Origin of the sequence: uncultured Victivallis sp. (assembly GCF_944391105.1) — a bacterium.
Classification (GTDB): Bacteria; Verrucomicrobiota; Lentisphaeria; order Victivallales; family Victivallaceae; genus Victivallis.
Genome location: NZ_CALXSK010000001.1, coordinates 57,672 through 114,073, shown reverse-complemented (window position 1 = coordinate 114,073; position 56,402 = coordinate 57,672). Strand labels below are relative to the sequence as shown.

General features: G+C 59.2%; 52 protein-coding genes (2 of these 52 cut by a window edge). 33 read left to right on the top strand and 19 right to left on the bottom strand.

All coding sequences use genetic code 11. The features are described from left to right. The 3 genes from Q0K10_RS00480 to mraY form a co-directional block, all read left to right on the top strand. A protein-coding gene (locus Q0K10_RS00480) for a hypothetical protein (protein ID WP_294501753.1) crosses the window boundary here: on the top strand, nt 1-889 show its 3' portion. It extends 398 nt beyond the left edge of the window; only the last 889 of its 1,287 coding nucleotides appear in the window; the start codon falls outside the window, past its left edge; the stop codon is at nt 887-889. Between the two features lie 22 nt (nt 890-911). Continuing rightward, entirely contained in the window at nt 912-2,249 is a 1,338-nt protein-coding gene (locus Q0K10_RS00475; protein ID WP_294501750.1) for an acetylxylan esterase, read from the top strand. Nucleotides 2,250-2,403: 154 nt separating this feature from the next. Next, a complete protein-coding gene (mraY, locus tag Q0K10_RS00470; protein ID WP_294501747.1) occupies nt 2,404-3,498 on the top strand; it encodes a phospho-N-acetylmuramoyl-pentapeptide-transferase in 1,095 nt (364 codons plus the stop codon). Nucleotides 3,499-3,504: 6 nt separating this feature from the next. Here mraY and ispF read toward each other — a convergent pair whose 3' ends face one another. Together ispF and Q0K10_RS00460 are read right to left on the bottom strand one after the other, a co-directional pair. Then, nucleotides 3,505-3,987, bottom strand: coding sequence for a 2-C-methyl-D-erythritol 2,4-cyclodiphosphate synthase (gene ispF / locus Q0K10_RS00465; protein WP_366942912.1), 483 nt, complete (start codon nt 3,985-3,987; stop codon nt 3,505-3,507). Then, complete coding sequence (locus Q0K10_RS00460; RefSeq protein WP_294501740.1) at nt 3,987-4,880, bottom strand: amidohydrolase family protein; 894 nt, start codon at nt 4,878-4,880, stop codon at nt 3,987-3,989. Before Q0K10_RS00460 ends, ispF begins: the two co-directional genes overlap by 1 nt. Before the next feature lie 194 nt (nt 4,881-5,074). On the opposite strand from Q0K10_RS00460, the gene Q0K10_RS00455 reads away from it, so the two are divergent. Further along, nucleotides 5,075-5,995 (top strand): sugar phosphate isomerase/epimerase, encoded by a 921-nt coding sequence (locus tag Q0K10_RS00455; RefSeq protein WP_294501737.1) that lies wholly within the window; start codon nt 5,075-5,077, stop codon nt 5,993-5,995. Between the two features lie 136 nt (nt 5,996-6,131). Continuing rightward, nucleotides 6,132-6,692 (top strand): helix-turn-helix domain-containing protein, encoded by a 561-nt coding sequence (locus Q0K10_RS00450; RefSeq protein WP_294501734.1) that lies wholly within the window; start codon nt 6,132-6,134, stop codon nt 6,690-6,692. Between the two features lie 77 nt (nt 6,693-6,769). On the opposite strand, the gene Q0K10_RS00445 is transcribed toward Q0K10_RS00450, so the two are convergent. From Q0K10_RS00445 to Q0K10_RS00430, 4 genes are read right to left on the bottom strand one after another with little or no spacing between them, the layout of a single operon-like run. Then, on the bottom strand, nt 6,770-8,041 hold the full coding sequence (locus tag Q0K10_RS00445) for an ABC transporter permease (protein ID WP_294501731.1): 1,272 nt from the start codon (nt 8,039-8,041) through the stop codon (nt 6,770-6,772). Then, a complete protein-coding gene (locus tag Q0K10_RS00440; protein ID WP_294501728.1) occupies nt 8,038-8,814 on the bottom strand; it encodes an ABC transporter ATP-binding protein in 777 nt (258 codons plus the stop codon). The genes Q0K10_RS00445 and Q0K10_RS00440 overlap by 4 nt, the downstream gene beginning before the upstream one ends. Further along, a complete protein-coding gene (locus tag Q0K10_RS00435; RefSeq protein ID WP_294501725.1) occupies nt 8,814-10,337 on the bottom strand; it encodes an efflux RND transporter periplasmic adaptor subunit in 1,524 nt (507 codons plus the stop codon). The genes Q0K10_RS00440 and Q0K10_RS00435 overlap by 1 nt, the downstream gene beginning before the upstream one ends. Nucleotides 10,338-10,339: 2 nt before the next feature. After that, on the bottom strand, nt 10,340-11,854 hold the full coding sequence (locus tag Q0K10_RS00430) for a type II secretion system protein GspD (protein ID WP_294501723.1): 1,515 nt from the start codon (nt 11,852-11,854) through the stop codon (nt 10,340-10,342). Nucleotides 11,855-12,175: 321 nt separating this feature from the next. On the opposite strand from Q0K10_RS00430, the gene Q0K10_RS00425 reads away from it, so the two are divergent. Then, nucleotides 12,176-13,750 carry a glycosyltransferase family 2 protein gene (locus tag Q0K10_RS00425; RefSeq protein WP_294501720.1) on the top strand — a complete coding sequence of 525 codons (1,575 nt, stop codon included), beginning with the start codon at nt 12,176-12,178 and terminating at the stop codon, nt 13,748-13,750. Further along, nucleotides 13,747-14,424 carry a type II secretion system protein gene (locus tag Q0K10_RS00420; RefSeq protein ID WP_294501717.1) on the top strand — a complete coding sequence of 226 codons (678 nt, stop codon included), beginning with the start codon at nt 13,747-13,749 and terminating at the stop codon, nt 14,422-14,424. The genes Q0K10_RS00425 and Q0K10_RS00420 overlap by 4 nt, the downstream gene beginning before the upstream one ends. 72 nt (nt 14,425-14,496) lie before the next feature. Here Q0K10_RS00420 and Q0K10_RS00415 read toward each other — a convergent pair whose 3' ends face one another. Genes Q0K10_RS00415 through Q0K10_RS00405 form a run of 3 tightly spaced genes read right to left on the bottom strand, consistent with a single transcriptional unit; the run spans nt 14,497 to nt 16,944 of the window. Further along, entirely contained in the window at nt 14,497-15,381 is an 885-nt protein-coding gene (locus Q0K10_RS00415; protein WP_294501714.1) for an LD-carboxypeptidase, read from the bottom strand. 19 nt (nt 15,382-15,400) lie between these two features. Next, nucleotides 15,401-16,261: a helix-turn-helix domain-containing protein gene (locus tag Q0K10_RS00410; RefSeq protein WP_294501712.1), complete on the bottom strand. Its 861-nt coding sequence runs from the start codon at nt 16,259-16,261 to the stop codon at nt 15,401-15,403. Between the two features lie 56 nt (nt 16,262-16,317). Then, the gene (locus Q0K10_RS00405; RefSeq protein WP_294501709.1) at nt 16,318-16,944 is read right to left on the bottom strand and encodes an FKBP-type peptidyl-prolyl cis-trans isomerase; all 627 of its coding nucleotides are present in this window, start codon (nt 16,942-16,944) and stop codon (nt 16,318-16,320) included. A 121-nt stretch (nt 16,945-17,065) separates the two neighbouring features. Between Q0K10_RS00405 and Q0K10_RS00400 the strand changes: the two genes are divergently transcribed. The 11 genes from Q0K10_RS00400 (at nt 17,066) to Q0K10_RS00350 (ending at nt 29,053) form a co-directional block, all read left to right on the top strand. Then, entirely contained in the window at nt 17,066-17,281 is a 216-nt protein-coding gene (locus tag Q0K10_RS00400; RefSeq protein WP_294501706.1) for a hypothetical protein, read from the top strand. Between the two features lie 2 nt (nt 17,282-17,283). Next, nucleotides 17,284-18,027, top strand: a complete 744-nt coding sequence (locus Q0K10_RS00395; RefSeq protein WP_294501703.1) for a Tfp pilus assembly protein FimT/FimU — start codon at nt 17,284-17,286, stop codon at nt 18,025-18,027. 18 nt (nt 18,028-18,045) lie between these two features. Further along, nucleotides 18,046-18,741, top strand: a complete 696-nt coding sequence (locus Q0K10_RS00390) for a hypothetical protein (protein ID WP_294501700.1) — start codon at nt 18,046-18,048, stop codon at nt 18,739-18,741. 20 nt (nt 18,742-18,761) lie between these two features. Further along, nucleotides 18,762-19,664: a hypothetical protein gene (locus tag Q0K10_RS00385; protein ID WP_294501697.1), complete on the top strand. Its 903-nt coding sequence runs from the start codon at nt 18,762-18,764 to the stop codon at nt 19,662-19,664. A 15-nt stretch (nt 19,665-19,679) separates the two neighbouring features. Further along, nucleotides 19,680-22,988, top strand: coding sequence for a pilus assembly PilX N-terminal domain-containing protein (locus tag Q0K10_RS00380; protein ID WP_294501694.1), 3,309 nt, complete (start codon nt 19,680-19,682; stop codon nt 22,986-22,988). A 72-nt stretch (nt 22,989-23,060) separates the two neighbouring features. After that, a complete protein-coding gene (locus Q0K10_RS00375; RefSeq protein WP_294501688.1) occupies nt 23,061-24,038 on the top strand; it encodes an RluA family pseudouridine synthase in 978 nt (325 codons plus the stop codon). 34 nt (nt 24,039-24,072) lie between these two features. After that, nucleotides 24,073-24,546, top strand: a complete 474-nt coding sequence (locus Q0K10_RS00370) for a hypothetical protein (protein ID WP_294501685.1) — start codon at nt 24,073-24,075, stop codon at nt 24,544-24,546. 19 nt (nt 24,547-24,565) lie between these two features. Beyond that, nucleotides 24,566-25,303: a hypothetical protein gene (locus tag Q0K10_RS00365; protein ID WP_294501683.1), complete on the top strand. Its 738-nt coding sequence runs from the start codon at nt 24,566-24,568 to the stop codon at nt 25,301-25,303. A 20-nt stretch (nt 25,304-25,323) separates the two neighbouring features. After that, nucleotides 25,324-25,605 carry a YrzE family protein gene (locus Q0K10_RS00360; RefSeq protein WP_294501680.1) on the top strand — a complete coding sequence of 94 codons (282 nt, stop codon included), beginning with the start codon at nt 25,324-25,326 and terminating at the stop codon, nt 25,603-25,605. Continuing rightward, nucleotides 25,602-26,984, top strand: coding sequence for a DEAD/DEAH box helicase family protein (locus tag Q0K10_RS00355; RefSeq protein ID WP_294501677.1), 1,383 nt, complete (start codon nt 25,602-25,604; stop codon nt 26,982-26,984). Before Q0K10_RS00360 ends, Q0K10_RS00355 begins: the two co-directional genes overlap by 4 nt. Further along, complete coding sequence (locus tag Q0K10_RS00350) at nt 26,981-29,053, top strand: peptidase U32 family protein (RefSeq protein WP_294501675.1); 2,073 nt, start codon at nt 26,981-26,983, stop codon at nt 29,051-29,053. The genes Q0K10_RS00355 and Q0K10_RS00350 overlap by 4 nt, the downstream gene beginning before the upstream one ends. A gap of 7 nt (nt 29,054-29,060) precedes the next feature. Here Q0K10_RS00350 and Q0K10_RS00345 read toward each other — a convergent pair whose 3' ends face one another. Beyond that, on the bottom strand, nt 29,061-29,939 hold the full coding sequence (locus Q0K10_RS00345; RefSeq protein ID WP_294501673.1) for a LysR family transcriptional regulator: 879 nt from the start codon (nt 29,937-29,939) through the stop codon (nt 29,061-29,063). A 128-nt stretch (nt 29,940-30,067) separates the two neighbouring features. Between Q0K10_RS00345 and Q0K10_RS00340 the strand changes: the two genes are divergently transcribed. After that, nucleotides 30,068-31,054 carry a putative sulfate exporter family transporter gene (locus Q0K10_RS00340; RefSeq protein WP_294501671.1) on the top strand — a complete coding sequence of 329 codons (987 nt, stop codon included), beginning with the start codon at nt 30,068-30,070 and terminating at the stop codon, nt 31,052-31,054. Between the two features lie 4 nt (nt 31,055-31,058). Here Q0K10_RS00340 and Q0K10_RS00335 read toward each other — a convergent pair whose 3' ends face one another. Further along, on the bottom strand, nt 31,059-31,616 hold the full coding sequence (locus Q0K10_RS00335; RefSeq protein WP_294501668.1) for an NUDIX hydrolase: 558 nt from the start codon (nt 31,614-31,616) through the stop codon (nt 31,059-31,061). Nucleotides 31,617-31,845: 229 nt separating this feature from the next. Here Q0K10_RS00335 and coaE point away from each other — a divergent pair, with 229 nt between their 5' ends. From coaE to Q0K10_RS00315, 4 genes are all read left to right on the top strand, one after another. Continuing rightward, nucleotides 31,846-32,451, top strand: a complete 606-nt coding sequence (coaE, locus tag Q0K10_RS00330; RefSeq protein ID WP_294501666.1) for a dephospho-CoA kinase — start codon at nt 31,846-31,848, stop codon at nt 32,449-32,451. A gap of 70 nt (nt 32,452-32,521) precedes the next feature. Next, nucleotides 32,522-34,315, top strand: coding sequence for a transcription termination factor Rho (gene rho, locus Q0K10_RS00325; protein ID WP_366942901.1), 1,794 nt, complete (start codon nt 32,522-32,524; stop codon nt 34,313-34,315). A gap of 38 nt (nt 34,316-34,353) precedes the next feature. Then, a complete protein-coding gene (locus Q0K10_RS00320) occupies nt 34,354-34,662 on the top strand; it encodes a septum formation initiator family protein (RefSeq protein WP_294501663.1) in 309 nt (102 codons plus the stop codon). Between the two features lie 190 nt (nt 34,663-34,852). Continuing rightward, nucleotides 34,853-35,980 (top strand): LysM peptidoglycan-binding domain-containing protein, encoded by a 1,128-nt coding sequence (locus Q0K10_RS00315; RefSeq protein WP_294501661.1) that lies wholly within the window; start codon nt 34,853-34,855, stop codon nt 35,978-35,980. Between the two features lie 119 nt (nt 35,981-36,099). Here Q0K10_RS00315 and Q0K10_RS00310 read toward each other — a convergent pair whose 3' ends face one another. Continuing rightward, nucleotides 36,100-37,002: a polyphosphate kinase 2 family protein gene (locus tag Q0K10_RS00310; protein WP_294501657.1), complete on the bottom strand. Its 903-nt coding sequence runs from the start codon at nt 37,000-37,002 to the stop codon at nt 36,100-36,102. A 14-nt stretch (nt 37,003-37,016) separates the two neighbouring features. After that, nucleotides 37,017-38,192, bottom strand: coding sequence for a glycosidase (locus tag Q0K10_RS00305; protein WP_366942911.1), 1,176 nt, complete (start codon nt 38,190-38,192; stop codon nt 37,017-37,019). A 192-nt stretch (nt 38,193-38,384) separates the two neighbouring features. Between Q0K10_RS00305 and Q0K10_RS00300 the strand changes: the two genes are divergently transcribed. Genes Q0K10_RS00300 through dinB form a run of 3 tightly spaced genes read left to right on the top strand, consistent with a single transcriptional unit; the run spans nt 38,385 to nt 42,080 of the window. Continuing rightward, on the top strand, nt 38,385-40,646 hold the full coding sequence (locus Q0K10_RS00300; RefSeq protein WP_294501651.1) for a hypothetical protein: 2,262 nt from the start codon (nt 38,385-38,387) through the stop codon (nt 40,644-40,646). Continuing rightward, nucleotides 40,643-41,014, top strand: a complete 372-nt coding sequence (locus tag Q0K10_RS00295; RefSeq protein ID WP_294501646.1) for a hypothetical protein — start codon at nt 40,643-40,645, stop codon at nt 41,012-41,014. Before Q0K10_RS00300 ends, Q0K10_RS00295 begins: the two co-directional genes overlap by 4 nt. Further along, nucleotides 41,007-42,080: a DNA polymerase IV gene (gene dinB / locus Q0K10_RS00290; protein WP_294501642.1), complete on the top strand. Its 1,074-nt coding sequence runs from the start codon at nt 41,007-41,009 to the stop codon at nt 42,078-42,080. Before Q0K10_RS00295 ends, dinB begins: the two co-directional genes overlap by 8 nt. A gap of 2 nt (nt 42,081-42,082) precedes the next feature. Here the strand turns inward: dinB and Q0K10_RS00285 are convergent, their stop codons facing one another. Next, nucleotides 42,083-42,940 (bottom strand): AraC family transcriptional regulator, encoded by an 858-nt coding sequence (locus Q0K10_RS00285; protein WP_294501640.1) that lies wholly within the window; start codon nt 42,938-42,940, stop codon nt 42,083-42,085. A gap of 99 nt (nt 42,941-43,039) precedes the next feature. Here Q0K10_RS00285 and Q0K10_RS00280 point away from each other — a divergent pair, with 99 nt between their 5' ends. Genes Q0K10_RS00280 through Q0K10_RS00270 form a run of 3 tightly spaced genes read left to right on the top strand, consistent with a single transcriptional unit; the run spans nt 43,040 to nt 45,615 of the window. Then, a complete protein-coding gene (locus Q0K10_RS00280) occupies nt 43,040-43,909 on the top strand; it encodes a class II fructose-bisphosphate aldolase (protein ID WP_294501638.1) in 870 nt (289 codons plus the stop codon). Nucleotides 43,910-43,913: 4 nt separating this feature from the next. After that, nucleotides 43,914-44,615: a D-lyxose/D-mannose family sugar isomerase gene (locus tag Q0K10_RS00275; RefSeq protein WP_294501636.1), complete on the top strand. Its 702-nt coding sequence runs from the start codon at nt 43,914-43,916 to the stop codon at nt 44,613-44,615. Continuing rightward, the gene (locus Q0K10_RS00270; RefSeq protein WP_294501634.1) at nt 44,608-45,615 is read left to right on the top strand and encodes a carbohydrate kinase family protein; all 1,008 of its coding nucleotides are present in this window, start codon (nt 44,608-44,610) and stop codon (nt 45,613-45,615) included. The genes Q0K10_RS00275 and Q0K10_RS00270 overlap by 8 nt, the downstream gene beginning before the upstream one ends. 2 nt (nt 45,616-45,617) lie before the next feature. On the opposite strand, the gene Q0K10_RS00265 is transcribed toward Q0K10_RS00270, so the two are convergent. Next, a complete protein-coding gene (locus Q0K10_RS00265) occupies nt 45,618-46,226 on the bottom strand; it encodes a DUF6624 domain-containing protein (RefSeq protein WP_294501631.1) in 609 nt (202 codons plus the stop codon). Further along, on the bottom strand, nt 46,223-46,717 hold the full coding sequence (locus Q0K10_RS00260) for a flavodoxin domain-containing protein (protein ID WP_294501628.1): 495 nt from the start codon (nt 46,715-46,717) through the stop codon (nt 46,223-46,225). Before Q0K10_RS00260 ends, Q0K10_RS00265 begins: the two co-directional genes overlap by 4 nt. A 451-nt stretch (nt 46,718-47,168) precedes the next feature. Between Q0K10_RS00260 and Q0K10_RS00255 the strand changes: the two genes are divergently transcribed. Together Q0K10_RS00255 and Q0K10_RS00250 are read left to right on the top strand one after the other, a co-directional pair. Continuing rightward, a complete protein-coding gene (locus Q0K10_RS00255) occupies nt 47,169-48,125 on the top strand; it encodes a hypothetical protein (RefSeq protein ID WP_294501626.1) in 957 nt (318 codons plus the stop codon). A gap of 148 nt (nt 48,126-48,273) precedes the next feature. Next, the gene (locus Q0K10_RS00250; protein ID WP_294501623.1) at nt 48,274-50,028 is read left to right on the top strand and encodes an L-fucose isomerase; all 1,755 of its coding nucleotides are present in this window, start codon (nt 48,274-48,276) and stop codon (nt 50,026-50,028) included. 173 nt (nt 50,029-50,201) lie between these two features. On the opposite strand, the gene Q0K10_RS00245 is transcribed toward Q0K10_RS00250, so the two are convergent. Genes Q0K10_RS00245 through Q0K10_RS00235 form a run of 3 tightly spaced genes read right to left on the bottom strand, consistent with a single transcriptional unit; the run spans nt 50,202 to nt 54,306 of the window. Next, complete coding sequence (locus tag Q0K10_RS00245) at nt 50,202-52,349, bottom strand: DUF2079 domain-containing protein (protein ID WP_294501620.1); 2,148 nt, start codon at nt 52,347-52,349, stop codon at nt 50,202-50,204. A gap of 32 nt (nt 52,350-52,381) precedes the next feature. Beyond that, nucleotides 52,382-53,278 carry a phosphatidylglycerol lysyltransferase domain-containing protein gene (locus Q0K10_RS00240; protein ID WP_294501617.1) on the bottom strand — a complete coding sequence of 299 codons (897 nt, stop codon included), beginning with the start codon at nt 53,276-53,278 and terminating at the stop codon, nt 52,382-52,384. Nucleotides 53,279-53,280: 2 nt separating this feature from the next. Beyond that, nucleotides 53,281-54,306 (bottom strand): rod shape-determining protein, encoded by a 1,026-nt coding sequence (locus tag Q0K10_RS00235; RefSeq protein ID WP_294501614.1) that lies wholly within the window; start codon nt 54,304-54,306, stop codon nt 53,281-53,283. 223 nt (nt 54,307-54,529) lie between these two features. On the opposite strand from Q0K10_RS00235, the gene waaF reads away from it, so the two are divergent. Both waaF and Q0K10_RS00225 read left to right on the top strand, forming a co-directional pair. Further along, nucleotides 54,530-55,672 carry a lipopolysaccharide heptosyltransferase II gene (gene waaF, locus Q0K10_RS00230; protein WP_294501611.1) on the top strand — a complete coding sequence of 381 codons (1,143 nt, stop codon included), beginning with the start codon at nt 54,530-54,532 and terminating at the stop codon, nt 55,670-55,672. A gap of 21 nt (nt 55,673-55,693) precedes the next feature. After that, nucleotides 55,694-56,402 carry the 5' portion of a hypothetical protein gene (locus Q0K10_RS00225; protein ID WP_294501608.1) on the top strand. Its footprint extends 926 nt past the window's final position, so only the first 709 of its 1,635 coding nucleotides appear in the window; the start codon lies at nt 55,694-55,696; its stop codon lies beyond the right edge, outside the window.

Sequence of the window (56,402 nt, the reverse complement as noted above, 5' to 3'; positions counted from 1 at the left end):
CGACAAACTCGTGCGGATCGAGACGAGCGAGGACGGCGTCCATTTTCAGCCGCTCGGGCCGGACCAGCCGTTTTTCGACTACTCCCGGGTGGGGGCGGAACGGCGGGTTCTGACGTTTCCGCCGGCGACTCCGCGCTATCTGCGAATCCGGGTGATGGATTATCCGGAGGAACGGCCGACGCCGGGATCTGTCGTCGAAGGCGGTCTGATTCCGGGGGGCGGTGAGTATGCGCGCCGCCGGATCCGGATCGAGCGGTTCTCCGCTCTCGCCGGGCGAACCGTCCAGGCATGGGAGCCGCTGACCGGATTCATTTCTCCGCTGGAGAGTTCCCGCCGGGAGGTGAAGACGCGGTCGATTGTGGACGGGCGGTTCGAGCCAGAGAAATTCTCGGTTCTGCAGGTGGAGATCGTTTCCAAACAGCCGTTTGCGCGCAGCGTCGAATGTTACGGCAGCATGGACGGGAAAAAGTTTCTGTTTCTCGGAAGGGTCTTCTGCCGGCGCTTAACCGCCGGAGGCGGGAAGGGGGTGGCCAAACTGCCGCTCGACGGAAGGCGCTTTCCGCACTACCGGGTGGAGGTGGAGAACGGCGGGAATCCGCCGCTCGACGAGATCCGGTTTCTGGCGGGGGCGGAGCGGAGCCGGATCGTCTTTGAGAGCAGCGAACCGGAGCTGATTTTCGCTTATGGCGGCGACTCGGCGGTTGTCCGTCCCGAAAGCCGGGCCGAAGGGGAGTGCGCCTCCTACTCCGCCGGACCGGAGGAACCGAATCCGGCATACGAGACCGGCGGGATCAACTGGACGCGCTGGATTCTGGCAACGACGGTCGGCATCATGCTGATCGTCCTGATTACATTGCTCTGGCGGGGCTATCAGTCGATCGTGAAGTGATCGAATAACGAAAGGAAAACATATGTCGATTCAAGCTGTGCTGTCCGCGGCGTCATTCGCGTCGCTCCTGCTGGTTGCAGGCTGTTCCATTCATGAGCAGGAGAAGATGGTTGCTCCTGCGGAGATCGTTACCACGGTTCGGGAGGCGCCGAAACCGGCGGCGACGGGGTACTCCTTCCGGGTGACGACCGATAAGCCGGCGGTTACCTACAAGGTCGGAGAACCGGTCGTCTTCACGGTCGAGCTGTTTGAAAACGGCACCCCCGCGGGAGCCGGAAAAGTTCTCGCCTGGGAGCGGAACGGGGATGACGGCATCGTCGAAAAGGGCGGCGCGAAATCGGGCGCTCCCCTGAAGGTCGTGACCCAGAGCAAAATTCCCGGTTTCATCCGGCTGACCGTGAAGGCCGAAAACGAGGATGGATCTCCGTTGAAGAACGGTTCCCGCAACGTGACGGTCACTTCCGGAGCCGCGGTCGAGCCCGACAAACTCGAAGTCGCCCCCGAACCGGCGGATTTCGACGCGTTCTGGGATCGCCAGAAGGCGCGCGTGAAGGAGGTTCCGCTCAAGGTGCTCGAAAAAGTTCCCGTGAAAGTCCGTACAAAGGGCGTGGTCTGCTATGATGTGAAAGTCGCCGCTCCCGGCGGCAAGCCGATGTCCGGTTACCTCTGCATGCCGGAGAATGCGAAAGAGAAGTCGCTTCCCGCGACGGTGGTTTATTTCGGCTACGGCGTCTACCCGATCAGCAAAAACGACGGCATGGCGAAGGATCGCATCGTGCTCTCGGTCAATGCGCACGGCTTCCTGAACGGGCAGCCGAAGGAGTATTACTCGAAACTCGCGCAGGGGGAATTGAAAGCCTATGCGTTTGATCAGAAGGAGAATTCCGATCCCGAGACGACCTATTTCAACGGCATGATGCTGCGGCTGATCCGTTCGCTCGAATACGTGAAGAGCCTGCCGGAGTGGGACGGGGTGAATCTCCGGGTCGAAGGTCACAGCCAGGGCGGTATGCAGACCGGTTTTGCGGCCGGACTCGACGAGGATGTGACGGAGGCGATTCTGAATCAGCCGTGGATGTGCGACATCGGCGGAGCGGCGATGGGTCATCTGCGTGGGACCTGGCACATCAAGCCGACCGAGGCGCTGAAATATTATGACACGATCTACCACATGCGCCGTTACAACGGCAAGGTCGTGCTGCTGGCCGGACTCGGCGATTACGTCTGTCCGCCGTTCGGCATGGCGAAGATCTTCGCCGAGGCGAAGGGACCGAAGGAGATCATCTACACCCAGTCCGCCGGCCACCACGGCAACCCGGAGGGGGAGAAGATTTCGCAAAAATGTGAGCTGACGGAATAGTCCCTCGAACTTCGGCTTCGCCCCGGTGCGCTCCTGTTGCCGCCCGGGGCGTTTTTTTTCCTGGTTTTGTTCGGTTTTCGACTGGAAAAAAAGCGGCGGAGGCTTATAGTAAATCGCGTGCAAACCAAACCCCTTTTTCCCGGAGATTTCGTCCATGTTGTATCTGCTTTCGCTGCTCGGAAACGAGTTCCTGCCGTTCCGTCTGTTTGAATACGTCACCTTCCGCGCGGGCGGCGCGGCGATGACGGCGTTCCTCATCGTGATCCTGCTCGGGAAATTCACAGCGGCGCGGCTGCGGCGGCTGAACGTGCTCTCCGCCGAACGGCTCGAAGGACTTGTCCCCGCCGAATTCATCGACAAGGAGAAGAGCCGGACTCCGTGCATGGGCGGAATTCTGCTGATCGGCGGCGTGCTCATCTCTGCCTGCTTCTGGAACGTGATGAGCAACCCGATTTCGATCCTGCTCGTGGCGTCGACTTTCGCCTTCGCTCTGGTCGGTTTCTACGACGACTACCGCAAGGTGGTCTACAAGGATCGCAACGGGTTGCCGGGCCGGTACAAACTTCTGCTTCAAATCCTCATCGCCGGAATCGGCGTCTGGGCGCTCTTCCGCATGCCGGAGGTCGGGCCGTACATGCACGAATTCATGCTCCCCTTTTTCAAGGAGCCGGTTCTGGTGTATGCGCCGTGGACGGTTCTCGTCGCGGTCGGAACCATCGTCGCAACCTCGAACGCTGTGAATCTGACCGACGGAAAGGACGGGCTCGCGACCGGCTGCACGATCTTCTGCACGCTCACTTACGCGGTGTTCGCCTACCTGATGGGACATGCGGTTTTCGCGGAATACTTGAAGGTCCCGTTCATCCCCGGCGCCGGGGAGGGGATGGTGTTCGCGGCTGCGGTCTGCGGCGGCTGCATCGGATTCCTCTGGCACAACTGCTACCCCGCCTCGATGTTCATGGGGGATACCGGCAGCCTTGCGCTCGGCGGCGCAATCGGTTTCCTCGCGGTGCTTGTGCGGCAGGAGGTGCTGCTGATTCTGGTCGGCGGCGTTTTTGTGATGGAAGCCGGGTCGGTCATGCTGCAGGTCCCCTGTTTCAAGTTGACCGGCAAGCGGATCTTCCCGTGCACGCCGATTCATCACACCTTCGAACGGAAAGGATGGACCGAGACGCAGATCGTCGTACGGTTCTGGATTCTCTCCGGCGTTTTTGCGCTGCTTGCGCTCGCGACGTTGAAATTGCGCTGATCCGGATCAGGCTCCGACCGTTTTCTCCAGCAGGACGACACAGGTGGCGGCGATTCCCTCTTCGCGCCCCTCAAAGCCGAGTTTCTCCGTGGTCGTCGCCTTGACCGAAACACGGTCGAGCGGCAGATCGAGCCCCCGCGCGAGGTTCGTGCGCATTTCGAGGTTGAACGGCAGCAGTTTCGGCTTCTGGGCGATGATGGTCAGATCGAGATTGCCGATCTCCCACTCCGAAACACGTGGATCAGCCATGACCGCCTTCAGCAGCTCCATGCTGTCGGCGTCCTTCCAGGCGGGATCGGTGTCCGGGAAGAGCTGCCCGATGTCCCCGAGCGCGAGCGCCCCGAGAATCGCGTCCATGAGCGCATGCACGGCGACATCCGCGTCGCTGTGACCGAGCAGCCCGGTTGAATGCGGCACCGGAACGCCGCAGAGAATGAGCCGGCGCCCTTCCACGAGTTTGTGCACGTCATATCCCTGTCCGATCCGGATCATTTCGTCTCCTCCTCCTTCATGAGCCGCGCGAGTTTGCGGAACGTCCGCAGCGCGTTGCCGCAAAAGACTTCCTCGTGATGCTCCTCCGGTATGATGGCCCGGATCACCCTGATATATTCGTCGATGTTGACCAGCGGATAGTCCGACCCATACAGGAAACGGCTCCAGTCGCCGAGATAGGCCATCCAGGTTTTCAGGTATTCGAGATAACCGCGATACTGCGCGAGAAATGTTTGGGAGTCGATTTTCCCCGCGGCGAGTCCGGAGAGGTCGATCGAGACGTTTTCGTTCTTTGCGGCAACTTCGGTCGCGTCGACGATCCACGGGTTGCCGTAATGTGCGAGAACGAAACGGGTTTGCGGAAAGTCGACCGCGATCTCGTCGATCGTCAGCGGATGGGAGTATTTCACATGTCCGCGGGTTCCCGCCGTGTCGCCGGTGTGGATCACCACCGGAACATCATACGCCGCCGCGAGTTCAAAGAACGGATAGTGGCGTTTGTCCGACATGTAGAGGTGGTGGTATCCGGGGTAGAACTTCAGACCGACGCACTGCGGTGTCTTCAGATATTTTTCAAAGAGTTCCAGGGATTTCGCGGTGTTTTCCGGCGTGATCGCTCCCGAATCGACTCCCGCGCAGTAGACGATGTTCCGGGGCAGTGCGCACGTTTCCGCCGTGACCGGCCCGGCCAGATCCGGGCGCATCGGTTCGCAGAGGCCCGCCGGATTCCCGTCGCTGCGGCCCGTCCCCATCGCGATTGCCGCGACGACCCCGTTGTTCCTGAAATTCTCCGCGACGGCCGATGCGGTGTTGATCTGACCGGATTCCCGGGCTGTCTGATTGAACCCCTCGTGCCCGGCGTAATGGATGTGTGCGTCGATGATCTTCATACTCTTCTTCCTTCCGCCGATAATGTACCGCTTCCTTTCAGGAAAAGCAAGTTCCAATCGTCTTGTTTCTGCCCTTCCCCGGGGCAAAATTATTCTGAAAAATCTCGTGCAGTTGTTGATAAATCACCGGCGCGGCGTTACATTAATTATTGTTAACAGACTTAACAAAGCAGATGTCAGGAAAGGATCGGAAGATGTATTACACCGGTTTTGCGGATGAAGCGGCAGTCGGGATCGCCGGGCAGATCAAAGCAACAAAGGAGCTCGGCTGGAAGTGGATCGAATCGCGGAACATCGACGGGAAGAACATCCACGATCTTCCTGAAGCGGAGTTCGAAAAAGTCGTCGCTGCGCTGGAGGAGTCCGGGGTCGGAATCAACTGCTTCGGCAGCGCGGTTGCGAACTGGGGCTGGAGTCCGCTCAAAGAGGAGGATTTTCAGGCCACGATCGAGCAGCTCAAGCGCGCTCTCGTCCGCATGAAACGGCTGAACTGCAAAATGATCCGGGGCATGAGCTTCAAGGCGCAGTGGGATCGGCCCGCATGGGATCCGGAGGTCGAGGAGAACGTTTTCCGCAAAGTCGCGTATCTCGTCAAGATGTGCGAGGATGCCGGTGTGCTCTATCTGCATGAGAACTGCAACAACTACGGCGGCATGTCGTGGAAACACACACTCAAGCTGCTCGACAAAATCCAGTCGCCGAACTTCAAGCTGGTCTTTGATACGGGCAATCCCGTTCTGAACTTCGACCGCAGCGAGGGGGATTCGCTCGACCGGATCCAGAGTTCGTGGGAGTTTTACAGTCACGTGAAGGAGTTTATCCACTACGTGCACATTAAGGACGCGATTTTTCTCGGAGAAACCAATCCGAGCGGCTTCAACAAGGTGGAGTTCACTTTCGCCGGAGAAGGGCAGGGGGATGTGCTGCGCATCGTCACGGATCTGCTGCGGAACGGTTACGACGGCGGATTTTCCATGGAACCCCACATGAAGAACGTCTTCCACGAGAGCGTCGGAGAAGATCAGCGCGCCCAGGAGAAGTTCGACAACTACGTCGAGTACGGCCGCCGCTTCGAAAAGCTCGTTGAGGAGGCGAAGAGGGCCATCGCCAGGTAGCTTCCCCGCCGTACGTGGATTGGAAACCGGCTGTGTTTTCCGGTTTCCACCGTTTTTTCCGCATCGCGGTCTTGACTTGCGGCGGAAGAAACATTATGGTAAACCGGTCGGAAGCATCATACCCCCGGAGGAATTTATGGATCTAGTGAACGTCGCCCAGAAAATCCGCCAGTTGCGGCAGCAGCAGCAGTTGACGATCGACCAGCTTGCCGCCCGCAGCGGTCTTTCGAAGGGATACATTTCGCGGCTGGAAAACTTCCGCACCGGCGCCTCGCTGCGTGCGCTGAATCTGGTTGCCGCCGCGCTCGGGGTCGACATGATAGAACTCTTCCGGCGCGAGAACGCGAGTCCCGAATATGTGTTCGGCCGCCTGGAGGAGGGCGAGCGGATTGACCGCAATCAGGGGCTCGAATACGGCATTCACTACCATGCGCTCGCATTTGAAAAGACCGACCGTACGATGAACCCGTTCTTCATCGAATACCGCCCCTGCGACCGGAAACGCGAACTGCTTCAGCATGACAGCCAGGAGTTTTTCGTCGTTCTCGAAGGCGAGGTGGACTATGCGATCGGCAGCCCGGAGAACATCCGCCGCATGCGGAAGGGCGATACCATCTACCTCGACGCGCGGCTGCCGCACGGCGCCTCGCTCGCGCCGGAGTGCGATTACGCCGCCGCCATGGTGATCTATCATTAGACGATCCGCCGGGAGCAGGAAAACAAAACCGGGCGGGGAGAGATGCTCCCCGCCCGTCGTTTTTCCGGCGTCCGACCTTATTCCGCGCGCAGCACCGTGATCGGGTTCTGCTGGGCGGCCTTGTAGGCCGGATAGGTGCCGAAGATCACGCCCGTGATGCTCGAAATCGCCAGGGCGAGGATGATGCTCCACGCCGAATAAATCGTCGGCATCTGCGTGTAATAGGTGATCGTCGACCCGATTCCGACCCCGAGCAGAATGCCGAGGACGCCGCCGATCGAGGTCAGAAAGACCGTTTCGATCAGAAATTGCAGCAGGATGTCGGATTTCTGTGCTCCGAGTGCGCGGCGCGTACCGATCTCCTTGCGCCGTTCGTAGACACTCGCAAGCATGATGTTCATGATGCCGATCCCGCCGACCACGAGCGAAATTCCGGCGATCGACCCCATCACGATTGTGAAGATGTTCTGGGTCTGCTCCATCTGCTTGAGCAGTTCCAGTGGAACGACCATCCCCCAGTCCTTTGTTTCGGAGTGGGTTTTTTCGAGATACCCGGCGACGCGTTTGGAGGTGTTGTCGATGTAGCTCGTATCGTTCACCTTGATGAGGAAGAGGTCATATTCGATGCGGGTGATCTTGTAGTTCCGCCCCTCGCGGTAGAACGTGTAGTCCTTGCAGAGCGCGCGGGCGGTCGTCATCGGGATCAGGATCATGTCGTTCTGGCCGCCGATTTCCGGGTACTGCGTACCGTATTCGTTGTTGATGATGCCGATGATCCGGAACACCATGTCTTCGATCCGGATCGTGCTGCCGACGATGTCCGTGTTGCCGATCGAAAAGAGCTTTCGCTTCACATTTTTGCCGATCACGCAGACGTAGGCGTCGTTTTTGAAGTCGGCCGGGGTAAACCAGCGTCCCTTTTCCACCCGCGCAAGCGAATCGCCCAGAAACTCATAGTCGCATCCGACCAGCTTGAGGTCGGTTCGGTCGAGCCCCTTGAGCACTTTTTTCCGCGTGTCGAAAACTCCGGTGATGCGTTCGACGTTGTCCATTTTGAGGATGTTGTTCACATCACGGTAGTTGAGTCCATAGCGCTCCATGACGCTGGCGTTGTCTGAGCTTTCGCTGCGTCCGTCGATCGGGGGACGTTTCGAGAAGAGGATGATCTTGTCGACGCCCATCGCCTCGATCTGGGCCAGCGCCGAACGTTTGGCGCCCTCGGAGATCGCAAGCATCGCAATCACGCTGCCGACGCCGAAGATCACGCCGAGCGAGGTCAGAATCGACCGCACCTTGTGCAGCAGCAGATTGTGAAGCGAAAGTTTGAAGAGGTCGCGGACGAGCATCATTTCGCCACCTCCGCACCTTTCGCAGCCTTCTCCGCCGCCTGCCGTTCCTGTTCCCGGATCTCCCACTCGAAGAGGCGGTCGTCGATCCGTCCGTCGCGCAGCCGGATGATCGTGTCGTAATGCGGCCCGAGCGCCGGATTGTGGGTCACCATGACGATCGTCACACCCTGGCCGCGGTTCAGCTCATGGAAAAGGTTCATGATTTCATTGCTGGTTTTTTCGTCAAGGTTGCCGGTCGGTTCGTCCGCGAGGATGAAGGCGGGGTTGTTCGAGAGCGCCCGCGCGATTGCGATACGCTGGCACTCTCCGCCCGAGAGCTGTGTCGGCCGGTGTCCGAGACGGTGACCGAGCCCGACCCGCTTGGCGAGTTCCAGCGCCCGCTTGCGGCGAATCCGCCCCGGAATCCGGCCGTAGACCATCGGAACCTCGATGTTCTCCTCGACCGAAAGGTGCGGGAAGAGGTTGAAACTCTGGAAGATGAAGCCGATTTTCCGGTTCCGGATCGTCGCCTGGTCGACATCGGAGAGCTGGCTGACTTCGGTTTCTTCCAGAAAGTATTTGCCGCTGGTCGGGACATCGAGCATACCGAGAATGTTCAGGAGCGTCGACTTTCCGGAACCGGAGGTCCCGATGAAGCCGACAAACTCTCCGCGCTTGACTGTCGCATCGATCCCCTTGAGCACGGGAACCTGAAGTTCGCCGGTGATGTATGTCTTGCGAATGTCAATGAGGCGGACGATGTCGTTGCGGTCCGCCGCCGTGTTCGTCGCCATTATTTTGAGTCCTGCGTTTTCTGGTACGGCCGGTAGAGATAAACGACGTCTCCCTCTTCGAGTCCGCTCGGGATTTCCACGAAGTTGTCGTTCGATTCTCCGATCGTCACATCCACCTCTTTCGGCCCGGTCAGACTGCTGCGGTAGACGAAGAACCGGTCGTTGTCTTCGAACACCGCCTCGACCGGCACGAAGATCGTGTTCGGAATCGTCTTGGTCACAATGTTGATCTGAACGCTCATTCCGTTCACGAGTTTGGGCGACTGGTGATCGAGTTTGATCTTCGACTTGTAGATCTTCGGAGACGAGGCGTCCCAGTTCACAAGGTTGACCGGCAGCGTATCGATGTGCGAAATCGTTCCGCCGAACTTCTCCCCGGGCAGTGAATCCGGCGAGATGACCGCGCGGTCGCCGATGTTGATCTTCGAGCGGTACTGTTCCGGCAGATCGAAGTCGACCACGAGATTCGACATTTCCGGAATTGTGATGAGCACCTGCCCCTTGTTGATGTCGATGCCGGGCTTCACGTCGAGGTTGCCCCAGCGGCGGTCGGGATCCGCATAGATCACGACCCCGTCGACCGGGGCGCGCAGCTCCATCATGGTCATGTAGTTCTTGTAGCGGTTCAGCTGTTCGGTCGTGCGCCGGACGCGCCGCCGGTAGTTCTCGATCGATTTGTCGGCCTGAACGATTTTCGACTCGGTGGAGATCTTGACCTTGCGCAAATTCAGTTTCGCCTGTTCGTAGGCGTTGAAGAGGCGGGTCAGCTTGCTCGGATTGTCGTAGCGGCGGAACACCCGCAGATTGTCCTCCGCCGTGGTAAGGGCGTTCTCCTTCTCGTCGATCACGGCCTGCGCCTCTTTGAGCAGCTGCCGTTTCTTGTCCTCGGCATTTTCATCCTTGGAGACCTCGACTTCGCTGTCGCGCGTGGTGGCATAATCGTTCTTGGCGGTTTCGAGTGCCGCTTCCGCGTTGGAGATTGCGAGGTCGAGGCTGTCGCGCGTGCTGGAGCGCTCGAAGCGGCGGTATTTCCGCATGGCGTCATCGGCCTGGAGCAGGTTCTCTTCGGCGGCCTGGAGATCGGCCGCGTTCGTACTGATCTGGATCTTCTTCGATTCGATCGCCAGATCGAGCTCCTTCTTGAGGTTGTCGAGCTCGATTTCGAGGTTTTCGATCTGCTCCTTGAGTTCGTCGGTCTCGAACCGGGCCAGCAGATCGCCTGCCTTGACCTTGGTGTTCTCATCGATGACCCAGAGCAGTTTGGTGCGGTAGTTGGCCTGAAGAGAGAGTTTGTGCTTCTGACTGGCGTTCACATATCCGCCCTGGAGCAGACCGATGACGAGGTCGTCGCGGCGGACTTTGTAGGTCCGGTCCATATCCTCGGCGTCCTGGGCTTTTTTGGCTGCCTCGGCTCTTTTCGCCTGAAGTTTCGGACGGATGACGCCGAACCACACTCCGGACCCGATCCCGCAGAGCACCAGCAGGACGATCAGACATGTGAGTTTTTTCCGGCTGAGCTTCATGTTCATTCCTCTTCGGTTACGGCTTCCGCGGCCGGCTCGGGAGCCGCGTCCTTCTTTTCCACGTAGACCTTGACGGACGGTTTATCATCGATCAGCCCCGGTTCGTTCGAGGATTGTTTGTCGACTTCCGACCCGCTGGCCGTGGTGGACTCCGTCGCGGCGTCCAGGGAGATGGGGCTGCTCTTGAACTCCTTGCGTTTCTTCTCCTCCGCGCCGGGCAGGGCCCCGACGACTTCATCGCGGAATCGCTTGAGCGAGCGTTCCCGTGTCGGGAAACTGTCTGCATTGGTGACGACTTCGCCGAGTTTTTCACTGACTTTGGCGTTCGTGTCGAAATTGTAGTAGATCCCGTTGGCGACCTGTTGATCGGGCTGAATGATGTGAATCTTCAGGAAGAAGATCAGCTGCGTGACCTCCTTGGACTCGTTCTTGCCGGTGAAGAGTTCGCCGATATACGGCAGATCCGAGAGGAACGGCACGCGCTCCTGCTGGAGCGTGGTGCGGTTGCTGTAAAGGCCGCCCATCATCACGACCTGCTTGTCCTGCATGCGGATGTAGCTTTCGACGCTGCGCGCGGAGATGACCGGCACGGAGTAGTTCGCGCCGCCGCTGGAGATGTTCTCGTAGCGCTGGACGTTCGAGACCTTCGGGTAGACGCGGAGGGTCACGTTGTCGCGGTTGATCATGCTCGGCTCGACTTCGAGCGTCACGCCGACCTCCTTGAAGCTCGTGCTCATCTGAATGCTTGTTCCGGTGTTGGTCGCCTCCTGGATCGGGATCTCCTCACCGGTGACGATCCGGCTGGCCTCGTTGCGGGAGATGAGGATGTTCGGACTGGAGAGCACGGTCGCGTCCTCGGCGGTTTCGAGCCACTGGAATGCGATGTTCATCGAGTCCTTTCCCGCATAAGGCGTGAAGTTGCCGGTGGCACCCGAGGTCGTGGAGGTGGTGTTTCCCGGGACCTGGGTCTGGGCGCCGGCCTGGTAGCGGTTCCCCTGAAACATGAGCGAAAGGTTGCGCTGCATGCCGTCGCTGAACATGACTTCCACAACCTTGGCTTCGATCAGGATTTGCGGAGAAGGGAGGTCCATCGCCTCAAGAGTCGCCTGATAGCTTTTGATCTCATCGGTCGGAGCGTTGATGATGAGTTCGTTCTGCTCTTCGAGCGGTTCGACGTAGGCGGAACCGGTCATGATGCCGTCGATCGCTCTGTACATCGGCTTGGCCGAGGTGAATCGCGGCCGGAAAATCAGGGTGGAACGGCCGTTTGCTCCTTCGATGATTTTGCTGTACGGAGGCTGGATCTGCTGATTGGTGTGCTGGACGACTGATACGGACTCGTCGTTGTTGAAGAGTTCGGTAAGTTCTTCGATGACGGAGCGGACATTCTGCTTTCCGCGCGCATAGTCTTCTTCTGTCCGGATGATGGGTTCATTCTCCTCCTCCGCTGCCGCCGCCTGGGCGGAGAGCGCGGTCAGAGCCATCACCGAGCCGCAAACGGCGGCTGTCTTCCACAATCGAGTTTGTCCGAAACGCATTTTACTCTGGAACCTTCCCTTCGCTGTTTTATTTGCAAAAAAAACGGAATATCATGAATGACGGGCGGAATCCGGAATGCTTCTGTCATGCCTTTTTCCACGTTCGTTAAAAAAATTATACCAACATTGCATAATTGCAAGTTATTTTTCAGATATTTTTGTCTTTTTTCGTTCCTGTACCTTGTATTAGCATAGTTGTTAAGCGAATGTTGAAAATCAAGGCTTCCGAAAAAAAATGTGAAAAAAAATCATAAAAAGAACTTTACTTTCCCTGAAAACGTGATATCTTCAATCATTGTCATGAAGTATTTTCCGGAACAACTTGATCCTGTCACCCGGGCGTTTGTCGAAACGCACCCGGGAGGCTCGGCCATTGAGGTGTCGAGCCGCTGGCAGCAGCTCCGTTATTTCCTGATCGCGGTGGGATTGCTCCTGCTGCTGAAGTTCCGCTGGGACTACTTTTTGTTTTTCGTGACGGCGTTTCTGATGTTCTGGTATGCGGCCGCGGTGATTTTCCGGGGCGGTGCGGCGGTTCTTTCGTGGTTCGGGCGCGGAGAGGAGATCGTCACGGACGAGGAGGCTGCAGCCGTGACGGAGGAGGAACTGCCGGTCTACACGGTGTTCCTGCCGCTCTACCACGAGGCGAATATCGCTGCGAAAATCGTGCACAACATCGGTAAACTCGACTACCCGAAGGAGAAGCTCGAAGTCATGCTGCTTCTGGAAGCCGATGACGATGAAACCCGTCTCGCACTGGAGAACACCGATCTGCCGCCGTACTGCCGCGTGCTGACGATCCCCGATCTGCCGCCGAAGACCAAGCCGCGCGCATGCAACTTCGGGCTTGCGCAGGCGCGCGGCGAATTCTGCGTGATCTACGACGCCGAGGACGCGCCGGAGCCGGATCAGCTCCGGAAGGCGTATGTCGTTTTCCGTCGCGATCCGGAAAAAAAGGTGCTCTGCGTCCAGGGCAAACTCAATTACTTCAACAGCCGTTACAATTTGCTTACACGGCTTTTCACGGTCGAGTACTCGACCTACTTTGATCTGACGCTGCCGGGATATCAGCTGTTTCGCCTGCCGCTGCCGCTCGGGGGGACGAGCAACCACTTCCGCACGGAGATTTTGCGCGGGATCGGCGGCTGGGATCCGTTTAATGTGACGGAGGACTGCGACCTTGGACTGCGGATTTACGAGTACGGTTACAAAACGAAACTTGTCAACTCCACCACATATGAGGAGGCGAATTCCCAGCTTGGAAACTGGATGCGTCAGCGTTCCCGCTGGGTGAAGGGGTTTGTGCAGACCCATCTGGTTCATTACCGCAATCCGTTCCGGACGGTGAGACGGCTCGGGTTGTACGGGGCGTTCGGCGGGTTTCTCGCGGTCGGCGGCAGTGCGATGATGATGCTGACGAACCTGATTTTCTGGGTGGTTCTGCTGTTGTACGGCACTCTGCTGCTGCACGGGGTTTGTTCGGGTGTGTCGGTGTTCGACCTGATCGTCGGACCGCAGCAGACGGGCGGTTATGACGGGGTGCGGATCGGCGGGATTGTATTGCGTGCATGGCCGCTGGTCTACTACGGGACGGGGGAGGATCCGTTCTGGTCGATTTTTTCCCAGATTTTTTTCCTGGGATCCTTGATCATGTTCTTTGCGAATTTTATATTCATCGGTATCGGGGTTGCCGCGTGCATCAAACGGAAATACTATCGGCTGATCCCGGCCGCGCTGCTGATGCCGTTTTACTGGCTGCTGATTTCGCTGGCGGCGTGGAAGGGATTCGTTCAGATTTTCACAAAGCCGTTTTACTGGGAGAAGACCAGGCATGGATTAACCGAATACACCGACTCATGTAAGGAGGAAACCGCATGAAAAAGCAATCCTTTACCCTCATCGAGCTGCTCGTCGTGATTGCGATCATCGCAATCCTGGCGGGGATGCTGCTGCCGGCGCTGAACCAGGCGCGGGAGCGGGCGAAAACCACGACCTGTCTGAACCAGTTGAAACAACTGAGCCTTGCGTGCGATATGTATCGCAACGACTACCGCGACCGGATGCCGCCGTGGATCTCCACGCTTTATCCGAACTACATGAGCTCTCTGGATACCTACCACTGCCCGAAGGACGGCAACGATCCCGACACGGACCCGGCCTATTGGAACCAGCGCGGTCTGATCGATTCCGAGTACAGCGAAGCGTACGATGTTCCCGGCAAAAACGGTTCCTACAACAATCCGACCAATGATGATGTCGAGAAGATCAGCTATTTCTATGAATTTTCCGAATCTCCCTGCACGTTTGCAACCCAGGTCGGAGAGACCGGGAGCATGACCTGGAATGAGTACAAGAGCCGGAACGTCAAGCACGACGTCTGCAAGGAAGAGGGACCGTACAAGGATCAGAGATACTCTTCCTTCCTGAGCTATTTTCCGGTGATTCGCTGCCTCTGGCACCCGAAAACCGGCAGTACGGAACCGGTTCTGAACGTCTCCTACAACGGCAACACCTTCAACAGCAAACTGAAATGGGAGGACGGAACCTGGTGAGCGCTGGTGCTTTCTGAATCGAAAACGTCCCGTTTGCCCGACAGAGGGCGCGGGACTTTTTTTTGCGAATGGTCAGAGCACGCGCACCCGGGTGTGTTCGATGGCGATTGCACGGTGAAAATCGATCGTTGCGATGGGCAGCGTGTGGCCGAAGGGGAAGTTGGCGAGAACAGGACCGTTCACGCATTCCGCGCTCCGGCGCAGGAGGGTGTGAAGTTCCGGCTGCAATGCACAGTCGGAGAACTGCCCGAAGAGTACTCCGGCGCACCGTTCGAAGATTCCGTTCTGTTCGAGCATGGTCAACGAACGGTCGAGTTTGTAGAGCGGTTCATTCAGATCTTCGAGGATCAGGATTCTGCCGGAGACGTCGGGCAGGTACGGGGTTCCGCACAGCGTTGCCGCGACAGTGAGATTGCCGACCAGCGGGAGTCCCGAGGCGGTTCCAGGTTTGAGCGGCAGATATCCGCCGTATTCCGGGGCGGGATTGATCTCATAGGGTTCCGCGTCGAACGCGAGGCGATTGTAACGCGCGGTATAGGCGGAGGCGGCTGATTCCGCGAGTTTGCCGAGCATCGGTCCGGCGATCGGCCGCCCGGCGCCGAAGCGTTCCATCGCCCAGTGGAGTGCTGTGATGTCGCTGAATCCGGCCAGCGGGATTTCGGGTCTGGTTTTGAGCGCCTGCCAGTCGAGCAGCGGCAGCAGGTGGGCGGAACCGAAGCCGCCGCGGACGGCAAGCAGCAGATCGATTTCCGGATCGAACCAGAGGCTTGAGAGATCTTCTGCTCGCTCTTCGGCTCCGGCAGAGAGGTAGTCGGCCGGGGAGGGGCCGTTGACGTGGCCGCCGAATTTCAGTTGTTTCCCGAACGCCCGCAGGAAAGCGATGCCGGTGTCGAACTTGTCGGGCTTGAGTTTTCCTGCGGGGGCGATGATTCCGATGTTGTGGAATTTGTCGTACATGCTGGGATGGCTCCTCTGGTCAGGCGTCGCAGTTCCGACGGTAATCGCGCGGAGTGCGGCCGTTGCGTTTTTTGAACACGCGTGAAAAGTAGTTGCTGTCGGGGAAACCGCATTCCGCGGCGACGTTTGCGATGGTCAGCTCCGGATTTTCCCGCAGCAGGAGCTCCGCTCTGGAGAGGCGGAGATCGTTGAGATAGCAGAGGGGAGATTTGCCGACGGCGCGGCGGAATGCGCGGTTCAGTGTGGCGGGGGACATGGCCGCCCGTTCGGACAGCTCCTGAACGGAGAGCTGTTCGCGGAAATTCCGTTCCAGAAAACTCACCACTTCGCTCAGGCGGAAAAGTTCATCGTTTTCGCGATAGAGGGCCGAGCTGCTGCAGATGCGCGAGATTCGTTCGATCAGTCGCATGAGGAGGGCGACTGCGCGGAAATCGTGTCCGGGCTCCGTGGATTGGAGTTCGGCGCGCATACGCTCGACGATGAGCGAGAATTCGTCGAGCAACGTTTTGCCGAGCCGGAAGTGTTTGCGAAAACCGAATTGCCTTCGGAGTTCCGGTTCGAGCTCGAAGAAGGCGCGGAATCCGGGTTCGTCCGGGAGATCGAAGAGCGGCAGGCCGAGCTTCTCCGGAAAATAGAGAATGTTGTAGAGTGCGAAGTCGTTTTCCACCGCGTAGCCGTGCGGATTGCCGGGTTTGATGAGGAAAATGTCGCCGGCGGAGAGCGTATAGGACTCCGCCGGAGTGATATGGCGACCTTCCCCGGCGACGACGAGCACAAGCTCATGAAATTCGTGTGCGTGAAGCCCGATGGTGTTCTGGTGATCGAGCTTCAGGACTTTGAGCGGAATGGCGCCCGGCGAAAAGTGACTTGGGGAGTTCATCGTGTCCCGATTCCGGGGCGGGGGAGGACGCTCCGCCCGCCCTGCAGAGGGTTGGTTCAGCCGACGATATCGAGCAGCTCCACTTCGAAGATGAGCGCGGCGTTCGGCGGAATCGCCTCGCCTGCGCCGCGTGCTCCGTAGGCGATGGCGGCCGGGATGTAGAGTTTGTACTTGCTGCCGACGGGCATGAGCTGAAGCGCCTCGGTCCATCCGGCGATGACCTGGTTGACGCCGAATTCTGCGGGTTCGCCGCGGTCGACGGAGCTGTCGAACTTGGTGCCGTCGAGGAGCGTTCCCGTGTAGTGGACACGGACGACGGAGGAGGCGGTGGGTTTGGCGCCGGAACCCTGTTTGAGGACTTCATACTGAAGGCCGCTCGGAGTGACGGTGATTCCGGGGCGTTTGGCGTTTTCCGCCATGAAGTTCTTTTCCGCGAGGGCGTTGGCGGCGGCGGCCTGTTCCATCTGGCGGCGTCCGGCCTCTTGAATCTGCTGCTGGAGGAGCTGCATGGCGCTGACGTATTCCTGACGCGAGAGCCGGGGGGTTCCGGCGATGGAATCGCGGAGTCCTTCGACTGCGGCGTCGAGGTTGAGTCCGACGGGGTTGCTGTTGAGATATTCGCCGAGATTCATGCCCATGGCATAGCTCATCTTGTCGATCTGGTTGGCAAACGGTTCGCTCATGATGCTCCTTGCACTGTTTGATATTGGAAACTTGAGAATGAGATACAGTACCGCGGCGAGAGCGGCTTTTCAAGTTGTTTTGCGGGAAAAAGCATGGTTTTTGCCGATTTGAGGGGGAAAGATGGCCATCCGTCACTTTTCCGTCATTTCGCCTCATGAGGGGAGCGCCAAAAAACGGATAAGTGACGGATGTTTTTTGAAAAAAGTTGCGGCGAATCGATTGAAAAATGGAATTCCTGCTCTTATAGTAGAGTTGATGGAAAAAGGAAATTTCTTCCGGAATGGAATGAAGTGGGTTTGGATTGGAATGAAAATTTGGCTCAAACAGGGGTTATGAAAGTGAAAAACCGTCGAAGATTCACGCTCATAGAGCTGTTGGTGGTGATGCTGCTGATGGGATTGATCATGTCTCTGATGCTGCCCGCCTTCAACCGGATGATCCGGGGGAACCGGGTCGATCAGCTGGCTTCGGGGCTGAAGCTCGGGCTGGAGCAGGCGCAGTCGCACGCGGCCCGGGCCCGTCGCCATGTGGCACTGGTCCTGCCGAACGACCGGAGCCAGTGGGAAGAAGGTTCGTTGAGCCTGGTTCAGCCGTTCAGTCACGGCGGATTCCGTCTTGCATATGTGGAGCCTTCCGGGTCTGATTGGAGATTTGTCCGCTGGGTGCAGGGGCAGGAGTGGAAGAATGCACCGGATGGTGCGATGCTTGTGCGCGTGATGGGAAAAAGCGATGACGAGGACGATTTCAACGAATTCGGTGCCGGGGATGGCGTTACGGATGTTGCGACAGGTCTGGAGTCCCGAGATGAGTTTGAACCTCTCAAGAATCTGAGAGAACTGAGGCGGGAGAGTACGGGTTCTACTTCCGCCACATCGGATGTGGATCGCTGCCTTGTGGTCTTTTCCCCCTACGGCGGGCTGGTCGGAGATCAGGATTTGCGGCTGGTGATTGCCGAGGCGGTGCCGTCCGGGACGGAAATTGAATATCCGGTGAAGGACAGCAGCGGCAATCCGGTCAACTGGAAGATGCTTTCGATCAATAAATTCACCGGCCGGGTCGAGTATTATCCGCTTCCGGAGTGATGAAAGGGATTCGATGAAATGAAAAAGCGATTGGTCAAACACTATTTCAATATGGTCGAAATCGCCCTTGCGCTTGCGGTTCTGGCGATCGGGCTTTCGAGCATTCTCGTGCTGTTCCCGGTCGGGATCAACGCGAACAAGTCGGCGATTGCGGACAACAACCTTGCGGACATCGGCGAATACCTGATGGGCTATCTCCGGGCAGGCTGCTTCGCCGAATGGGCGAAGATCGCAAGGGATCGGGAGGAGACGATTGAAGCAGGAGGAACTCCCGGACCTCTCTCTGAATCGGATTTTTTCTTTTCCGGGCAGATCCCGACCGGTTATAACAATGTCTCCAGTATCGGAACAGACGCGATTGAGCTCAGTGACTACGAAGGCAGTACGGGGAGAATTACAGAGAATTTGTATCAGCTCTCCGGAAGTCAGAACAGCGGATTTCTTTACAAGCAGATGAGCGGGGATATCGTCGACTTCGCCGCGGTTGTGCGGGTGTGGCGGGAGCCGTATTCGTTTTTCGCCCTGAATGCTTCCAACAACGAATATTCTCCGGTGACGGTGAATCCCGGTACCTACGGCGATGACTCCGTCAATTTGTATGCAACGGTTCTCTGCATTGAAATCAGCTGGCCTGCACAGGCTCCCGATGCACAGCGGGAGAGACGGCTGTTCCGGCAGGAGATCTTCAATGAAGCTTTCCGGTGGGCGGAATGATGAGAAAACGGGAGTTTGATATGAAAAAGAAAGCTATCAATACGGCAAAACACCGGTTCACGCTGGTGGAACTCCTGGTTTCCATGGGAGTTCTTGTGGTGATTCTGGGATTCATCCTGCAATTTTTCATCGGTTCGCAGCGGCTCTGGCAGTCGATGGAACAGCGGAACAATCTCTATGCGGATGCGCGGGTCGCAATGGATCTCATGACGACCATGCTGCAGAACTCCTTTTACAGCGAGGGGGGAATTCCGTTCCGGATCGACCGGAGCGAGAATTATCGGCACAAGATCTACTTTGCGACGCAGACCATGCAGAATTTGCCCGGCGGCAAGCTGAAATACGTTTCGTTCCAGCTCGGCAATCGAGAACCGGACAGTTCCATCACGTCCGAAACAGCAACCTCCGGAGAGTGGGACGAACTGAAACTAGCCGTATTCTGCGACCAGGAGGCGGACGAGTTTTCCAAATATTTTCCGCCCTACGGACTCGAAGGGGCGGCGAATCTCACAGAGGCACGCAACGGCGTCATTTCCAAACTGGACGGGCAGCTTCGGAATTCAACCCGGGATCCGGATGTGAGCGAACCATATGGTTCCGTTCTGGTTCGCCATGTGACTTCCTTTGAAATAGTTCCTTATGCTCTCGATATTGATGACACAGACACCAGCCAGTGGCTTGATCCTGTTACCGAGACGCAGTATGATGAGTTCCCGTATATGGTGGTATTGAAACTGACCATGCTCTCCCCCGCGGATTTCAAGATCTGGATGGAAATGAAGGATACTTACGACGATGACGGCAATCCCGGAGAGATCAGTTCGAGCGACAACGCCCGTGTCCAGTTCCGGAAAACCCACGCATATACATTTGCACGAACGGTTTTCATCGGGGAACAGTCCCGCATGAACATCAATGACTAACAGGATATACCGGCCATGAAGAAAAGATGTATGAACAAACGGAATCAGCGGGGAGTAGCCCTGCTGTTTGCACTCGGGGTTCTCTCGCTGCTGCTTGTCATGGGACTGGCGTTTGTGGCGAATTCGCTGCTTGCGCAGAAGATTGCGAGCAACAACAGCAGCCGCAGTCAGGCGAAGATGCTTGCGCAATCCGCGATCAGCCGCATGGCGATCTCCCTGATGTATTATCAGTACAAGGCAGCTCATCCCCCTACCGGCGCGTCATATACCGGGTTTATCCCGGAAAATTACATGGATGTGCGCAGCCATTACGATCTTCCTGTCGGCAGCAGTTCCCCGAATACTGCCGATGCTGCCGCAACGGACGGGTTGCGCGATTCCGATTCCAAGCTGATTCCCGGCACCTGGCTGACCAATTACGATCTTGAGAATGATCTTCGAGGAGAGTGGTCCTACATCACCGCGAGGGATGACAGCGATGATGATAAAATCATCGGTCGAATTGCCTATCAGTTGATTCCCACGACCACCACGGCGCAGATCAATCTTGATCACAATTTGCGCGGCGTGTATGAGCAGGACGATCCTAAACCAATACGGATCCCGTGGCAGACCCGGATCGGTACGGACATCAATGAGCTCAATCTTAACGAAACCGAGGTTTTCAGTAATTGGGAGACCACGCACGCGCCTGAGAACGAGGAGGATATGGAAGCCTCGACGTTCGATGCTTTTTTCACTGCCTACAAAGACACTCTCTTTGCGACAGACAAGGAGACCAAGGAAGCATGGGTCAAGCACTGGTTCATCGACGGCACGGTCGCCGCGGATCCCGAGTATTATCTTTTCAATCCGTCCGGACAGTCGTCGCAGTACTATCACCGTTTCAACCTCGGTGAAATCGATGACGAAGACGGGACGCCGGCAGATGAATGGTATGACCGTTTCGATGGACTTTCCACTGCGGGGAAGAACTCCAAAGAGGCGGTCGAGGCGCTTGCCGCCGACAGCGAAGAGTTTAAAATCACTGATCAGCTTACTCCAACGGGAGTCGGGCTGCCGTTCCTGAAATCGATCGGGGAATCCGCCGGCACGTTTGACTCCGTGCGGGATCGCCGTCGGCAGATTACTGCAAATTTGAATGACTACTGCGACGAGGATTCGATTCCGACCTCCGACGTGCCCGCAGAGGAGTGGGTGGACGGTCTTGCCGCGGATTCTTCGATCGATACCGCTTGGCCCCGGTATACGGGCAATGAGAAGACTCCGTACATCAACGAGTTCGCATTCGGATTCAACATCAATCCCTCGGTGGAGAATTCCAGTCTCCCGACGATGAAGATCAAGGCCGACGTGAAAGCTGAACTCGCGGCCGAACTCATCAGCATGTACGAGAAAACCCCGGAAAACACATATACGCTGTACATGGGGCTGCCCGCCTCGGAGTTTACATTGACTCTTGCGATGAAAGCCGAGATCGAGGTCAAGGAAACGGATACTTCCGAGCCGACGACGATCACGGTGGAAAAGGAGGTTCCGCTCAAGTTCGCTCCCGAATCCGAAACGGGCTCCGCCCTCGATGTTCGGAAGATGGAGTTTCAGTCCTCGCTCTGGAAGGACGGGTACGCTCTGAACCATCTGGAACTTCAGTTGAAGGAGGATGGATCCGACTCCGCCGCGGCCGGCGAGGCGGTTCTCGACTGCAGCAAGGAGGGAATCTCCCCCACTGCTGTTTTGGTAACTCTCAAGAAAGTCCGGTTTGCAATCAAATCGTTCACGTTCAAGGTGCATGGGATCGCTCTCACCCGGGAGCAGACAGTCGATGGAGCTACGTCTGAGTACGGTGTTGATTTCGTGCGCTGGAATGAGTCCTTCTCCGCGCCGGAGCTTGTGCTTTTCTCCGATCTGGCAAAGTATGACGTCTCTACGGGATTCAACGAGGCGACTTCCGGAACGTTCTCCGTGACGGATGATAAACTCAAGAAGGTCTATCTCGCCGGCATGCAGGCGCGTGATCCGCGCCAGAATCTGAATGTCAAGCAGAATCTTTCGAGCGATGCGGATTATGATGCGGACAAGAGCGACTGGCGGACTTTCAGTGACATCAAGTGGGTTGAATACGACAGTTCGATCGCAGGCGATAATCACTATGATGACGGCGTGCTGTCGATGAAGGTTGACTTTGCTGCCGGTACGATCGCCGATTCCTTCGAAAACGGACTGGTGAACAAGGATGTCTCGAATCCTTCCAACAGAGAGAAAGATGCCGATGGTGTTGTGGTCGGAGACTATGAGACGGAAACCGATCCGGCCTGGCGTACCGAAGCCGGTGCTGCCGAGGGGGATCCGGAGACGGAGCATCACCTTTCGACCGCCTACATCCGGAATGCGCCGATGAAGTCGCTGTGGGAGCTCGGCGTGATTCACCGTGCGAAGGCGTGGCAGACGATCAACCTGAAATCCGCCATGCGCCCCGGAACGGATGATAAGCCGATCCGGAATGAGGATATACGTCAGCCCGGAGAAGGAGACACCTCCTGGGATGGGGACGGGACTTCCTTTGTCGGCGGTGACGGAGGATTGCTGGAACAGGTCAAGATCACGGATAAGGCGTATTGCTACGGCAAGCTCAACGTGAATATGTTTTCGAGTGATACATCCCTGAATCCGGATTATACGACCAGGGATGACGAGATGGGGCGTGCGCTCTTCTACAATATTCGCCGCGGACAGTCGATCGGCGATCTCATGGTCGCGGATACGGACAGCTTCCCGGAAACCGGCACTCCGATTGACTGGGCCGCCACCGGAAATGTCGTGAATCCTTTGAAAGAGGCGGTTGCTCAATTCCGTGCCGCTTACCCGGAGTATGACGACGCCTTCGAAAGTCGCGCTCAGTTCCTCGCGTGGGAGACGGATGACGGCAAATCTCTTGCGAACGGCTTCGGGATCATCTCCGATGCGGAGTACGATGCCCTCCTTGATGCGCAGCGCGAGGAGATCGTCGGGAAGACGATCAATCTCATCAAAGGAAACAACAGCGTTTCGAACATGATCCGGTTCATCGTGGTCGCCCAGACGATCCGGGATAACACGGGAACCGTCGCACGCATCCGGTACGATGGCACTGTTGACGCGAAGACGGATTGTGAATACGGACAGTTTGATCTTGCGGTGGATAACACTTGTCCGGCGGATTTTACGGACAATGAAAAGTTCCTCTACTTCGATGAGATCACCGGAGAAGTCAAGCTGCTTGTGACGATGGAGAACAACCCCAATACCGGGCAGATCATCGTCCGCCAGGTCGAATATATCGAATAACGGTGGAATTTTCTCCGAGGGCGGGGGAGGCGGCTCCTCCGCCTTTTTCCGTTATGGAAAGGAGTGAAAAACGTGAAAAATCAATTTGAGGATCTGACGCGGCGGGTGATCCGCAGCTCGATCGACTGGAGCGGAGTCGGGCTGCGGCTCGACGACTATCTGGCCGCGCGTTTCACGTACCGGTGTCTCGACGAGTGGCGGGACCGGATCGTCCGCGGCGAGATCATGGTCAACGACGCGCCCGCGCTTCCGGAGCAGATTCTGGCGCTGCACGACAAGCTTGAGTATTTTCCCGGAGATCTTCCGGAGCCGGAGGCGGACCTTTCCTTCCGCGTCGCCTACGAGGATGAGGAGCTTCTGATTGTGGATAAGCCCGGCAACCTCTGCGTGCACCCTTCCGGCCCCTTTTTCCGACACACGCTCTGGCATCTGCTCTGCTCGAAATATGGGCGGATACACCTTGTGAACCGACTTGACCGCGAGACTTCGGGGCTGCTGATCGCGACGAAGAATCCGAAGGCCGCCGCGAAGCTCGGCAAACCGTCGTGGCCGATCCGGAAGGAGTACCTTGCGCTGGTGTTCGGACGTTTTTCCGAACGGGTCGAGGCTTACGGTTTTCTCGTGCGGGACACGTCAAGCGCCGTGCGCAAGAAACGTCGGTTCGTCTTCGGCGTCCGCCCGCCGGAGGGGGCGATCGAGATCGAGTCGGCGAGGACTGTGCTGATTCCGGAGTTGTGCGGGGCAAAAGGCTCTCTCGTTCGCGCGGTTCCGGAAACGGGGCGGCTGCATCAGATTCGCGCGACGCTTTTTTCGCTCGGCTATCCGCTTTTCGGCGACAAACTTTACGGGCCGGATGATTCGATTTATCTGAAAATCCGTTCCGGAGAGATCACGCCGGAGGATCGTGCGAAGCTGATCGTGTCGCGCCAGGCGCTTCATTCTGCACTTCTTGAGGTGCGTCATCCGACCACGAATGAGCTCATTCGAGTTGAATCTCCGCTTCCGGAGGAGCTGGCCGCTTGCATTCCGGAAAAAATCGGCTTATATTAAGGTATCCTTTAAACTCAAGAGAGGAGGGCGTGAAATGAAAAAACAATTTCTGACCATGGCGGTTCTCGCGCTTCTGGCGCTCGGGGTGTCGGCCGCCGAACCGGCAGCCGCTCCGGTGCCGGCGGGGATGCCGCAATCCTACCCGTGGACCTTCATCAATTTGCAGTTCTTCCCAGAGGCGCCGTCGGATGCGGGCGTCACGGAGACATACGGCGTAAAGGTCGGTGCTCCGATCTCCGCGGGAGAGGCTCCGGTGAACGGCGTTGAGGCGTCGGTTCTCTGGGCCGGCAGCGACGAGGTGAACGGGCTTCAGTGCAGCCTCATCACCTGTCAGGCGGAAGAGGTCACGGGCATTCAGTTTTCGCTGGTCAACATGTCTGTGAAGGTGTGCGGATTGCAGCTTGGAATCGTGAATTTCGCGGACGACGAAACCTTCCAGATCGGGTTGCTGAACTTCGTTGAAAACGGGCCGGTGTTCTGTCTGCCGATTGTGAATTTCAATTTCTGAAGAGTTGCCGGAGGAGGGAATGATGAAAAAGTTTCTGGTCTTTTCGCTGATGTTCGGCTGCCTGGCCGGAGTGTTTGCCGCTGATACGGCCGCGGTTCCTGAACCGAAGGTGCAGACGGGTTCCGTGAAATGCAACGATCTCGATGTGCCGCAGCCGCTGGATAAGTGGACGTTTCTGCAGATCGTCTTTCTGCCGAATATCCCGAATTCGACGTGGAATTCAAATGTGTACGGGCTCAAGACCGGCTGGGTTGCCTCGGGCGGCATCGGCAGGGTGTTCGGGCTTGAGGTGTCGTGGGTCTATTCCGGTACCGACACGATCAACGGCGGGCAGGCGAGCTGGGTTGCGGTGAAGAGCCGGGATCTGAACGGACTTCAGGCCGCGTTTGTGACGACGTTGAACACCGGTTCGCTGAACGGACTTCAGGCGACCGGTCCCTATGCGCTCGCGGGTGATGTGCAGGGTGCGCAGTTCGCGTTCATCTCGCAGGCGAAGAACTTCACGGGCATCCAGGGCGGGCTTGCGCTGGCGCTGTCGAAAGGGTTCACGGGGTTCCAGGCCGGGGCGGTCAGCATTGCGGACGGCCCGTTCACCGGTGTGCAGTGCGGATTTGTGAACAAGGCCGGTGAGAACGGCGGCGCGCTGCAGCTCGGGCTGCTGAATATGACGAACGGCAAAGGGGTGCAGTTCGGCGCGATCAACTACAACAAGGATGCCTGGATTCCGGTATTCCCGATTCTGAACTTCAGTTTCTGAGCAACCGATTCGGAGGACCCATGCGCGATCCGGAAGACGATCCCAGATTCAAGGAGCTGCTCCGGCAGGTTGAGGCCGTGGACATTCCCGACTATCCCGACTGGAAACGGGGATGGCGATGGGGTCTTGCCGCCGGGGTCACTGCGGGGATTTTCGTTGCGCTTTTTCTGCTGGTCGGCGGCCGGATCGAGCATTTCGGGAGACGGGTGCTCGAATACGGCTGGACCGTCCTGGCGATTGCGTTGATTGTGTTCCTCGCGGTTGGAGCGATCGGTGCGTTCCGGCCGCAGAATATGCGATGAAGCCGGTTCTCGCTTTCGATGCCGGGACGCTGACGCTGACCGGAATGAGCACGGCGGAGCTGCCGGAGCGGCTCCGTCGTGTTCTGCGTTTTGACGAGCGGACGCGAAATTTCCGGGGAAGGGGGTGCGATTACGCCTCGATCGTACTCGGATTGCAGGAGGCCGGAGTGACGTTCCGGGATGAAGCCCGGGCGTTTTCACCGCTGGAGGATCTTTCGCTTGCGGTGGAGCTTGTGCCGCGCCCGCATCAGAGGAGAGCTTTTGACGCATGGCGTTCGGAACTTTTCCGCGGCGTGGCGGCGCTGCCGACGGGCAGTGGCAAGACGGTGCTTGCGGTGATGGTGACGGCTTTCCTGAAACGTCCCGCGATTTACCTTGTCCCGACGATTGATCTTCTCGGACAGTGGGTCGGGGTGCTCGAACATTTTTTTGCGCGTGAAATCGGCATGCTCGGCGGCGGGGAGCACTCGATTCGGGATCTGACGGTCAGCACCTACGATTCGGCGGTGCTGAACATGGAGTTTATCGGCAACCGCTTCGGATTGCTCGTCGCGGACGAGTGCCACCATCTGCCGGGTCCGGAGACGCGGCTTGCCGCGGCGATGGCGATCGCCCCTTACCGGCTCGGGCTTTCGGCCACGCCGGAGCTGCCGGAGGAGCGTGCCGCCGTGCTTGAAAATCTGATCGGGCCGATCGTCTGCCGGGTCGGAATCGGGGAGCTGGAAGGGAAGGTGCTGTCGCACTACCGGACGATTCCGATTCCGGTGGAGCTCGATCCGGAGGAGGCCGAGGCGTATGCGCGCAACCGCAAGGTGTACACCGATTTTCTCGCGGCGAACCGGTTGAATTTCCGTTTCAAGTCGGAGTGGGGGCGGTTTCTGGGATTGTGCGCGCGGCTTCCGCACGGTCGGGAGGTGTTCCGGGCCTTTCTCGAACAGCGGCGCATTGCGCGCGGAGGAGAGGCGAAGATCCGCATGGTCTGGGAGATTGTGAATCGACACGCCGGGGAGCGGATCCTTATTTTCACGGCGGACAACGCGACCGCGTACGATCTCGGCCGCCGGTTCTGCTGGCCTGTTATCACGCACCGGACGAAACCGGGCGAACGGAAGGAGTTTCTGAATCTCTTCCGGGAGGGGAAGTACACGGTGCTGGTGACGAGCAAGGTGTTGAACGAAGGCGTGGACGTTCCGGCGGTCGCGGTCGGGATCATTCTTTCGGGGTCGGCGAGCGTGCGCGAGCACGTACAGCGGCTTGGTCGGATTCTGCGTCCCGCTCCGGGAAAAGAGCAGGCGCTGCTGTATGAACTGGTCAGCTCGGGAACCAGCGAAGAGGGGGTGAGCGCCCGCCGGCGCGAACATGAGGCATATTCCAAATGAAGAAGTTCGATGCGACAAAACGTCCGGAACTGCTCGCTCCGGCAGGAAATCTCGAAACCGCACTTGCGGCATACGACGCCGGGGCGGATGCGGTTTACTGCGGGCTCGGCAGATTCAACGCGCGTGAGCGGGCGGAGAATTTCACGGTAGACTCGCTTGCGCGGCTTCTCGAATATGCGCGACCGCGCGGTCGGAAACTCTACCTCACATTGAACACGCTTGTGAAGGAGAGGGAACTCCCCGAGGTGGCGGAGTATCTGGCGGAACTTGTGAAACTCGGGCCGGACGCGCTGATCGTGCAGGATCTCGGGGTGCTGGCATTGGCGCGGGAGTTTTTCCCTTCGCTCGTTCTGCACGCTTCGACGCAGATGGGGATCCACAACTCGGCGGGCGTGGCCGCCGCGGCGCGGCTCGGAGTCCGTCGCGTGATTCTCGAACGGCAAGTTACCCTTGAGGAGCTCCGGGAGATTGCGGAACGGTCGGAGATCGAACTGGAGGTGTTCATTCACGGATCGCTCTGCTGTTCGCTCTCCGGGCAGTGTCTGCTCTCCTCCGCGACCGGGAGCGGAAGCGGCAACCGCGGCAAGTGCAAGCAGCCGTGCCGCCGTCGTTACGAGATTGGCGGAAAACGTGGATTTTTTCTCTCGCCGCGCGATCTGTACGGCGTTCCGCTTCTGCCGGAACTCAGGCGCATCGGCGTCGCTTCGCTGAAGATTGAGGGACGGCTGCGTTCGCCCGACTACGTCTGGAAAACCGTGAAGGCCTACCGGCTGCTGCTTGACGGTCCGGTCGATTCGCCGCCGGAACTGCTCGCGGAAGCGGAACAATTGCTGCGTTCGACGGCGACGCGCCGTCCCTCGAACGGATATTTTTTCGTGCGCGAGTACCGTTCGTTGATCGATGCGGATCGTCTCGGTTCGTTCGGTGTGGCGGCCGGACGGATTGAGAAACGCGTGTCCGGCGGAATTTCGGTTGCCGCGCTCGACCGGCTTCACCTCGGCGACCGGCTCCGTCTCGTTCCGCCCGAGGGCGGGGACGGGCAGAGCTTTACGCTGATCGCGCTGCGGAACCGGGGGGAGGAGGTCGTGAAGGTGCGTCCGGGAACGCTCTGCTTCATTCCCGGAGACTATGTTGCGCGTCCCGGGTGGCTGCTTTATAAAATCGGCGAGAACGGTTACGACTTCAGCCGTCAGGCCGCGTCGCTGCCAGCGGGACGGCATTCGCTCAGGGTTTCGCTGCATTTGAGTGCGTCGAAGTGGATCGCCTCCATCGCGGAGCTGCCGGGGCGGCGGTGGGAGCGCGAGGTCGATTTCGCTCCTGCCGGGAAACGTCCTTTTTCGGCGCAGGATGCGACTGACGCATTCGGTTCGGCCGTGCCGGAGCCGTGGAGTGCGCCCGGTGTCGTCGCGGAGATCGAGGGGGCGTTTTTCGTTCCGGCGAGCGTGCTCAAGTCGCTGCGCCGCGAGTTCTGGGCGTGGGCGGCGCAGCTTCTGAATCCGGCGCTCGCCAATGCCGCCGGTTCGGCGGCGCTGGAGCGGCTGGGCCGCGAGGAGAGTGCGTTCGGCACTCCCGCCGGTTCCGCCTGGACGCCGGAGGGGGAGGTGTTTGAATTGCCCGGCTTTGTTCCGGAAGGGGAACTCGCCGCTCTGAGGAAAAAACTTCGTGCGGCATACGGGGCGGGTTGCCGGACGTTCCGCGTCGGAGGAATCTATGGATTTGAGTTGCTGCGGGAACTTCCTTCCGGCTGCCAGGTGGTGGCATCCTTCCCGCTTCCGGTCTGCAACTCACGGGCTGCGAAAGAGCTGCAGCGATGTGGAGTGCATGCCGTCGAACCGTTCGTTGAACTCGACCAGGCGGCATTGGAGTCGTTCCGGACAAAGTCGCCGCTGCCGTTTGACGAGTCGCGCCGGAGTGAGGCGGTTCCGCTGCTTGTGACCCGGCTGCCGCTGCCGGATCATGGAGTCTGGGTCGACGGGCGCGGCCGCCGGTTCCATGTGCGGCGCGAGGGGGGCGTCACAAAGCTCCATCCCGACTTCCCGCCGGATTTTCGGAAGCACGACTGGTTGTGATGCCGTTTTACGCTTTCCGGCAGAAAGCGATGAACTCTTCGGCAAAACGCAGATTCTCTTCCGGCAGATAGATGAAATTCAATTCCCGGAGGATGGGGCCTTCCGTGAAGCGGCCGCTTTCGAGCCAGCCAGCCGCAAGTTCATCCCGGATTGCGAAGCGTGAGATGACCGTGATGCCGAGTCCCCGGCGCACAAACAGTTTCAGCGCGTCGAAGCTGTTGACTTCCAGGACGCAGCGGGGATCCGGACGCGGCAGGTTGCAGCTTTTCAGAAACCGCTCGAAGTAGTAACGGGTTCCGGAACCGGCTTCGCGCAGGATGAACCGTTTCCCTTCGCGCAGGCAGGCTTCGAGCGAAATTTCCGCCGATGCGCTTCCGGGAGCGAAGGCCGGAACAAGTTCGTCCCGGCAGAACGGGATCGAAAGAAAATGTTTCTGCTCAAACGGTCCTTCGACCAGAGCAACATCGAGTTTGTGAGCGGTGAGGAGCTCCTCGATGCCGCGGGTGTTGGCGATTTTCAGTTCAAGGCTTTTTTCCGGATGACGTTTCATATATTCCGCCATGAGCCCCGGCAGCAGATAGCCGCCCGCCGTGAGGGTGCCGCCGATGCTGTAACTGCGGACTCCGGCGGCCGCACATTGGACGGCGCGGACGAGTTTTTCCGCGTCGGCGAAGAGCTGTTCACACTCCGCGGCCAGCGCTTTCCCCGCCGGGGTGAGCGTCACATGCCGCCCGTCCCGCACGAAGAGCCGCGCATGGAGCTCCTTTTCGAGCAAAGCAAGTTGATGGGTCACGTTCGGCTGCGTCATGCCGAGCGCCGCCGCCGCCTCCGTGAAGTTCCGCAACTGTGCCGCCATGCGGAAAATTTCGAGTTTTCTATCGATCATCTTCGCCTCCGGATCTACTGTATCACATAAATATAATTTATCAATAGATAATTCTCAATAATTTTAATTTTTAAAAACGGGAGTTATATTATCTGACAACGTTTCACCAAACCAGAAGGAGCCGGGCAATGAAACCGAATCTTGAATTTCGAATCAAACAGGGAGTGTTTCTGGCGCTAGCCGCCGCATTTTTCATTTTGCCGTGGGTGTTTCCGGCTCTTCGGAATCACGCGCCGGGGGTGGCTGTGATCTGCGGCGTGATCTTCGCGGTGGCGTGGGGGAATCCGTTCGAGGCGTTGACGGCGAAGTTGACCTCTCCGCTGCTGGGTGCGGCGATCGTGGGGATGGGATTCGGCATGAATCTCGTCGAGGTGCTCAAAGCCGGAGCGCATGGAATCGTCTATACGCTCGTCGGAATCGCGATGGGGCTCGGACTCGGCGTGCTGCTCGGCAAGCGGTTGGGATTGCAGAAAAACACGATGTATCTCATCAGCGTCGGGACCTCGATCTGCGGCGGCAGCGCGATTGCGGCGGCGGCTCCGGTGCTGAAGGCGAAGGCGCATGACATTGCGATCGCTTCGGCGGTGGTGTTCACGTTGAATGCGGTGGCGCTGCTGGTGTTTCCGGCGGTCGGGCACGCGCTCGGGATGAGCGAGTATCAGTTCGGTTACTGGTCGGCGCTCGGCATTCACGATACGAGTTCGGTGGTGGGCGCGTCGATGGCCTACGGACCGGAGGCGCTGGAGGTCGGAACGACCGTGAAACTCGCCCGGGCGCTCTGGATCATCCCGGTGACGATGTTTCTCTCGATGTTCGTTGCGGAGGCGGCGGAGGGGGAGAAGCGGAAGATCCGGTTCAAGGTTCCGTGGTTCATTCCAGGATTCCTGATCGCGTCGGCGCTGGTGACCTGGATTCCGGGAACGGAGGACGCGGGGCACTTCCTCAAGGAGCTTTCGAAGTATATGATGATCGTGACGCTCTTCCTCATCGGCGCGAATCTGAACCGCGCGAAGCTCAAGGAGCTGGGCTTGAAGCCGGTGATTCACGGCGTGGTGCTCTGGATCATCCTCGCGTCGGTCTGGTGTGCGGCGATCCACTTCGGGCTCGTGAGGTAGAGAGTCACTCCATTGCCGCGAGGTAGGTGTAGATTTTCGTGTCGATGCCGACCCCCTGCGCCTCCTGCGCGGCCACGAACGCGGCCAGTTCCGTGCGTTTGACCCGGAACACTTCGATGCGTTCGCACTCCTCGGGATGAGGTTCGACGGTTTGACCGCGGTAAGCGTCGCCGTCGATTTCCATTTTCACCATGCAGATGGTTTCTCCGGTGAGCCCCGGGGAACTCCAGCCGGGGCGGGAACACCCGGTGACTTTGCCTTGATAGCCGGTCTCCTCGTAGAGTTCGCGGACAGCGGTCTCTTCCGGCGTTTCGCCGGGGTCGATAAGTCCGGCCGGGAATTCGAGCATGAGCCTTCCGGCCGGCGGGCGGAACTGGCGGACGAACAGCAGTTCGTCGTCCGGTGCGATGTGTGCGAGAATGAAGGCGGCCGCTCCATTTCCCGCGCGGTCGCAGGCCTCCCAGCGGCGGAGTTTGCCGCTGCCGTTGTCGTATTCGAGTTCGCTCAGGGTCAGGAAACGGCCTTCGCCGATCACTCTTTTTCCAAGGATTTCCGGTTTCATTTTGCTCCAATCTTGTGAATTTTCTTTAAAATGCACTTGCAAAATGGATAAATCAAGTTAATTTATGATAAAACAGCGCTCTTTGTCGCTGTCGGGAGGGACGATTTCTCCCGTTCGAAGCTCTTTATCCAGACGGGGTCGCCGGAATTCGTTGCGTGCGGCTCCAATCGAAGCAACATGCCGCCGGGAGAATTTTTTTCCGGTCGGGGGATTGACGAGACGATTTTCTATGATTCTGGGGATAACCGGTGCGTTCGGCTGCGGGAAAAGTTCCGTGCTTGCCGCGTTTTCGGCACGTGGATGGCGTACGGCCGACGCAGACACGCTCTGCCATGAACTTTATGCCGAACCGGGCGGTGCGATGGCCCGGAAACTCGCGGAACGGTGGGGAAACGGGATTTTGACGGAGGAGGGAGCGGTCAACCGGCGCAGGGTCGGCGAGATCGTTTTCGAAGATCCCGGCGAGCTTGAGTTCCTGACGGAACTGCTTTATCCTGAACTCTCCCGGAAGCTCGAATCGCTGATCGGCGGCTGCCGGCGGGAAGGTGCGGATGGAGCGTTTGAGATTCCGCTTCTATTTGAAGCGGGGTATGAGGGGAAGTTCGACCGGGTGGCTGCGGTCTGGGCCGCACCGGAGATCCGCCGCGCGAGACTGCGGGAACACCGGAACTTCACGGATCAGGAGATCCGGCGGCGCGAAGCGCGCCAGCTCTTCGCGGATGCGAAACTCGAAAGAGCCGATTTTGCGCTCATCAACAACGGGGATCTCCGGGAGCTTGAACTCCAGGTGGAACGTCTGATCCCGGTGTTGAAGGAAGGACATTTTTCGCGGTGAGGCGGCGGGAAAGCCTCTGTCGCGGTTTCATGAAAAACATTTAATCTCAAAAGGTTTCAGGGAAAACAATATGAACGACTCCGACGAACTCATTCCGATGAACGCAGACAACAACGCGGGCACTGAAGCTCCCGCTCCGAAGAAACGCGGCCGCCGTCCCGGTTCGACGAAAAAGAAGGAGACTGAACCGGGCGTGGAGAGCCCCGCCGGGCAGGAGGGGAGCGCTCCGGTTGTGCGTCGTCGCGGTCGCCCTCCGCGGCGTCCCGTGGAGTCCGTGCCGGAGAAGGCCGGGGAAGAGCTGCCGAACCTTGCCGAACCTTCCGCCGAGGAGGTCATGCGTGAGCTTTTGATCGAAGAGCTCGATGCGGCTGCCGCCGCGGAGAGAGTTTCGGAACGGGAACGGCCCGAAGCTCTTCCGGAAGAGCCCGCCCCGCGCCAGGAGCGGGAGGAGAGAGCGGAGAAGCCCGAGCGGACCGAACGGTTCGACCGGTCCGAGCGGCAGGGGCGGTTCGACCGCCAGGAGCGTGACCATCGCCGGAACGGGAACAACGGGAACAATGGGAACCGTCGCGACCGCGACGTGCCGCGCGATCATGTGGTCCCGTCGCTGAACATCTCCGAACTGCAGGAGAAGTCGATGCAGGAACTCGCCGCGATGGGCGCCGAGCTTGGAATCGAAGGAATCGGCGCGCTCGACAAATCGACGCTCGTGTGCGAAATTCTCCGGGCGAATGCGGAGAAGTGCGGCCAGATGTACGGCTCCGGTTATCTTGAGGTGCTTCCGGACGGTTTCGGCTTTCTGCGCAGTGCGAGTTACTGCTATCTGCCGTGCTCGGAAGATATTTATCTTTCGCCTTCTCAGATCAAACGGTTTGCGCTCAAGACCGGCGACTTCGTCGCGGGGCAGATCCGCACGCCGCGCGAGAAGGAACGTTTCTTTGCGATGCTGAAGGTGGAGAGCATCAACAACGATTCGCCCGAGCGGAAGAAGGAGATCATTCCGTTCAACAGCCTGACACCCTATTTCCCGACGCAGCGTCTGGTTCTGGAGCGTGATCCGAATGATTTCTCGACCCGCATCGTCGACCTGGTCACGCCGATCGGCAAGGGGCAGCGCGGACTTATCGTCGCTCCTCCGCGTACCGGAAAAACCGTTCTGCTTCAGAAGATTGCGAACAGCATTCGTGCGAACAATCCCGAAGTGAAGCTGATTATCCTCCTCATCGACGAACGTCCCGAGGAAGTGACCGACATGAAACGCAGCGTGGACGCGGAAGTCGTGAGCTCCACCTTCGATGAGCCGCCCGAGCGGCATGTGCAGGTCGCCGAGATGGTGATCGAGAAGGCGAAACGGATGGTCGAGTACAAGCATGACGTCGTGATTCTGCTCGACAGCATCACGCGTCTGGCGCGCGCGTACAACACTCTGCAGCCGCACAGCGGCAAGATCCTCACCGGCGGCGTTGACGCGACTGCGCTGCACAAGCCCAAGAAAATCTTCGGCGCAGCCCGGAACATCGAGAATCACGGCAGTTTGACGATCATTGCAACCGCGCTCATCGAAACCGGCAGCCGTATGGACGACGTGATTTTCGAAGAGTTCAAAGGCACGGGCAACATGGAGCTGCACCTGGATCGCAACGTCTCCGACCGGCGCATCTATCCGGCGATCAACGTCGAGAAATCCGGTACGCGCAAGGAGGAGCTGCTGCTGCATCCGGATGAGTTGAGCAAGGTGTGGATGCTGCGCAAGGCGATCAACGGCGTACCGGCTGCGGAGGCGATGGAGCTTCTGCTCGGACGGCTGAAGAAGGTCAAGAGCAACATTGAATTTCTGTTGACGCTGCAGCCGAACAACAACTGATCTCCGCAGGGGAGGGGGACCGGAAAGGAGAGGCATTTATGGCCGATAACAAAAAAAAGAGTTCGGTGTCGACTTATCTGCTGATTTTTGTGCTTGTACTGGTTTTTGCCGCGGCCGCGGTGCTGCTGCTGCCGGTCTACCGCAGCTACCAGAAGAAGCAATCGGAATTGGGAACCCTCAATGAAAAGCTCAATGACCGCCGTGACGAGAGCGCCCGGCTCAGTACGGAAGTCGCGGATCTGACCCGTTCTCCGGACGCGGTCGAAAAGGTCGCGCGCGAGAAGTTCGGGCTGGTCAAGGAGGGGGAGCGGGTCATTCGCTACCCGGTTCCGGAGAAGGAGAAGTAACGGAAACTGCCGTGGAAGTCCGGGTTGTTCAAATAATTTGCATTTTTCCGGTTTTTTTCTGTTGATTTTGCCGGAGAGGTTTCTATATTATGAAAGAGACGTTTTTTTCGGATGCTGCTGATCCGGAAGACGCCGGTGGTTCAGGGATTGCAATACCGTAGGGTTTATTGGTTCAGAAGGGAATAATACAGTGAAAAAGAGCAAAGGCGTTGTGCTCGGAGCCGCGGCTCTGTGCGTGGGAATGCTCGGCGTTGCCGGCTGCAACAATCAAGTGATGGGTCAGCGGGACTACGTGGCGGATCCGGGGGCTGCCGGTGGGTATCAGGATGGTCAGGTCGCTCCCATGCAGCAGTTTCCGCAGAATGTTCCGCCGCAGCAGGCTGTTCCTCAGCAGGTTGCTCCTCTGCAGGTTGCGCCTGCTCAGCCGCAGCGGCCCGCCGTTCCGCAGTATGTGCCGATGGAGAAACTCTCCTCTTCTCCGGTGACCAGTGTCTCCGGGCAGGCGGGCAGTTCCGGTGCGGCAGTCTCCACGAAGGGCGGAACCACGCATGTCATCAAGGCGGGTGACACGGTCGGCCATCTTGCAAAGCGTTATGGCGTTTCCACGGCCTCGATCATGCAGGCGAACAATCTTGACGAGGCGAAAGCACGTCGTCTGCGCATCGGTCAGAAACTTGTGATTCCCGGGGCGACCGGAGCAGTGAAGGTTTCCGGCCGCAGCAGCGGCAGGAGTTCCGTCGGCAATGCGGCGGTTTCTGCGAAGGGCGGGCTCAACGCCGACGGCACCTACTCTGTGCAGCCCGGTGATTTCCCGGGGAAGATTGCCCGCAAGCTCGGCGTAAAGGAGTCGGAACTGATGAAGGCGAACAATCTGACCCAGGAGTCGGCGAAGCGGCTTCAGGTCGGCCAGAAGCTGATCGTTCCGGGCAAGGGCGGCAGCGCCGCAGCGTCCGTCGCATCGAAACCGTCGGTTCCGGCGACGACTGCTCCGACTGCTCCGAGGAATGACCTTGAAAGTGAGCTCGAAAAAACGCTGTCCGGCGCGGAAGTCCCGGCTGTTCCCGGCGAGACCCCGCAGGTGACGCCTGGTGCGACTTCGAACGCACCCGCGGAAGCCACCGCGGTTGTGGAGGAGGAACTTGACTTGGTCGGCGGAGAGTCGACTCCGAAGGATGTCACGGAGGACACCACGGTCGAGGAGTTCGCCGCCAAATACAACACCACCGTTGAAAAGCTCAAGGAGCTCAATGTCGGCATGATGCCGGAGGATGGAAAGTTGATGAAGGGGCAGATCCTCTTTGTCCCGGCTCAGAAGTGATGTGACGTTCAGTCCAGTGTCTGTTTCGGAGCGCGCCGTTGAACATGGCGCGCTTTTTTTGTTGTAAAAAAAGCCCCGGAGCAGGAATCCGGGGCCGGAATGCAGTTTGTTTGAGAACGTTACGAGTGGTTGTCCCGCTGTTGTTTTTTTGCGTTCTCAAGGGTTTTGCGCATCTTGCGTTCCTGGCGCAGCCGGGAGAGTTCAATGGCTGCGAGACGGCGGGTCTCCTGAAGGTCGACCGAAGGAGCGGGCAGCTTGATCTTCATGGATTCGAGCTCTTCGAGGATGATCTGCGAGACTGCAAGGTTGCGGAACCATTTGCAGTTGGCAGGGATCGCGAACCAGGGGGCGATTTTGGTGGAACACTTCATCATCGCCATTTCAAACGCCTCGGTATACTGGTCCCAGAACTGCCGCTCGGGATAGTCGTTGGCGGAGATCTTCCAGTGCTTTTCGGGGTGCTTCAGGCGGCGGACAAAGCGGTGCAGCTGCTCCTCCTTGTCGATGTGGAGGAAGAACTTCACAATGCGGGTCCCATTGTGGCTGAGCAACTCCTCGAATTCGTTGATCGCCTGATAGCGGTATTCGAGCTGTTCCGGCGTTGCGAACTTGTGAACGCGTTCGATCAGCACAGCCTCATAATAGGAGCGGTTGAAGATCACGACTTCGCCGCGGCGCGGCACGACCGGATGAACGCGCCAGAGAAAGTCGTGCGACTGTTCAAGACTGGTCGGCGTCTTGAACGACTGCACGCGGCACCCCTGCGGATTCATGGCCGAGAAGACGTTGTTGATCGTGCCGTCCTTGCCGCCGGCGTCGGGCGCCTGCAGCACGATGAGCAGCGACTGTTTGCCTTCGGAGTAGAGATCGTTCTGAAGCCGTGCGATGCGGTGGTTGTTTTTGGCGAGCAGTTCGAGGGCAGCGGCCTTGTCCTTGAAATCGAACGTCTCGGAGGGATTCCGCTTCGCGAGGTTGACCTTCGAACCCGGTTTGATGATGAATGCGTTATAGAAACGGTTCATAATGGGTCCTTCGCTCAGAATTTCCTGAGCAGTTCGAGGTTGTGACTGATGAGTTTGTTCAGCGTTGCGACCGACGCGGCGGAACGTCCCTGATCTTCCGGCGTGTTGAGGCAGTAGTCGACGAGCCGTTCGACGGTCGAGACGGCCACGTGCATACGCGTGTCGCTCGAAGCGTAGTAGAGGAATACCGTGCCGTCGTCATTCTCGATCCAGCCATTCGAGAAGAGCACGTTCGAAACGTCTCCCGTGCGCTCCTTGCGGACCGGTGCGAGCAGATAGCCGCCGGGACTGGCGATCTTTTTCGAAGGATCTTCGAGCGAAGTCATGTACATGTAGAGCACGTAACGCAACCCGTCGGCGCAGCCGCGCACGCCGTGCGCGAGGTGAAGCCACCCCTGCGGCGTCTTGATCGGGGCGGGTCCTTCGCCGTTTTTGACCTCCTTGATCGTGTGATAGGCACGCTCGTCGATGATGGTCTCGGATTTGATTTCGGCGTTTTTGATGTCGTCGACGAGAGCCCAGCCGATGCCGCCGCCGGATCCGGCGTCGATGAAACCGTCCTGCGGACGCGTATAGAACGCATATTTCCCGTTGACAAATTCAGGGTGCAGCACGACGTTGCGCTGCTGGCTCTTCGACTTGAGGTCGGGGAGCCGTTCCCAGTCGGTCAGGTTTTTCGTCCGGGCAATGCCGGCGGCGGCGACGGCGCTGGAGAGGTCTCCGGGCTCGGCGTTCGGGTCGCGCCGTTCCGTACAGAAGATGCCGTAGATCCAGCCGTCCTCGTGGCGGGTCAGACGCATATCGTAGACGTTCGTGTCGGGATCTTCAGTCTCGGGCATCGTGATCGGGTAGTCGCGGAAGCGGAAGTTGTCGATGCCGTTCGGACTTTCGGCCACCGCGAAGAATGATTTGCGGTCGGAGCCTTCAACGCGGACCACAAGGCAGTATTTTTTTCCGTATTTGATCGCTCCGGAATTCATCGTCGCGTTGCATCCGATGCGTTCGAGCAGCAGTGGATTGGTTTTCTTGTCGAGGTCGTAGCGCCAGAACACCGGTACATGGCGGGCGGTCAGAACCGGATACTTGCAACGGTTCAGAACGCCGTTTCCCGGCAGAATCTCGTTCGGACGCGAGACAAGCTTCTCATGTTTCCTGAACAGCAGATCGACATTCTTGTAAAAACTCATAATCCCCTCCCGGTTACTGGCTGCAACTTGCACGGGCGTCGTCCCGACGGACTCCGCTTTGCTATAATATTCTCCCGAAGTGCCGAAAATACAAGAAACCAAACCGAAAAATAACATTCCGGGTTGAAAAAAACTTATGCGCGGCTATCTTTAATAAAATCTATATTCTGTGAACGACAGGGGGAGGGTTTTCCGATGGAGAGGAAAAATTCCGGTGCGGAAGCAGTCAATTCCGGCGGGTATAATTTCGGGACATTCGGGGGCGTCTATACGCCCGCACTGCTCACGATTCTCGGGCTGGTGATGTACATGCGCACGAACTTCGTGCTCGGCAGCGCGGGGTTCGTGAATACGCTCATCATCCTCGGCGTCGGAGCGAGCATTTCGCTGGCGACGACGCTGTCGATCGCGGCCATCGCGACGAACACCGAGGTGCGCGGGGGAGGGGCCTATTACCTCATCAGCCGCGTACTCGGACCGTCGTTCGGCACGTCGATCGGGTTGACGCTTTTCGTTTCGCAGTCACTGGCGATTCCGTTCAACATCCTCGGCGCGTCGGAGTCGCTGGTGACGCAGTGGCCGGAGCTGCGCCCTTATTTCCCGCTGCTGAATCTGTCGCTCGGTGGCATACTGGCGTTTTTCGTCTGGAAAGGGGCGGACTGGGCGATCCGGGTACAATATGTCATCATGGCGGTTCTCGGGATCTCGGTGATGGTCTTTCTGCTCGGACCGATCGGAAACTTTTCTCTGGAGAATTTCGTGTCGAATCTCGGACCTGCGGAGGGAGTGGTTTCGATGATTCCGCTTTTCGCGATCTTCTTCCCGGCGGTGACGGGTATCATGGCGGGCGTGAACATGTCCGGCGACCTGAAAGAGCCGCACCGGTCGATCCCGCGCGGAACGCTCGCAGCACTCGGAACGGCGGTGGCACTCTATTTCGTGCAGATCTTCATCGCGGCAGGCTCTTTCCCGCGTGAGGAGATGATCCGTACACCGTACCAGATTCTGACTTCAAACGCGCTCTGGGGGCTCTGGTTCATGGTGCTGGCGGGCGTGCAGGCGGCGACGCTCTCGACCGCGCTCGGCTGGATGCTCGGTGCGCCGCGCGTGCTGCAGAGTCTCGGTGTGGACAATGTGTTGCCGGGGATCCGGGTCTTCCGGAAGGGGGTCGGGCCGCAGAACGAGCCGCGCCGCGCGATTGTGGTGGTGATTCTCATCGTGCTGCCGATTCTGCTCTGGGCGGGCATGCTCGGACGCAGCGAGTCCGATGTGGAGCATTCTCCGATCAACCTCATGAGCGAACTCGTATCGCTCTTCTTCCTTTTCACCTATGCGATCATCAACATTGCGGCGTTCGTGGAGTCGCACGGGGCGAATCCATCGTTCCGGCCGCGTTTCCGTTTTTTCCACTGGACGGTGGCGGTTTACGGGGCGGTGGCCTGTTCGATTGCGGCGTTTCTGATCGATCTCTGGCTTTCGGTGGCGGCGATCGTGATTATCGGCGGGCTCTACTTCTGGTCGAGATACCGGAATCTTGAGATGGAGTACGGGGATGCGCGTCGCGGTTTTCTCTACTCCCGCATCCGGTCGATGCTGTTACAGCTTCCGCGACTGCCGCTCCACCCGAAGAACTGGCGGCCGACCATTGCGGTTCTGATTGAAGAGCCGGAGAAACGGAGCGACCTCGTCGAGTACGCACTGCTTTTCAGCCAGCACCGCGGCATTCTGAGTATGATCCAGATCATCGAACTGCCCGGCTGCCTCGAGTTCGGAGAGTTGCGTACGAAGCGGCTGCGCGCTCTGCGCGAACTTTGCCGTGAACGCGAGTGGCAGGTGTTTCCGACCGTGGTCGTTGCGCCGGAATTCGATGTGGCGCTGCACACGGTGCTGCAGAGCCATTCGCTCGATCCGATCCGGCCGAACATCATCATGATGGGGTGGCCGCACCAGAAGGAGCGGGTCCGGCCGTTTTTCACGCATCTGCAGATGATCGTGAACGACTTCAACCGCAGTGCGCTGCTGCTTGCGAACGGATCGGACGCCTCCGCGCCGCGCCGGTTCGACGGCGGTACGATCGACATCTGGTGGCAGAGCCAGAAGGGTGGTTCGCTCATCACAATCCTCGCGTACCTTGTGCAGCTCGACCGGAACTGGCGCAAGAGTGTGCTGCGCATCTTCCTGATGGATTCGAAGGCGGAGGAAAAACGGATTCGGCAGATGCTGGAACGGGCACGGATTCCGGCGGAGATCGTCCGCATCGCGCCGGGAACGAAACTGCACGTGGTACTGCCGCGTTTTTCGTTCAACGCGGAACTGGTGTTCATCGAGTTTACGGAGTACGACGCGCGCGATGAGCGCAGACAGCGCGTGAACCACTATCTGATTGAACGGGAACTCAAGAATATGCCGCCGTGCTTCCTCGTGGTCTCCAACGGCGAGGCGGACCTGCTCGCATGAGTTCCTCGCCGGAACAGAGCGCCTGGATGTGTGCCGCGCACGCGCTGCTTGCGGGCGACTCGGCTGCGTTTGAGACGGCATGTGCGTTGCTGCCGGGAGCCGCGGCGCGGGCGCTCCGGAAACTTGCGGCTTTTCCGGGGAGCGGGCGGGCCGTCCCTCCCGCCGGTCTGCCGGAGCAGGTGGAGTGGGTCGGGGACGGACGGTTTTCGGCGTTTTTCGCGCACCGTTGCGCCGTGTTCGGCTGTGAGACGCCCGGGCGCGAACTTGTGACGGGGTGTTATATCGTTCCCGGCGGCCGGGCGGAGTTCCGGCTTGAGGCCGGAGAGTGCCGCTTTGTGATTCTCCGGGGGGAGGCGGAGCGTGCGTAAGATCATCCACATCGACATGGATGCGTTTTTCGCGTCGATCGAGCAGCGGGACCGGCCGGAACTGCGCGGGCGGCCGGTGGTGGTCGGCGGATCACCTGAGCGGCGCGGCGTGGTCTCCACGTGTTCATACGAAGCCCGTGTGTTCGGGCTGCACTCGGCGATGCCGATGAAAACCGCATTGCGGCTCTGTCCGCAGGCGGTTCTGCTCGATGTGGATATGAAGAAATACCGGCGCGAATCCGCGAAGATCCGGGAGATTTTTCACCGTTACACCGATCTGGTCGAACCGGTTTCAATCGATGAGGCGTATCTTGACGTGACGGAGAACCGGTTCCGGGAATCGAGCGCGACGAAACTTGCGCGCGCGATCCAGCGGGAGATTTTTGCCGCGACCGGTCTGACCGCCTCGGCCGGGGTCTCTTACAATAAATTTCTGGCGAAGATCGCGTCGGATGCGCGCAAGCCTGCCGGATTGACCGTGATTCCACCGGAAAAGGCGCTCGCGTATCTCGATACGCTCCCGGTCGGGAAGTTTCACGGCATCGGCCGGGTGTCCGCCGCGAAGCTGACCGGCATGAACATCCGGACCGGACATGAACTGCGGCAGCTCGACGCTGTGACGCTGAAGGCGCTCTTCGGCAAGACGGGGCTTTTTTATTACAACATCGTGCGCGGCATCGACAACCGCCCGGTGGAGGTCAAAGAGGAGCCGAAGTCGGTCGGGCATGAGATTACGCTCGCGGAAGATTGCACCAACATGCGTGCGCTGCGGATCATGATGCGGCAGCTTTCGCATCGTGTCGCGCACCGGCTCCAGGCGAAGAATCTGGCGGGAAAGACGGTGACGGTCAAGGTGCGGTACGAGAACTTCGAGACGGTCACGCGGTCGTTTTCCGCGCCTGCACCGGTGTGCGACGGGATGGAAATCGGGGAAATTGCTCTTGCTCTGGCCGCGAAGACGGAATGGGCGACGCGCCCGATCCGATTGCTCGGGGTCACGGTCGGGAACTTCGTCGACCCCGGGGCGGATCCCGGTTTCGAGCAGCTTCTGCTGCCGTTTGCCTGAACTCAGCGGAAAAGGCGGCGATAGTCGCGCGGCGTGGCGTTTCGGCAGCGCAGAAAATGACGGTTGAAATTCGAGAGATTCGCAAAGCCTGATTCAAGTGCGATCTCCATGATCGGCAGATCGGTGTTCGCGAGCAGCTGGGCGGCGCGGCTGAGTTTGAGTTCCGTCACGTATTCGACGAAACGTCTGCGTGTCGCGGCCCGGAAATAGTGGCTGAAGGCAGATGGTGTGAGGCATGCGCAGGCAGCAGCCTCTTCAAGCGTAACGCCTCGCCTTTGTTCGAGCCTTGCATGGATGAATTTCAGGACTTTATTCAATCTTTCATCCGGGGAGATCGCCGCGCAACCGGTGCTGTGCGAAAGTTGGCGGCGCGGCTCCTCCGAGAGAAGACAGAGCAGTTCCGCGAATGCGAGGAAGCGCTTCCAGCCGGGGATGGAGGAGAGCTCCCGAATGAAGGGGGCGAGGCGTTTTGCCGATTCCTCCGGGAAGTGAAGTCCGGCGGAGGCGGCTTCTCCGAGCATTCTTCCGAGCGGTTCAAATTCCGGCAGTGCGGGGAGTTCGTTTTCCCGGAAGCCGGCGTTGAATTTGATGACGCGGGTTTTCGACCACTCCGGACCGTCGCTGTCCTCGCGCCGGGTCAGAAAGTGATGCGGAATCATGCCGCCGACGAGAATCAGATCCCATTCCCGGAACGGCTCGATGCTGTCGCCGACGATGCGGGTTCCGAATCCCGACTCGACCAGCGTAAGTTCGAATTCAGGGTGGACATGGCGGACGCAGTCGAGCACGGGGCCGCGCAACGTCTCGATGCTGAACGACTCTTCCGGCGCATGCAGCACTGTCTCATAGTGGAATTTCATGCCAAAAAAGTATCATAATTCACGAAAAAATCAAGAGTAAAATTACGCGATCGAACTATATTTCCCCCAGAAACAGGATTGTACAGGAGGATTTTCATCATGTCCGTAGTCTCTCTGCGTGAAATGCTTCAGGATGCCCGCCGCAGCCGTTACGCTGTTCCGCTCTTCGACACCCAGAATATGGCGATGATCCGCAGCGCCGTTGAAGTTGCCGAGGAGGAGAACTCCCCCGTGATCCTCGCGGGAGTCGAATTCGATTTTGAGGGAGAACGACTCGGCGACTGGGCGGCTCTCGCATTCCGTGCGGCGCTCGGCGCGAAAGTGCCGGTCTGTCTCATGCTCGATCACGGTTCGAGTCTGGAGGCGTGCGTGCGCTGTGCGGAAGCCGGCTTCACCGGCGTGATGATCGACTCGTCGGCGCTGCCGTTCGAAGAGAACGTCGCCGCGACCCGGCGTGTCTGCGAGGCGCTGCGTCGGCGCGGCGTCGGTGTCGAGGCGGAACTCGGGCATGTCGGTTCCGCCTCCGCCGGCGGCGAAGCGGAACTCGGCGGAAACAGCTCCGGCAGCGCCTATACCGAGCCTGACCGGGTGGCTGAATTCGTCGAACGCAGCCATTGCGATGCGCTGGCGGTGTCGATCGGTACCGCGCACGGCGTCTATGCGACCGCGCCGGAGTTGCAGATCGGGTTGCTTGACAAGATCAACCGGATCTCACCGGTGCCGCTTGTGCTGCATGGTGGCAGCGGCACTCCGGAAGATCAGATCCGCGCCGCGATCGCTCATGGAATCGCGAAGATCAACATCTGCTCGGAGATCATGGATGCGTGGCATCGGAGTGTGGTGGCGGAACTCGGAAAAGCGCCGAACTATTCCGTTCACAACTCCGCCGTCTGCCGTCCCGCCGAGGCGGCCGTGCGCGAGGTCATGCGCCGCAAGATCCGGCTTTTCGGCAGCAACCGGAAGGGGTGAGGCAATGAAGCGTTCTACGATCAATCGCGCGATCCGCGAGGCGATGGCGTTTTTCGCGGAACAGAATTTTCATCTGCCGCCTTTCGCATTTTTCCGCCGGGAGGAGTGGGAGAGGAAGAGGGTGGAGGCCGCGGAAATTTTCGACCTTGAACTCGGCTGGGATGTCACCGGGTTCGGAGAGGAGGAGTTTCTGCGCACAGGTTTGCTGCTCTTCACGCTGCGGAACGGCCGGGCCGGTTCCATCCGTTATCCGAAACCTTACGCCGAGAAGATCATGATGGTTCGCGAGAGCCAGGTTACGCCGTGCCATTTTCACTGGCGCAAACGCGAGGACATCATTGTGCGCGCGGGCGGGAATCTGGTCATTGAGCTCCACCGGGCGGATCCGGAGCGTTCGGCCGTGGTCGGCGGCCCGTTCGAGATCGCGGTCGACGGCATCAGACGGCGTATGAACAGCGGTGACCGGCTCGTTCTGACACCGGGGGAGAGCGTCTGCTTCGAGCCGGTTCACGCTCATTCATTCTGGGGAGAACCCGGCAGCGGGACGGTCATGGTCGGCGAAGTGTCGATGGTCAATGACGATGCGAACGACAACTGTTTTCCCGGCGGAGTGATCCGGTTCGATCCGATCGAGGAGGATGAGGAGATGGAGTATCTGCTCGCCGCCGATTACCGGAGACTCTTCGGAGGCTCGAGCGATGCGTGACGGAATCCTCTGTGCGGGAAACTGGATCGTCGACCGGATCAAGCAGGTCGACCGCTGGCCGGGGGAGGGGAATCTCGCCTCCATCTTCGCCGAAGAGTGTGCCCCGGGGGGAGGTCCGGCCAATGTACTGTTCGATCTGGCGGCGATGGATCCGGAGTTTCCGCTCTACGCGGCCGGAAGAATCGGCGACGACACAGAAGGCGATTTTCTGCGATCCGAGGCAGCGAAACGCGGCGTCGATACGACGTTTCTATTGCGTACTCCGGGAATGCCGACCGCATATACGGATGTGATTTCCGCGCCCGGCAGCCGGACGTTTTTTCATGCGGCAGGGGCGGACCGGCGGTTGTCGGCGCAGGATTTCGAGGCGGTCGACTGCCCGGCGGAGTTCTTCTATCTCGGTTATTTGCTGCTTCTGCCGTCGCTCGATGCACCGGATCCGGAATATGGAACCGGTGCGGCGCGGTTGCTCGCTTCGATGCGGGAACGCGGATTCCGCACGGTGGTCGACTTCGTCTCCGGAGCCCCGGAGGGGTTTCTGCCTGCGGCGCAGGCGGCATTTCCATACACAGACATCCTGATTGCGAACGAGATCGAGGCTTCCTGCTGTACGGGGGTTGCGTTGCGCGGGGAAGACGGTGCTCTGCACAAAGAGCGGTTTCCGGAGTCGTTCGCACGGCTGTTTGCGCTGGGAATCGGCGACGTGGCCGTCATCCACTTTCCGGAAGGGGCGGCGGCGCGGACGCGCAGGGGGGAGTTCTGCGTTTCTCCCGCATGCCGCATCGGGCCGGAGGAGATCGCCGGGCGAAATGGCGCAGGGGACGCGTTTGCCGCAGGGCTGCTTTATGCGCTCGCAAAACGTCTGCCGTTGGAAACCGCGCTTCGGATCGGCTCCGCAAGCAGTTACTTCAATCTGAAGCACCCGACCGCTTCCGGCGGCGCGGTTCCGTTCCGGGAGCTCGAAGCGCACCTGAACGGATGCGCGTTCGAGAAGTTCTGAGTTCATGGCTTCCGCCAGCCGGTTCGGATGAGCCATTCGCGATACCCCCGCCGATAGCGTTCGAGAAACGCCGGGTCCGGCGTGAACTCCTGATTCTTCCGGAAGCGTTCAGTCGCCTCCGCGAGCGACTCCATGCCGAGTTCGCGGCGGCGGCGGTCGACCTCGGCAACCGGATCGTGCAGCACTGGCGAGAGCTTTCCATCGTCATCCCAGTCGAACTGCGTGCCGTACCGCTGCGGCAGCCCCTCGTACATGCGGATACGGTCCTCGAGGCGGGCGAGGTTGCACGGATCGACTTCACCTGCGGGGAGCTTTTGCAGGATTTTCAGCATCCGGCGCATGAATTCCGGACGGCTGATCGCGTGCTGGATGACGAGCCACGCCGCATCGGACGCTTCGCGCCCGGCTCTCGAGACGGAGGGATAGCCGAATTCAGCGATGATTTTCTCCAGTTCCGCCGCATTTTCGAGATGGACTTGTTCCATCTCGGGGCAGTATCCCTCGAAAAGCCGCCCCGCTTCAAGCAGGTGGCGGCGCATTTTCTCATCGCGGTCGCGGAGCGCGACAAGACGCGCCGCAACCGTTTCGCCTTTCGGCGCGGGATCGCTCATTTTCCCTCCGGAAAGAGCTCCAGCGCCTTGCGCGCGACACGCTCCCCGAAGATGCGGAACATCGCTTTGCTCTCTTCAAAATTCTCCCGCAGCGCGACTGCTCCGAGGTGCGTGTAGGGCGAACCGCAGGCTCCGCCTCCCGAGTAGACCAGCATTCCCTTGACCAGCATGTGACAGAGCAGCGTCTGGAGCGCGATGTCGGCTCCGCCCTGCGCAAAGTTGGCCGTGGCGAAGACCGCGCCGAGTTTGCCGCCGAGCGGACAGGGCGCGGGTTCGTCGAACCACTTCTTCCACTGCCAGCAGGTGCTGGCCAGGTAGGTCGGCGTGCCGAAAAAGACCGCCTTGCTCGCGTCGAGAAACTCCTTGTCGATCGCATCGAGCGGGAAGAGGCCGACTTCGACGCCGGGCACGGCGCGCGCTCCCTCTGCGACGACCTCCGCCATGGTGCGGGTGTTGCCGGTCTGGCTGAAGTAGAGAATGGAAATTTTCATGATGACTTTCTCCTTTGATTCCGCTTCGTGTTGTATAGTGTACCACGCTTTTGTGAAAAAGCAAAGGCGAAAAGTTGATTTCAACGGTTTCAGCGTCCCCCCCCCTTTGAGCCCGGCCGGCGGCGTCAGGCGGACCCGCGGTTCGGTGAGATCGAGTTCGGAGGTGATGCCTTCATTCGCCCTCTTCGAGATACGATACGAATTCCTCCCGTTTCTGCGGCAGGTCGTGAGAGAAGCCCTTTCCGACCGGGAGCCGTTTCTTGAATTGCGCGGCAGGCCCGGCTTGCAATTCCTCCGCAGGGGTGTTATTTTTTTCTGAAAAGAACTGGGACGAAGAACGTTCCGGATGAGAAGCCCGGTGGCTTTACTGAATCGAAGCAGATTTCAAACTCTTCCAAAACAGGAGGTGAGAATGAAAAAGTCGAAATTCGTTGTCGAGGAGTGGGGTCAAATGTCTCGTACTCAGCGTTTTTCGCATGGTTGCCGGGGATGGTTTTCCGGAGCGGCGGCTTTGCTGGCGATGTCGCTCTGTGCCGGAACTCCATGTTTTGCGGAGGAGAATCCCGTCGTTCCGGTGAAGGCGAAAATGCGTGAACAGTATGTCTCTCTCTCCCCGGAAAACCGGGCGCGGACGGGGGTGGCCATGTTTCGGGAACTGGTCGATTCCAACGGCCGCATCCATCAGAGAAAATTTCTCAACGCCGAGGGGAAGCCCTGTTTCGACCACAATGGCGTGGCCGGGTATGAGATCGAGTACAATGAGCAGGGGCTGCGAATCCGGATCGCCTATCTGGGACTGGACGGCAAATCTTTGATATTAAGCAGGGAAGGGGTTGCAGAGACCCGGAGCCGCTATGACTCCCGCGGCTGCCCGGTTCAGTGTCTCTTTTTCGGGGTTGACGGCCAGCCGTGCTATGACGCGGTGCAGGGAGCCGCCGGCTGGATCGCCGATTATGACGACCGCAGACAGCAGATCCGGCTCGCCTATGTCGACAAGGACGGCAAATCGTTGCTGATGACCCGGGAGGGGGTCGCCGACTACCGGAATTCCTATGATGAGAAGGGACGCCTCGTGAGGAAAGCGTTCTTCGACACTGCGGGGAGACCGTGCCTCGCGATCAACGGCGTCGCCGGCTGGACGGTCGAATATGACGGGAACAACCGCCCCGTCCGGACCTCCTATTTCGGTCTCGACGGCAAGTCTCCGGCTCTGACCGTGGAAAAGGTGGCAGGATTCCGCGACTCGTATGACGCGGCGGGCCGCCTGGTCCGGCGCGAGTTTTTCGGCGTTGACGGGAAGCCGTGTCTCCATTCCGCCGGCTGTGCCGGATGGAGCGCCTCCTACGACACACAGGGGCGGCAGACCGCTCTCACGTATTTCGATCTGAACGGAAAACCTGTGAAATGACGTTCCCTGCCGGATTCCGGATTTTGAAAAAACCGACCGGCATGTGAAAAAATCGATTTTTTTTCATTTCGGATGTTGATTTTGCCGTTTGGACGTTTATTATAACTGTATACACTTTTATCCCGCAACCAGACAAAAGAGGTGGAAAATGGTCAATGTGATGCCGAAAATCGGGATCCGCCCGGTCATCGACGGGCGCCGCAAGGGAATCCGTGAATCGCTCGAAGTCCAGACGATGAACATGGCGAAAGCCGCTGCGGAACTCATTGGAACCCTGAAGTATCCGAACGGCAAACCGGTCGAGTGCGTGATCGCCGATACGACCATCGGCGGCGTGAACGAGGCCGCCGCCTGCGCTGCGAAGTTTGCGCGCGAAAACGTCACCGCCACGCTGACCGTCACGCCGTGCTGGTGCTACGGCTCCGAGACGATGGATATGGATCCGCTGACCCAGAAGGCGGTCTGGGGATTCAACGGCACGGAGCGTCCCGGCGCGGTCTACCTCGCGGCGGTGCTCGCCGCCCATGCGCAGAAAGGACTCCCCGCGTTCGGCATCTACGGGCGCGACGTGCAGGCTGCCGCAGACACTTCGATTCCCGACGATGTGCGCGAGAAAATTCTCCGTTTCGCCCGGGCCGCCGTCGCGGTCGGCATGATGCGCGGAAAATCCTATCTCTCGATGGGCAGCGTTGCGATGGGCATCGCCGGTTCGATCGTCGAGCCGGATTTCTTTGAAGAGTACCTCAACATGCGCTGCGAATCGGTCGACATGTGCGAAATCATCCGCCGCGTGAACGAGAAGATTTACGACGAAGAGGAGTTTGAGCGCGCTCTCGCCTGGACGAAAGCCCATTGCAGACAGGGCGAGGACGTCTACAACGGCGCGAACGGCAAGACCCCCGAACAGCAGGAGAAGATCTGGGAGTATGTCGTCAAAATGACGATGATCGGGCGTGACCTCATGGTCGGCAATCCGAAACTCGCAGAGAAGGGATTCCGCGAGGAGGCCGAGGGGCACAACGCGATCGCGGGCGGCTTCCAGGGGCAGCGGCAGTGGACCGACCACATGCCGAACGGAGATTTCATGGAGACGATCCTGAACTCCTCGTTCGACTGGAACGGCATCCGCGAGGCGTTCGTCCTCGCGACCGAAAACGACGCGCTGAACGGCACGGCAATGCTCTTCGGACACCTGCTCTCGAACAGCGCCTCCGGGTTCAGCGACGTGCGCACCTACTGGAGCCCCGAGGCCGTGAAGAAAGCGACCGGTTACGATCTCGAAGTGCCGGGCCTGATTCACCTCATCAACTCCGGCGCGACCACGATGGACGCGACCGGCCGCGCGACGGCCGGCGGCAAGCCGGTCATGAAGCCGTTCTGGGAACTCTCAGAAGCAGAAGCGGAGGCGTGTCTCGAGGCGACTTCCTGGGTCCCGGCGAACCTCGGTTATTTCCGCGGCGGCGGCTTTTCGAGTCACTTCCTGTCGAAAGGCGGCATGCCGATCACCATGTCGCGCCTGAATCGCGTAAAAGGGCTCGGCCCCGTGCTGCAGATCGCCGAGGGGTATACGTACGAACTGCCGGAAAAGGTTCACAAGATCATCGACGACCGCACCGATCCGGGCTGGCCGACCACCTGGTTCGTGCCGAATCTGACCGGCAAGGGCGCGTTCAAGGATGTGTACAGCGTCATGGCGAACTGGGGCGCGAACCACGGTGCGTTCAACTACGGACACATCGGCGCGGATCTCATCACGCTCGCGTCGATGCTGCGCATTCCGGTCTGCATGCACAACGTTCCGGAGGAGAAGATCTTCCGCCCGGCGGCGTGGAATGCGTTCGGCATGGACAAGGAGGGAGCCGACTACCGCGCCTGCGCGAACTTCGGGCCGCTCTACCGCTGACTTTGCGCGACGATCGGGGAGGGGGGATTCTCTCCTCTTCCCGGTCTCTCCATGAATCGAGCCTCATCGCAGAGATTGCGCTTTGCGATGAGGCTCCTCTGCGCATAATCCGGACCGCAACGGGACACTCCGGCAGGCGATTTTCAGCATGGTCCGCTGTTGCGTTGCGTTGTTCAGCGGCGCTCTTCCCGGATATCGACCGCGAGCTGCCCGGCGTTCGTGGAGATCGGGATTTCGACCAGAAACACGGTCCCCGGTTCGACCAGGGAGACGGCCCGAAGCCCATTGGCGAACGTGACCGACCGGACAAACTGGTTTTCTCCAACGGCGAGGCGGATCAGAAAACGGAACTTCCCTTCCGCCTTTTGCTCAAGCCGGAAGAGAAAACGCAACGCACGTTCCGACATCTGCAGCCGCACGGAGAAGGTTTCGGAATCGAATTTGAGCGGGATTCCGGATTTCTCATACTCCTCCTGCGTCATTTTGAACAGGAACGGCAGAGCAGGAGGCGCAACGGGGGACGACAGTTTGCGGAATACGACGAATTCATACCCGTACCAGTTCGCAGATGTGACCGGCACAATCGCCGGATCCTTCAGAAGCGTCTCATGGATCCGTTCACTCTCCGCTCCCGGCTGTGCTTCCAGCAGATAGTATGCTTCCGGTTCTGCCGGTTCCTCCGGTGCGCGGGTCGGATGATCGAACAGCAGCTGCGCCCGCAGACGTTGCGTGGCGTGCACCGTCGCGCCGGGCGGCAGGGCGGATTTCAGATAATCGATGACTTTGCCGCTTTCCGGACGCTCGGCGATGATGGAGAATGGGTACTTCCCGAGAAATGCGCTCCGCCCCGTCAGCAGGTAAAGTGCGAAAACCCCGAAGAGCACTGCGGTGAACGCCCCGAACAATTGTCGTTTGCCGCGCGCCGCAAACAGCCTTCCCGCACCGAAAATCGCCGCCGTCACCACCAGGCAGTTCAACTCGACTCCGTATTGAAGCACCGTGTTCTGAAGATCGCGGCTCGATTGCAGGCAGACTCCGGCCAGCAGCGGCACTCCCGCGAGCAGCAACTTCGGAGAGCTGCGCAGGAAAAAGAGAAACGGTAAAGAAAGAAACAGCACAAACTCCAGATTGTTCAGCGCCAGAAGTGTCCGCCAGAACGCCCCCGGCTTGAGAATGGGAGAGAGCACCACCTCCAGCGGCGTGTTTCCGAGCTGGGAGTAGTGGAACATCTGATTGTAATTTTCGCCGGAAGCCGTTCCCGCCCCCGGGATCACCCAGTGACTGAGGCAGTAGAAGAGCAGCACCATCGCGCCGCCGAGCAGCACAGCCCGGAGGTATTTCCGTTCCGCCGCGAGCACAAGCGCATAACCGAACCAGAAAATCGTCGCGGTCTCCTGAATGCAGAGCGTGAGCAGCGCGATCACCGCTGCCGCCACGTTCCTTTTCCGCTCCCGGAAAAGAAAGAAAAGCAGAAAACAACTCGGCAGCAGATTGATCGGATGAAATCCGTAAAACAGCGACAGCGGTTGATTGCTCACCACCGGAGTGAAGAAAAATAAAACGGAAAATGCCGCCGCCGCCCCGGGAGGCAGTTTCAACTGCCTCCCCAGCAGATAGACCAGCGGAACGGCGGAATAAATCATGGCGCTGTTCATGAGAAACACGGTTTCCGGTACGGGTGCGAGACGGAGCGCCGCCGTCATCAGCAGGTTCATCGCGCCGTTCCAGTGGCCTCCCGCCACAAGCCAGTCATGCAGCGTCGCACTTCCGGAAAACGCCAGCTTCAGATAATGTTCCGCATAGATTCCCCAGTCGGAATAGTAGAGAAAAAGAGTGTCGCAGGCGCGTTTCTGCATGTAAAATCCCCAGAGACAGCCCGCGACCGCAAGCAGAAGCGAAAAAAACAGCCCCCCTCTGGACGACAGATGGAACCGGGGCGCGGAGGACGGCAGCTCCGCGACTCCCGCGCCGTGCCGGTAGAACCCCCAGGCAATGAGGAGAATTGCCGCAAGCAGCACAATCGGCGTAGAGTTGACGGGAAACAACAGCAGCGCTCCCGCGCCGATGAGCGGAAACCACTCTTTCGCGCTGCGATGCAGCCCGGCTGTTCCCCCGCTGCGGAGCGGCAGAAGGATCAGCAGAAGAATCGCCGCAGTAACGGCCAGGATCGTGCCCGATGCCGGGACCGGCCGATGGTAGAGAACCCGGTAAATCGGGTCGTAGACGCTGAGACTCCAGAAGAAGTAACGGATTGCAACAGCGGCGGCGGCAGTCTCCGCCAGGAGAAGCACGATGACTCCAGCTTTTCCGAACCTGCTCAAGCCCGCGTCTCCCATGGCGCAGTGCCTTTCGATCAGTTGATTCCGCGCAGGAAGTAGCGCTTGAAGAACCGTTCCGGGTCGAGCGAACGTTTCGCATGACGCAATGACTCTTCGTTCATATCCTGTTCGCGGTTCATGAATTTCGCCTTGTTGCGCAGCTTGATCGCGAGCTGCCAGGTGAGCGTCTGAGGAGCTCCCTTTGCGGAGTGATCCGCCTTTTCAAAGTGGATGTCCACCGTATCCGGAGAGAGCATGCTGTAAACCGAGAATCCTGCCGCATACCCCGGTTCCGCGTAGAGGATGATCCCGCCGAGCTTGAGTTCGTCGAAGTTCTCCCATGCACGGTTCATCGCAAGCTCCTCCTCCTCAAGGAATTCACACGGAGGAAGGCGCGAATTCAGCTCCCGTGCGAGCTTCGCGGCGGCGGGAAGCTCCTCCCGGGTGATCTCCCGCACCTCGGCATAAGGCCAGTTGGTCTGGAACTGCTTGACCAGATTGTGCTTTTTCCGGAGTTTCGGACCGGAGAAAGTCGCGATCTTCTCGATGGAATAGAGATAGTCAATCGCCCCCTCGTCGTACTCCAGCTCGAAGAACTGGTCGCAATCGGGATGACGGTCGAGAAACTCCTCCGGAACATCGTAGATTCCCCCGTCGGTGAGTCCCGCCTCGACGAACGCGTCGGAAATCTTCCGCAACTCTTCCGGCATGGTCCAGCGGCCGATCGGATAGTGGATCGTCCGGCTCACCCGTTCATAGACGACGATGCGCCCGTCGTGTTCGACAAATTCAATTCCGTATGGCTGCTGGTACATGAACAGATTCGCGAAACTGCATTCGCAACTCTGAGAAGAGAGTTCCGCAAGTTTCGATTCAAAGAGTTCACGGTCAGAGAGTTCTACGGGACGCAGAGAGTTCAGATCAATTTTCATTCTTACGCAGACCAGATGCTGTCTTCCTGGAGCATGACACCGGTTCCCTTGGCCACCGCGTTGAGCGGTTCCTCGGAAACGAACACGGGCAACCCCGTTTCTTCGGTTAAAAGTTTATCGAGACCGCTCAGCATGGCGCCACCGCCTGCGAGCATGATCCCTCGGTCGATGAGATCCGCAGCGAGGTCGGGAGGACACCGTTCCAGCGTTGCCCGGACCGCCTCGATGATCGTCGTGACCGGTTCCTGGAGCGCCATGCGGATCTCCGCCGCGGTGATCCGGACGGTTTTCGGCACGCGGGAAACCAGATCGAGACCTTTGACTTCAAGACTTTCGTCATCCTTGACCGGATAGGCGCTGCCGATCCGGATCTTGATCTGTTCAGCGGTCAGCTCCCCGATCATGAGGTTGTAGACTTTGCGCAGGTGCTGAGTGATCGCCGAGTCGAGTTCATCGCCGCCGACCCGCACGCTTTTGGCTCCGACGATGCCGGAGAGCGAAATCACCGCCACTTCAGTTGTCCCGCCGCCGATGTCGACGATCATGCTGCCGGCGGGTTCCGCAACGGGCAGTCCGACGCCGACTGCGGCGGCCATCGGTTCTTCGATGAGCACGACTTCGCCGGCTCCGGCCCGTTTGGCCGAATCCTTGACGGCCCGTTTTTCCACCTCGGTGATGCCGGAGGGGACGGCCACAAGAACACGGGGGCTCAGCAGCCGCTTGCGCCACGGCACATAACGGATCGCCTTCTGGATAAAATAGCGGAGCATCTCCTCCGTGATCTCGAAATCTGCGATGACGCCGTCTTTCATCGGGCGGATCGCGCGGATGTTGCCCGGGCATTTTCCGAGCATGCTCTTGGCTTCGCTGCCGACGTTCAGCACTTCGTGGGTGCTCTCTTTGATGGCAACGACGGACGGCTCGTTCAGAACGATCCCGAGATCCCGCACGTAGACCAGGCAGTTTGCAGTACCGAGGTCAATTCCGATGTGGGTCGAGAAAAGTTTTGCCACGCATTGAGTGCTCATCGAACCTGTATCCTGAATTGTATGGAAATTTGACACACAAAATAATTCTCAATTAATATAATAAACCTTGTTTTGCCGGAAAATGCAAGCACAAACTTGGATTTTCTTGCAAAAGTGCGCAGATTTTCGGCCGGGAGATTGAAAAACACTTTGTTTCATGGTATTTTACCCCGGCAAAACAAATGTTGTTTTCTTTTTCCATTATTGAAGGAGATCGCGCAATATGGAGGCGCGCCCGGTTCATTTTCTGGATATCCGGCGGGATTTCCCGTCGCCGCAGTTCAAGGTGATTCCGCTCCGTCACGACCAGTGGCGCAACGGGATGGTCGTGCGTATGCCGAACCATCTCGGCGACGCGGTGATGGCGCTGCCTGCGCTCGGGCAGCTGCGGAAGATCGTTCCGGAGAGTTGCGCACTTTACTGCCTCGCGCCGGCCGGGCAGAGGGCGCTCTATCATGCGCTGCCGTTTGTGGACGGCGTGCTCGGTCTGGAACAGGTGCACAAGGCGTGGAGCCGTGAAGAGTTTCTCGCGCTCAGGCGGCAGCGGTTCGGGATCGGAGTGCTGTTCAACAACTCGTTCCGCGATGCGTTGACGATGTATCTGGCCGGCGTTCCGAATCTCTACGGTGCGAAGGCGCGCTGCCGGTCGTTTCTGCTGCGCCGCGCTTTCGCGTTTCCACCCCGGCCGGATCGGGCGCCGGCGGAGATCCACCATGCGAACCGCTATCTTGCAATCGCTTCCGCTCTCGGCGCCCCCGCCTGGGACGGCGCGCTGCCGGAATTCCGGCTGACGCCCGAGGTGGACGAGCTGCCAGCTCCGATCACGGCGCTCTGCGGACATCCGAAATTGCTGACGATCGCCTCGGGAGCGGCCTATGGTGCGGCGAAGCGGTGGCCGGGCGAATGCTTCCGTGAAGTGGCCGCTCACTGGATTTCACAGGGAGGGATCGCAGTGGTGCTCGGTTCGGAGTCCGAGCGTGCGATCGGCGACGAGGTCATCGCCGGGCTGGATGTGCGCAAGGCGTACAATCTGTCCGGGCGGACTTCCCTGATCGAACTCATGCATCTTCTGAGGAATTCGTTGCTCACTGTGGCGAACGATTCGGGGATCATGCACCTCTCGGCCGCGCTGGGACGGCCGGGAGTTGCGGTGTTCGGTCCGACCGACTATACCGCGACCGGTCCGATCGGTGCAAACTGGCGGCTGCTCTATGAGAAGCAGGAGTGTTCTCCCTGCTTCCGCCGGGAATGCCCTTTGGGAACGCAGAAGTGCATCCGGGCGATCACGCCTGCGATGGTGATCGCCGAGATGGATGCGATCGTAGCGGAAACAACCTGCCGGGTGCGGAAAGCCGCTGCGAAGTAGCACCGGCTGCGGGAGGCTCAAGTGGATCGGCTCGGGTGCATGCTGTTTTATTTCTGTGGCGGCAGCGGGGCGGATGCGGAGATGGTTTTCTCCCTCTGCGGTGAAGAGCCGTTTCACTGGAACGCCTTGAAACCCGTGACAGTCTATGGTTTCCCGAACGGGTTCGGATATGAATCCGGGAATCCGCCGTTGCTGCGGCTGCGGGTCGATGCGGCGGGAATCTGGCTTGAGGCGTGCAGCTGTACGTTCCCCGAGCCTCCTTTCGACCGGGTGCAGGTGTTCACGCGGGAGGAGGCGGGGCGGCGTTTCCGCTGTTTCCGTTTTGTCTGGGCGCCGGACGGCAGGCGGGTCCGGCTCGAGGCCGACGGCGAAATCGTGGCGGCAGCCGACCTTGTGGAGAAAAAACTCATTGTGCGCGGCGGCGATGGTCGCGCCGCCGCTTCCGGCGACTGGTCTCCGCAGGGGCACGACTGGGACGATTCTCTGCTGGAAGAGTTCGACCGCAGTCCAGGGAAGCCGCTGCGCAAACCGCTCTGGCGCCCTGTGCGGAAGCTCACGACTCCGGTCCGGCTCTATTTATTTCTGACGACTTACTTCGGGCTGGTCACATTCTGGATTGCGGTCGGTCTGGCGGGCGCGCGTTACGTGACGTTCGCTCAGGCGCTGTTCGGTTGGATCGCGCTGCGTTCCGCAAACCGGATCGTGCAGTGTTTTGCCAATCCGTGGAGGA

Bases quoted from the DNA above. Each gene is read 5' to 3' on its own strand.
- Q0K10_RS00420 (WP_294501717.1), top strand. From the start codon at position 13,747: ATGAAAAAGCAATCCTTTACCCTCATCGAGCTGCTCGTCGTGATTGCG.
- Q0K10_RS00340 (WP_294501671.1), top strand. From the start codon at position 30,068: ATGAAACCGAATCTTGAATTTCGAATCAAACAGGGAGTGTTTCTGGCG.
- Q0K10_RS00460 (WP_294501740.1), bottom strand. From the start codon at position 4,880: ATGAAGATCATCGACGCACACATCCATTACGCCGGGCACGAGGGGTTC.
- Q0K10_RS00360 (WP_294501680.1), top strand. From the start codon at position 25,324: ATGCGCGATCCGGAAGACGATCCCAGATTCAAGGAGCTGCTCCGGCAG.
- Q0K10_RS00435 (WP_294501725.1), bottom strand. From the start codon at position 10,337: ATGAAGCTCAGCCGGAAAAAACTCACATGTCTGATCGTCCTGCTGGTG.
- Q0K10_RS00380 (WP_294501694.1), top strand. From the start codon at position 19,680: ATGAAGAAAAGATGTATGAACAAACGGAATCAGCGGGGAGTAGCCCTG.
- Q0K10_RS00260 (WP_294501628.1), bottom strand. From the start codon at position 46,717: ATGAAAATTTCCATTCTCTACTTCAGCCAGACCGGCAACACCCGCACC.
- Q0K10_RS00455 (WP_294501737.1), top strand. From the start codon at position 5,075: ATGTATTACACCGGTTTTGCGGATGAAGCGGCAGTCGGGATCGCCGGG.
- Q0K10_RS00450 (WP_294501734.1), top strand. From the start codon at position 6,132: ATGGATCTAGTGAACGTCGCCCAGAAAATCCGCCAGTTGCGGCAGCAG.
- Q0K10_RS00415 (WP_294501714.1), bottom strand. From the start codon at position 15,381: ATGTACGACAAATTCCACAACATCGGAATCATCGCCCCCGCAGGAAAA.
- Q0K10_RS00370 (WP_294501685.1), top strand. From the start codon at position 24,073: ATGAAAAAACAATTTCTGACCATGGCGGTTCTCGCGCTTCTGGCGCTC.
- Q0K10_RS00350 (WP_294501675.1), top strand. From the start codon at position 26,981: ATGAAGAAGTTCGATGCGACAAAACGTCCGGAACTGCTCGCTCCGGCA.
- Q0K10_RS00280 (WP_294501638.1), top strand. From the start codon at position 43,040: ATGTCCGTAGTCTCTCTGCGTGAAATGCTTCAGGATGCCCGCCGCAGC.
- waaF (WP_294501611.1), top strand. From the start codon at position 54,530: ATGGAGGCGCGCCCGGTTCATTTTCTGGATATCCGGCGGGATTTCCCG.
- Q0K10_RS00425 (WP_294501720.1), top strand. From the start codon at position 12,176: ATGAAGTATTTTCCGGAACAACTTGATCCTGTCACCCGGGCGTTTGTC.
- Q0K10_RS00265 (WP_294501631.1), bottom strand. From the start codon at position 46,226: ATGAGCGATCCCGCGCCGAAAGGCGAAACGGTTGCGGCGCGTCTTGTC.
- Q0K10_RS00410 (WP_294501712.1), bottom strand. From the start codon at position 16,261: ATGAACTCCCCAAGTCACTTTTCGCCGGGCGCCATTCCGCTCAAAGTC.
- Q0K10_RS00250 (WP_294501623.1), top strand. From the start codon at position 48,274: ATGGTCAATGTGATGCCGAAAATCGGGATCCGCCCGGTCATCGACGGG.
- Q0K10_RS00345 (WP_294501673.1), bottom strand. From the start codon at position 29,939: ATGATCGATAGAAAACTCGAAATTTTCCGCATGGCGGCACAGTTGCGG.
- Q0K10_RS00390 (WP_294501700.1), top strand. From the start codon at position 18,046: ATGAAAAAGCGATTGGTCAAACACTATTTCAATATGGTCGAAATCGCC.
- Q0K10_RS00240 (WP_294501617.1), bottom strand. From the start codon at position 53,278: ATGAAAATTGATCTGAACTCTCTGCGTCCCGTAGAACTCTCTGACCGT.
- Q0K10_RS00295 (WP_294501646.1), top strand. From the start codon at position 40,643: ATGAGTTCCTCGCCGGAACAGAGCGCCTGGATGTGTGCCGCGCACGCG.
- Q0K10_RS00365 (WP_294501683.1), top strand. From the start codon at position 24,566: ATGATGAAAAAGTTTCTGGTCTTTTCGCTGATGTTCGGCTGCCTGGCC.
- Q0K10_RS00285 (WP_294501640.1), bottom strand. From the start codon at position 42,940: ATGAAATTCCACTATGAGACAGTGCTGCATGCGCCGGAAGAGTCGTTC.
- Q0K10_RS00255 (WP_294501626.1), top strand. From the start codon at position 47,169: ATGTCTCGTACTCAGCGTTTTTCGCATGGTTGCCGGGGATGGTTTTCC.
- Q0K10_RS00405 (WP_294501709.1), bottom strand. From the start codon at position 16,944: ATGAGCGAACCGTTTGCCAACCAGATCGACAAGATGAGCTATGCCATG.
- rho (WP_366942901.1), top strand. From the start codon at position 32,522: ATGAACGACTCCGACGAACTCATTCCGATGAACGCAGACAACAACGCG.
- Q0K10_RS00475 (WP_294501750.1), top strand. From the start codon at position 912: ATGTCGATTCAAGCTGTGCTGTCCGCGGCGTCATTCGCGTCGCTCCTG.
- Q0K10_RS00320 (WP_294501663.1), top strand. From the start codon at position 34,354: ATGGCCGATAACAAAAAAAAGAGTTCGGTGTCGACTTATCTGCTGATT.
- Q0K10_RS00335 (WP_294501668.1), bottom strand. From the start codon at position 31,616: ATGAAACCGGAAATCCTTGGAAAAAGAGTGATCGGCGAAGGCCGTTTC.
- Q0K10_RS00440 (WP_294501728.1), bottom strand. From the start codon at position 8,814: ATGGCGACGAACACGGCGGCGGACCGCAACGACATCGTCCGCCTCATT.
- Q0K10_RS00385 (WP_294501697.1), top strand. From the start codon at position 18,762: ATGAAAAAGAAAGCTATCAATACGGCAAAACACCGGTTCACGCTGGTG.
- Q0K10_RS00275 (WP_294501636.1), top strand. From the start codon at position 43,914: ATGAAGCGTTCTACGATCAATCGCGCGATCCGCGAGGCGATGGCGTTT.
- Q0K10_RS00400 (WP_294501706.1), top strand. From the start codon at position 17,066: ATGGCCATCCGTCACTTTTCCGTCATTTCGCCTCATGAGGGGAGCGCC.
- coaE (WP_294501666.1), top strand. From the start codon at position 31,846: ATGATTCTGGGGATAACCGGTGCGTTCGGCTGCGGGAAAAGTTCCGTG.
- Q0K10_RS00270 (WP_294501634.1), top strand. From the start codon at position 44,608: ATGCGTGACGGAATCCTCTGTGCGGGAAACTGGATCGTCGACCGGATC.
- Q0K10_RS00235 (WP_294501614.1), bottom strand. From the start codon at position 54,306: ATGAGCACTCAATGCGTGGCAAAACTTTTCTCGACCCACATCGGAATT.
- Q0K10_RS00355 (WP_294501677.1), top strand. From the start codon at position 25,602: ATGAAGCCGGTTCTCGCTTTCGATGCCGGGACGCTGACGCTGACCGGA.
- mraY (WP_294501747.1), top strand. From the start codon at position 2,404: ATGTTGTATCTGCTTTCGCTGCTCGGAAACGAGTTCCTGCCGTTCCGT.
- Q0K10_RS00310 (WP_294501657.1), bottom strand. From the start codon at position 37,002: ATGAACCGTTTCTATAACGCATTCATCATCAAACCGGGTTCGAAGGTC.
- Q0K10_RS00300 (WP_294501651.1), top strand. From the start codon at position 38,385: ATGGAGAGGAAAAATTCCGGTGCGGAAGCAGTCAATTCCGGCGGGTAT.
- Q0K10_RS00445 (WP_294501731.1), bottom strand. From the start codon at position 8,041: ATGATGCTCGTCCGCGACCTCTTCAAACTTTCGCTTCACAATCTGCTG.